General features: G+C 45.7%; 52 protein-coding genes, 1 pseudogene and 1 riboswitch. Of the genes and pseudogenes, 29 read left to right on the top strand and 24 right to left on the bottom strand.

Annotated features, from left to right (window positions below):
- Positions 1-150 precede the first annotated feature (150 nt).
- On the top strand, positions 151-1374 hold the full coding sequence (gene gltS, locus L1D44_RS17115; RefSeq protein ID WP_239892538.1) for a sodium/glutamate symporter: 1224 nt from the start codon (positions 151-153) through the stop codon (positions 1372-1374).
- A gap of 520 nt (positions 1375-1894) precedes the next feature.
- Here the strand turns inward: gltS and L1D44_RS17110 are convergent.
- The 3 genes from L1D44_RS17110 to gntH form a co-directional block, all read right to left on the bottom strand.
- Positions 1895-2806 (bottom strand): DMT family transporter, encoded by a 912-nt coding sequence (locus L1D44_RS17110; protein ID WP_239892537.1) that lies wholly within the window; start codon positions 2804-2806, stop codon positions 1895-1897.
- Positions 2807-3341: 535 nt separating this feature from the next.
- Positions 3342-3914 carry a hypothetical protein gene (locus L1D44_RS17105; protein ID WP_239892536.1) on the bottom strand — a complete coding sequence of 191 codons (573 nt, stop codon included), beginning with the start codon at positions 3912-3914 and terminating at the stop codon, positions 3342-3344.
- A 76-nt stretch (positions 3915-3990) separates the two neighbouring features.
- A complete protein-coding gene (gene gntH, locus L1D44_RS17100) occupies positions 3991-5598 on the bottom strand; it encodes a guanitoxin biosynthesis MBL fold metallo-hydrolase GntH (protein ID WP_239892535.1) in 1608 nt (535 codons plus the stop codon).
- Positions 5599-5813: 215 nt separating this feature from the next.
- Here gntH and L1D44_RS17095 point away from each other — a divergent pair, with 215 nt between their 5' ends.
- Positions 5814-6662, top strand: a complete 849-nt coding sequence (locus tag L1D44_RS17095; RefSeq protein WP_239892534.1) for a LysR family transcriptional regulator — start codon at positions 5814-5816, stop codon at positions 6660-6662.
- Between the two features lie 29 nt (positions 6663-6691).
- Here L1D44_RS17095 and L1D44_RS17090 read toward each other — a convergent pair whose 3' ends face one another.
- Positions 6692-7057: a DoxX family protein gene (locus L1D44_RS17090; RefSeq protein WP_239892533.1), complete on the bottom strand. Its 366-nt coding sequence runs from the start codon at positions 7055-7057 to the stop codon at positions 6692-6694.
- A 186-nt stretch (positions 7058-7243) separates the two neighbouring features.
- Between L1D44_RS17090 and L1D44_RS17085 the strand changes: the two genes are divergently transcribed.
- The gene (locus tag L1D44_RS17085) at positions 7244-8161 is read left to right on the top strand and encodes a LysR family transcriptional regulator (RefSeq protein ID WP_239892532.1); all 918 of its coding nucleotides are present in this window, start codon (positions 7244-7246) and stop codon (positions 8159-8161) included.
- 113 nt (positions 8162-8274) lie between these two features.
- On the opposite strand, the gene L1D44_RS17080 is transcribed toward L1D44_RS17085, so the two are convergent.
- From L1D44_RS17080 to L1D44_RS17060, 5 genes are all read right to left on the bottom strand, one after another.
- The gene (locus L1D44_RS17080; RefSeq protein ID WP_239892531.1) at positions 8275-10461 is read right to left on the bottom strand and encodes an OsmC domain/YcaO domain-containing protein; all 2187 of its coding nucleotides are present in this window, start codon (positions 10459-10461) and stop codon (positions 8275-8277) included.
- A gap of 248 nt (positions 10462-10709) precedes the next feature.
- Positions 10710-10940 carry a hypothetical protein gene (locus L1D44_RS17075; protein WP_239892530.1) on the bottom strand — a complete coding sequence of 77 codons (231 nt, stop codon included), beginning with the start codon at positions 10938-10940 and terminating at the stop codon, positions 10710-10712.
- A 755-nt stretch (positions 10941-11695) separates the two neighbouring features.
- A complete protein-coding gene (locus L1D44_RS17070) occupies positions 11696-13267 on the bottom strand; it encodes an FGGY-family carbohydrate kinase (protein WP_239892541.1) in 1572 nt (523 codons plus the stop codon).
- Positions 13267-14907 (bottom strand): glycerol-3-phosphate dehydrogenase/oxidase, encoded by a 1641-nt coding sequence (locus tag L1D44_RS17065; RefSeq protein WP_239892529.1) that lies wholly within the window; start codon positions 14905-14907, stop codon positions 13267-13269. Before L1D44_RS17065 ends, L1D44_RS17070 begins: the two co-directional genes overlap by 1 nt.
- Positions 14904-16547 (bottom strand): FAD-binding oxidoreductase, encoded by a 1644-nt coding sequence (locus L1D44_RS17060; RefSeq protein WP_239892528.1) that lies wholly within the window; start codon positions 16545-16547, stop codon positions 14904-14906. The genes L1D44_RS17065 and L1D44_RS17060 overlap by 4 nt, the downstream gene beginning before the upstream one ends.
- 40 nt (positions 16548-16587) lie before the next feature.
- Between L1D44_RS17060 and L1D44_RS17055 the strand changes: the two genes are divergently transcribed.
- Positions 16588-17751 carry an AraC family transcriptional regulator gene (locus tag L1D44_RS17055; RefSeq protein WP_239892527.1) on the top strand — a complete coding sequence of 388 codons (1164 nt, stop codon included), beginning with the start codon at positions 16588-16590 and terminating at the stop codon, positions 17749-17751.
- A 99-nt stretch (positions 17752-17850) separates the two neighbouring features.
- Here the strand turns inward: L1D44_RS17055 and L1D44_RS17050 are convergent, their stop codons facing one another.
- Positions 17851-19038: an ankyrin repeat domain-containing protein gene (locus tag L1D44_RS17050; protein ID WP_239892526.1), complete on the bottom strand. Its 1188-nt coding sequence runs from the start codon at positions 19036-19038 to the stop codon at positions 17851-17853.
- A gap of 478 nt (positions 19039-19516) precedes the next feature.
- On the opposite strand from L1D44_RS17050, the gene L1D44_RS17045 reads away from it, so the two are divergent.
- Positions 19517-20134 carry a CatB-related O-acetyltransferase gene (locus L1D44_RS17045; RefSeq protein ID WP_239892525.1) on the top strand — a complete coding sequence of 206 codons (618 nt, stop codon included), beginning with the start codon at positions 19517-19519 and terminating at the stop codon, positions 20132-20134.
- Positions 20135-20556: 422 nt separating this feature from the next.
- Complete coding sequence (locus tag L1D44_RS17040) at positions 20557-21168, top strand: LysE family translocator (RefSeq protein ID WP_239892540.1); 612 nt, start codon at positions 20557-20559, stop codon at positions 21166-21168.
- Between the two features lie 145 nt (positions 21169-21313).
- Here the strand turns inward: L1D44_RS17040 and L1D44_RS17035 are convergent, their stop codons facing one another.
- From L1D44_RS17035 to L1D44_RS17025, 3 genes are all read right to left on the bottom strand, one after another.
- Positions 21314-21715, bottom strand: a complete 402-nt coding sequence (locus L1D44_RS17035; RefSeq protein WP_239892524.1) for a ribosome recycling factor family protein — start codon at positions 21713-21715, stop codon at positions 21314-21316.
- Between the two features lie 171 nt (positions 21716-21886).
- Positions 21887-23470 (bottom strand): Na+/H+ antiporter NhaC family protein, encoded by a 1584-nt coding sequence (locus tag L1D44_RS17030; RefSeq protein ID WP_239892523.1) that lies wholly within the window; start codon positions 23468-23470, stop codon positions 21887-21889.
- Between the two features lie 82 nt (positions 23471-23552).
- A riboswitch (Lysine riboswitch) is annotated at positions 23553-23726 on the bottom strand.
- Between the two features lie 323 nt (positions 23727-24049).
- The gene (locus tag L1D44_RS17025) at positions 24050-26029 is read right to left on the bottom strand and encodes a hypothetical protein (RefSeq protein WP_239892522.1); all 1980 of its coding nucleotides are present in this window, start codon (positions 26027-26029) and stop codon (positions 24050-24052) included.
- A 774-nt stretch (positions 26030-26803) separates the two neighbouring features.
- Here L1D44_RS17025 and L1D44_RS17020 point away from each other — a divergent pair.
- The 4 genes from L1D44_RS17020 to L1D44_RS17005 all read left to right on the top strand — a co-directional run bounded on the left by L1D44_RS17020 (position 26804) and on the right by L1D44_RS17005 (position 30062).
- Positions 26804-26992 carry a hypothetical protein gene (locus tag L1D44_RS17020; protein WP_202722592.1) on the top strand — a complete coding sequence of 63 codons (189 nt, stop codon included), beginning with the start codon at positions 26804-26806 and terminating at the stop codon, positions 26990-26992.
- 245 nt (positions 26993-27237) lie between these two features.
- Positions 27238-28611: a serine hydrolase gene (locus L1D44_RS17015; protein ID WP_239892521.1), complete on the top strand. Its 1374-nt coding sequence runs from the start codon at positions 27238-27240 to the stop codon at positions 28609-28611.
- A 638-nt stretch (positions 28612-29249) separates the two neighbouring features.
- A complete protein-coding gene (locus L1D44_RS17010; RefSeq protein ID WP_220769791.1) occupies positions 29250-29462 on the top strand; it encodes a cold-shock protein in 213 nt (70 codons plus the stop codon).
- 390 nt (positions 29463-29852) lie between these two features.
- Positions 29853-30062, top strand: coding sequence for a hypothetical protein (locus L1D44_RS17005; protein WP_239892520.1), 210 nt, complete (start codon positions 29853-29855; stop codon positions 30060-30062).
- Positions 30063-30252: 190 nt separating this feature from the next.
- Here the strand turns inward: L1D44_RS17005 and L1D44_RS17000 are convergent, their stop codons facing one another.
- The 4 genes from L1D44_RS17000 to L1D44_RS16985 all read right to left on the bottom strand — a co-directional run bounded on the left by L1D44_RS17000 (position 30253) and on the right by L1D44_RS16985 (position 34625).
- Positions 30253-31338: a DUF3083 family protein gene (locus L1D44_RS17000; protein ID WP_239892519.1), complete on the bottom strand. Its 1086-nt coding sequence runs from the start codon at positions 31336-31338 to the stop codon at positions 30253-30255.
- Positions 31339-31700: 362 nt separating this feature from the next.
- Positions 31701-32828 (bottom strand): GGDEF domain-containing protein, encoded by a 1128-nt coding sequence (locus L1D44_RS16995; protein WP_345773640.1) that lies wholly within the window; start codon positions 32826-32828, stop codon positions 31701-31703.
- 441 nt (positions 32829-33269) lie between these two features.
- Positions 33270-34190 carry a glucosaminidase domain-containing protein gene (locus L1D44_RS16990; RefSeq protein WP_239892517.1) on the bottom strand — a complete coding sequence of 307 codons (921 nt, stop codon included), beginning with the start codon at positions 34188-34190 and terminating at the stop codon, positions 33270-33272.
- Positions 34191-34376: 186 nt separating this feature from the next.
- Positions 34377-34625: a DUF3297 family protein gene (locus L1D44_RS16985; protein ID WP_220769786.1), complete on the bottom strand. Its 249-nt coding sequence runs from the start codon at positions 34623-34625 to the stop codon at positions 34377-34379.
- 384 nt (positions 34626-35009) lie between these two features.
- Between L1D44_RS16985 and L1D44_RS16980 the strand changes: the two genes are divergently transcribed.
- Together L1D44_RS16980 and L1D44_RS16975 are read left to right on the top strand one after the other, a co-directional pair.
- Positions 35010-35447 (top strand): Hsp20/alpha crystallin family protein, encoded by a 438-nt coding sequence (locus L1D44_RS16980; protein ID WP_239892516.1) that lies wholly within the window; start codon positions 35010-35012, stop codon positions 35445-35447.
- Between the two features lie 98 nt (positions 35448-35545).
- A complete protein-coding gene (locus tag L1D44_RS16975) occupies positions 35546-36010 on the top strand; it encodes a c-type cytochrome (RefSeq protein WP_239892515.1) in 465 nt (154 codons plus the stop codon).
- Between the two features lie 182 nt (positions 36011-36192).
- Here the strand turns inward: L1D44_RS16975 and L1D44_RS16970 are convergent, their stop codons facing one another.
- Complete coding sequence (locus tag L1D44_RS16970; protein WP_239892514.1) at positions 36193-36336, bottom strand: hypothetical protein; 144 nt, start codon at positions 36334-36336, stop codon at positions 36193-36195.
- A 260-nt stretch (positions 36337-36596) separates the two neighbouring features.
- Positions 36597-37703: a M20/M25/M40 family metallo-hydrolase gene (locus L1D44_RS16965; protein ID WP_239892513.1), complete on the bottom strand. Its 1107-nt coding sequence runs from the start codon at positions 37701-37703 to the stop codon at positions 36597-36599.
- Positions 37704-37930: 227 nt separating this feature from the next.
- Here L1D44_RS16965 and L1D44_RS16960 point away from each other — a divergent pair, with 227 nt between their 5' ends.
- Together L1D44_RS16960 and L1D44_RS16955 are read left to right on the top strand one after the other, a co-directional pair.
- Complete coding sequence (locus L1D44_RS16960) at positions 37931-38365, top strand: cytidine/deoxycytidylate deaminase family protein (protein ID WP_239892512.1); 435 nt, start codon at positions 37931-37933, stop codon at positions 38363-38365.
- A gap of 172 nt (positions 38366-38537) precedes the next feature.
- Positions 38538-39104: a DUF1629 domain-containing protein gene (locus tag L1D44_RS16955; protein WP_239892511.1), complete on the top strand. Its 567-nt coding sequence runs from the start codon at positions 38538-38540 to the stop codon at positions 39102-39104.
- Positions 39105-39173: 69 nt separating this feature from the next.
- On the opposite strand, the gene L1D44_RS16950 is transcribed toward L1D44_RS16955, so the two are convergent.
- Positions 39174-39608, bottom strand: coding sequence for a hypothetical protein (locus L1D44_RS16950; protein WP_239892510.1), 435 nt, complete (start codon positions 39606-39608; stop codon positions 39174-39176).
- Between the two features lie 282 nt (positions 39609-39890).
- Entirely contained in the window at positions 39891-41129 is a 1239-nt protein-coding gene (locus L1D44_RS16945) for a DUF1963 domain-containing protein (protein WP_239892509.1), read from the bottom strand.
- A gap of 1165 nt (positions 41130-42294) precedes the next feature.
- Here L1D44_RS16945 and L1D44_RS16940 point away from each other — a divergent pair.
- Genes L1D44_RS16940 through L1D44_RS16895 form a run of 10 tightly spaced genes read left to right on the top strand, consistent with a single transcriptional unit; the run spans position 42295 to position 50362 of the window.
- On the top strand, positions 42295-42726 hold the full coding sequence (locus tag L1D44_RS16940) for a hypothetical protein (RefSeq protein ID WP_239892508.1): 432 nt from the start codon (positions 42295-42297) through the stop codon (positions 42724-42726).
- A gap of 26 nt (positions 42727-42752) precedes the next feature.
- Entirely contained in the window at positions 42753-43346 is a 594-nt protein-coding gene (locus L1D44_RS16935) for a Na+/H+ antiporter subunit E (RefSeq protein ID WP_239892507.1), read from the top strand.
- Positions 43346-43642 carry a monovalent cation/H+ antiporter complex subunit F gene (locus L1D44_RS16930; RefSeq protein WP_220769806.1) on the top strand — a complete coding sequence of 99 codons (297 nt, stop codon included), beginning with the start codon at positions 43346-43348 and terminating at the stop codon, positions 43640-43642. The genes L1D44_RS16935 and L1D44_RS16930 overlap by 1 nt, the downstream gene beginning before the upstream one ends.
- Positions 43639-43980, top strand: a complete 342-nt coding sequence (mnhG, locus tag L1D44_RS16925) for a monovalent cation/H(+) antiporter subunit G (RefSeq protein ID WP_239892506.1) — start codon at positions 43639-43641, stop codon at positions 43978-43980. Before L1D44_RS16930 ends, mnhG begins: the two co-directional genes overlap by 4 nt.
- A 32-nt stretch (positions 43981-44012) precedes the next feature.
- Complete coding sequence (locus L1D44_RS16920; protein ID WP_345773641.1) at positions 44013-44972, top strand: Na(+)/H(+) antiporter subunit B; 960 nt, start codon at positions 44013-44015, stop codon at positions 44970-44972.
- Positions 44972-45340: a cation:proton antiporter subunit C gene (locus L1D44_RS16915; protein ID WP_012278426.1), complete on the top strand. Its 369-nt coding sequence runs from the start codon at positions 44972-44974 to the stop codon at positions 45338-45340. The genes L1D44_RS16920 and L1D44_RS16915 overlap by 1 nt, the downstream gene beginning before the upstream one ends.
- Positions 45334-46812: a monovalent cation/H+ antiporter subunit D family protein gene (locus L1D44_RS16910; protein ID WP_239892505.1), complete on the top strand. Its 1479-nt coding sequence runs from the start codon at positions 45334-45336 to the stop codon at positions 46810-46812. Before L1D44_RS16915 ends, L1D44_RS16910 begins: the two co-directional genes overlap by 7 nt.
- Entirely contained in the window at positions 46809-48299 is a 1491-nt protein-coding gene (locus L1D44_RS16905; RefSeq protein ID WP_239892504.1) for a monovalent cation/H+ antiporter subunit D family protein, read from the top strand. The genes L1D44_RS16910 and L1D44_RS16905 overlap by 4 nt, the downstream gene beginning before the upstream one ends.
- Positions 48289-48675, top strand: a complete 387-nt coding sequence (locus tag L1D44_RS16900; RefSeq protein WP_239892503.1) for a hypothetical protein — start codon at positions 48289-48291, stop codon at positions 48673-48675. Before L1D44_RS16905 ends, L1D44_RS16900 begins: the two co-directional genes overlap by 11 nt.
- On the top strand, positions 48662-50362 hold the full coding sequence (locus L1D44_RS16895; protein ID WP_239892502.1) for a Na(+)/H(+) antiporter subunit D: 1701 nt from the start codon (positions 48662-48664) through the stop codon (positions 50360-50362). The genes L1D44_RS16900 and L1D44_RS16895 overlap by 14 nt, the downstream gene beginning before the upstream one ends.
- Positions 50363-50441: 79 nt before the next feature.
- On the opposite strand, the gene L1D44_RS16890 is transcribed toward L1D44_RS16895, so the two are convergent.
- Positions 50442-51242 carry a hypothetical protein gene (locus tag L1D44_RS16890; protein WP_239892501.1) on the bottom strand — a complete coding sequence of 267 codons (801 nt, stop codon included), beginning with the start codon at positions 51240-51242 and terminating at the stop codon, positions 50442-50444.
- 395 nt (positions 51243-51637) lie between these two features.
- On the opposite strand from L1D44_RS16890, the gene L1D44_RS16885 reads away from it, so the two are divergent.
- Both L1D44_RS16885 and L1D44_RS16880 read left to right on the top strand, forming a co-directional pair.
- A complete protein-coding gene (locus L1D44_RS16885) occupies positions 51638-52165 on the top strand; it encodes a hypothetical protein (protein ID WP_239892500.1) in 528 nt (175 codons plus the stop codon).
- A 214-nt stretch (positions 52166-52379) separates the two neighbouring features.
- On the top strand, positions 52380-52697 hold the full coding sequence (locus L1D44_RS16880; protein WP_239892499.1) for a hypothetical protein: 318 nt from the start codon (positions 52380-52382) through the stop codon (positions 52695-52697).
- A 64-nt stretch (positions 52698-52761) separates the two neighbouring features.
- Here L1D44_RS16880 and L1D44_RS16875 read toward each other — a convergent pair whose 3' ends face one another.
- Together L1D44_RS16875 and L1D44_RS16870 are read right to left on the bottom strand one after the other, a co-directional pair.
- Positions 52762-54132: an endonuclease/exonuclease/phosphatase family protein gene (locus L1D44_RS16875; RefSeq protein ID WP_239892498.1), complete on the bottom strand. Its 1371-nt coding sequence runs from the start codon at positions 54130-54132 to the stop codon at positions 52762-52764.
- Positions 54133-54477: 345 nt separating this feature from the next.
- A complete protein-coding gene (locus L1D44_RS16870; protein WP_239892497.1) occupies positions 54478-54966 on the bottom strand; it encodes a hypothetical protein in 489 nt (162 codons plus the stop codon).
- A gap of 302 nt (positions 54967-55268) precedes the next feature.
- Here L1D44_RS16870 and L1D44_RS16865 point away from each other — a divergent pair, with 302 nt between their 5' ends.
- The 3 genes and pseudogenes from L1D44_RS16865 to L1D44_RS16855 form a co-directional block, all read left to right on the top strand.
- Entirely contained in the window at positions 55269-55520 is a 252-nt protein-coding gene (locus L1D44_RS16865) for a hypothetical protein (RefSeq protein WP_239892496.1), read from the top strand.
- A 170-nt stretch (positions 55521-55690) separates the two neighbouring features.
- Positions 55691-56107 (top strand): transposase, encoded by a 417-nt coding sequence (locus L1D44_RS16860; protein WP_239892495.1) that lies wholly within the window; start codon positions 55691-55693, stop codon positions 56105-56107.
- A gap of 301 nt (positions 56108-56408) precedes the next feature.
- Positions 56409-56818, top strand: a pseudogene (locus L1D44_RS16855) (transposase); the annotation flags it as partial.

The raw sequence follows: 56818 nt of genomic DNA, 5'->3' as shown, positions 1-56818 counted from the left end.
CTTTCAAAGATATCCCATAGATAAATAAGTGTGGCAGTATATGCCGCCGACAAAGGCGTAATAGAATCAAAAATAGCTCAATAAAAATAAAAGCTTAGTAACAAATTGATAGTTAAAAAGTAACGCTTTACTCTATTTTGTAGGAGTCATATGAATACAGTCTTTACAATTGGCGAACTAGAGTCATTTCTAGTCGCGATTCTAGTGCTATTTATTGGCCACACGGTCAATCGTTATATTCCAATCTTAAAGAAATATAATATCCCCGAACCCATCGTTGGCGGCTTAATCATTGCCGCAATAATTACAGTTCTGCACTTTAACAATATTACGGTGGCATTTAGCCTATCGATGCAAAGCACCTTAATGTTGATGTTCTTCAGCACCGTAGGTTTAGCGGCGAACTACAAACTTTTACTCAAGGGTGGCAGTAAGGTATTTCTATTCCTAGGTGTAGCCTCACTGTTCATCGTGATCCAAAACATCGTCGGTGTTGGCCTAGCTAATGTATTAGGTCTTGAGTCCTTTATGGGCTTGATTGCGGGCTCGATTACCCTGTCTGGTGGACATGGTACAGGTGCTGCTTGGGCCGATACCTTCCAAAGTGAGTATGGTATCAACACTCTAGAGTTTGCCATGGCAGCAGCAACATTTGGCTTGGTGATGGGTGGCATTATCGGCGGCCCTGTAGCGCAGCGCCTCATCAGTAAGAATAATCTAGTATCGTCATACGGAATTGGCGGCAACCACCATAAAGACCATCCAGATCTAGTGACCTATGATCAGCTTGAAGAAGACAGAGTGACAGCCAAAAGCGTTCTAGAAGTGCTGTTTATCATGCTGCTGTGTGTGGCAGGTGCGAAATGGACTAGTGCATTCATTGAGGCTATTGGTGCAAGCTGGCTGAAAATGCCTGAGTTTGTCTATGCACTATTTATTGGTGTGATCATCACTAACCTTACCGAGATTTCTGGTCGCTATAAGGTCAACAGTGAGTGTGTCGATGTGCTCGGTTCTGTGTCCTTAGCGCTATTCCTCTCTATGGCCTTGATGAACCTAAAGCTGTGGGAGATTTTTGACCTAGCGATACCACTACTGATCATCTTAGTGGTACAGACTGCGGTACTGGCGTTATTTGCCTACTTCGTGACGTTTAAAATGATGGGCAGCAACTATGATGCCGCCGTAATGGCTGGCGGTCACTGTGGTTTTGGTCTAGGTGCAACGCCAACAGCCGTGATGAACATGGGCGCGCTAGTATCGAGAACCGGTCCATCACCACAAGCCTTCATGGTCGTGCCAATTGTTGGCGCCTTCTTCGTGGACATCGTCAATGCGCTGATCCTAAAAGGTTTCATGGTTTTTGTTGGCTAGCTTAGAATCCAACATTCATTAGCCCAATAAAAAGCCAGCGATTAGCTGGCTTTTTAGTCTTTGCTTTATTAAAGAAGATCCTAGGCTCTAGGGCGCTTCGTTTTTAAACAAGGTTCTAGGTCCTAGGGCGCTTCGCTTCGAGGGCGGGCTTCGCCCTGCTAGGAAGAGCAAAAGCATGACGGACTAAAGCCCGACCTACTACAAACAGCACTAAACCTGCTTTTCTTATCTCAGCTTTCATCGTCTTTGCTTTATAAGAAAGGTCCTAGTCTCTAGGGCGCTTCGCTTCGAGGACGGGCTCCGCCCTGCTAGGAAATGCAACAGCGTGACGGGCTAAAACCCGACCTACAACAAACAGCACTAAACCTGCTTTTCTTATCCTAGCTTTAATCCTCTTAGCTTTAACCGTCTTTGCTTGTACCGTCTTAGCCTTTCCTAAAACCTAGCACCTAGGACCTTTCTTTGCTTTCCCCATCTTTTCCGTAAGCGCAGCGTTCTGTGAGTGACGCAGTCACGTTCCCTAGGCCGCAGGCCGTTCGGCTGTTACCGTCTTTGCTTGTACCATTTTAGCTTGCTCCGCCTTCGCAAAGCGTCGCGACAATTTGATATATAGAAACAGCGACAAGAAGATCACTCCACCGCCTATCAATTTTTGCGGCTCAAGCGTCTCTCCCAGCATAGTAATGCTCAATAGCAGCGTCCAAACGGGCTCTAAGATCATCAACAGCGCCGCCGTTTCCATGCTCACCTTGTACTGCCCCATAGTCTGCAATAAATAACGCACGGAGGTAGCGATTAAGGTCGAAATCGCAAACCAGATAATCAGATTACTGGAAAAGCCTATGCTATGGGGCTGGGTGTAAAGCGAGTACACCAAGCCGACTAAACCGACCACAAATAGCTGCAAGCAGATAGAAACCAGTGGTTTAAGGTTGCCACTGATTCGCTTGTTCATCACAAAGTGAACTGAGAGTAATGCCGCAGCCAGTAAGAACAGCGCCTGACTCGCCTCCATTCGCCAACCGTTAGTTAAGCTCAGTAACATCATGCCAGTAGTGCTCACGGGCAAGGCTATCCAAAAGGCGCGATTGGGTTTAACTTGAAACAGTAACCAGGCGGTCAGCGGAGCGATGATCATTGCCAGGCTCATGATAAATGCGCCCTCAGACAAGCTGTCACTGATCGCTACCGCATAGACCCAAACCTGCAGTGCTACACCTAAAAAGACCCCAACCCCACAGGCCGATAACACCTGTCTCATGCTGAGCTTCAGCAGACTCTTATAGCAAAAAGGCAGTAAAACTAGACTTGCTAATAGAAAGCGCGAGCCAATAAATAGCTCCCCAGGCATAGACTGCACCACAATTTTTGAGGCAACCCAGCCCACCGCAGCCAACAGGGTGGCGATAAAAAGATATATAACACCGCGCATTACTTGCACTCTTAAAAAGGGGCTAATAGCCAATTGAAATGGGATCTCTGCACGCAGCACTGTTTAATAAAATACGCTGCGTAAAAAACAAAATAGCAATCCCGTATCAATGGGATTGCTATTCATAATCTAACAGCCAATTTTAATGTAAATAAGCACTCTAAAGCTACAGGCAATACTAACTCGAATCGTAAAACCTCACTCCTCGCCGCTCATACGCTGCCAGTGGGCAGCCATACTTAATGCTGTTAGGCAAATCAAAATTGGCCACTAATGCCGAGCAAACCAATCTACTCTATGAAGCTAAGTGTAAAGTTTTGCTCCGCTTATCGGTATGAATTGAGTACACCTTTAAAAAAGCTGCACGAACAGCGTATTTTATTGCTCTAGTCGTTTGTGGCGCATCCTTACAATTCACATCGGTAATATGCAGCGACAACGTTGAGGTTTCCCACTAAAGCTTAATAGTGATAATAAAAGCTACATTATAAAAACAGTGGGGGCCGAAGCCCCCGCCATTTTTAGGTGGAAACGTTTACTGAATACTCAATAACCGACCCTGCTCAATGTCCTGCTGTAGCAACTCAGGCGATACCGTATGATCAGTTTCATACATTGAGCCAATCTGTTCATTCCGTTTTGCCTCGAGTTGCTGCTTATCAAGATAACTTGTTATCAGCTCACCACAATATTGCTTATCCCATAGGCTGCGAGCCTCATCATTACTCATTATAATTTCTGCTTCAGCGCCTAAACTGTCCATGTAATACATCCCTAGCTCTTCCCCCGTCACACCGACAAGTTCAATCAAATTACTAAAGACAACCTCTTGTTCATTATCAGCTAAATAACCATTTTTATAACATACGGTTAAGCCAATAATCTCGTCGCCGCGCTGCTCTAGCGCTGGGTTAAAATGATTGTGAGAATGGTTGTGACTGTTATGAGAGTGACCATTGCCGTTATGTGAGTGGCCGTTAACTGAGTGGCTGTCATGCGAATGGTCGTGTCCATGAAGCTCAGCTGCAGAGTGTTGATGTTCAGCATAAGCGCTAGTGATAGAACATAGCATGCATGTAGTTAACATTAACCTAACTAGCTTTTTCATCGTTTGCTCCTGTTTTAAATGGTGGTATGGCTGAGTTAATGCCAGCCATACCGCTTGATGTTGCTAACTCAGTGCGTTACTTATCTGTCGGTGTTGCTTCTGTTGGTCGAGTGACCGACTCTCTTTCTAAACCGTGGTATTCGCGCATTCTATCCATATATTCCTGTTTGGTGTTCATGCCTTTCTTCATAGCTTCAGGCACATCTTCAGCTGGGATAACAATATCTCGCTCAACTGGCCACTCCTGCATCAACTCAGGGTGATAGCCTTCTGGGTAGTAAAGTTTCGGGTCAATTTCGAGGTCACGGATCTCCTGCTGCTGAATATCCTTACGCTGTTTTTTCGGCATCGGCACTCTAAACTCTGAACCGTCTGCCATATCGAACTGCGGTGCTCGTGCGTTAGGGAAGTCGGGCAAAATCCCCTCTCGTACCCATGCATTATCTTTCGTCATGTTCACGACAATGCCATCTGGTGCGCCAAAGTGGTACGGTCCTTTCCAGTGTTCGCGCACTTCTGCCACCGTCTCTTCATTGAGGTAAGGGTCAAAAGTCATGTGCGTGGTCATAAACAGCCGCGGCTGCACCTCATTTGCCACATAACCCGCCGCATAAGCTGGCGTGTGATGAGTATCGACGGTATAGCGGGCTAAGAATGGCGGTACACCTTGAATAATGGATGAAATGCCAAAGGTTTCGGTTTGCAATTCGGTGATAAATAGATCGGCACCTTTAGCATACTTAAGGTCAAGCTCAGTGGGTCGACCATCTCCCGTCCAAACCATAGATAACACCCGACCATCTTTTTGGGTCCAGTTTAGGCGGTAACCCGATGCGCCATCTTTAGCGTGGCTGCGACGCCAGTGTATGACTTCAACACCGTCTTTTTCATAAATCACTCCACCATCATCACGAAAATCAAACTCATGCACCACGATATCATTTCCAGCGGGGAAGACATCGAATGCATCGGTATGCCAATTTAGCATCTGCTTCATCCCTTCAACCATATGGCGCGTCCCATACTCTGGCGTCGCTCCACTAGGCCCATAGATATTCAACGGCTTTTCCCAGCGACCATTCCAACCACCAAACTGGTATAAGTAAGGCAGTGAACCAAAGTGATCTACATGTAGGTGGGTGATAAAGATCTGGTCTAGCTCGTTAAGTGCCACACCAGCTGCCACATAATTAGCGATAGAAGCTTCGCCTAAGTCAAAAACAAAGTTCTGACCATTCCCTAACTCCACATAAATCGACGTATTGGCTTGGCCTGGGCGGATCATCGGCGAAGTCCCCATAAAGGTCACTCGCATCTCATTGGGTTGTACCTCTTCTGTGCGAGGATACCAGTTAGCTCCTGACACCATATGGTCACCGTAAGGAGCGATGCCTTCAAACATCAGGCCTTCTTTCCAGCCTTTATCGCCGTGAGCCGGATGGTTGTTAACCCCACCAGCCAGTACCGCTAGAACTTCTTCCTCACTAGAGTAGAGCTTGCCCTCTGGTTGCTGTTTTCTATATTCCTCTAGCGATTGCGAATCTTTAAATTCATAAGTTTGAGAGTGTGCTAACTGACTCTCCTTTTGCTGCAATTGATATTGCTGCATAGGTTCTGTTGCAATAGCTGAAGAGGCAAAAACCAGTGCGCTTGATAGCACTGATAACTTGGCAAATATTCTCATAAGTTCCACCTTTTTGAGTCGTAAGAGTTAAGTTTGAAATCTAGCGAGAGTGGCTCCCACCTCTCGATGGAACAAATATTAACCAGCAGCTATATTTTGATATATAGTGCTAAATTAGCTTAAAACATAAATTTGATTTATGAATCGCTCATGACTTAGTGAAAGAAAGTTGCCCTTACCGCTAAGTGCATATTTACGTGCCATGGAGAATAGTGATGGATCTCAATCTACTCACAACTTTTTTGTCAGTGTATAAACATAGCTCGATTACGGTTGCAGCAGAGGAGCTTGGCCTTACTCAGCCAGCCGTCAGTGCCGCCTTAAAACGATTAGAGAAAGTCGTAGCCAGACAATTATTTGTAAGAGAAGGCAGAGGAATTGCAGCAACAGGAGCGGCAGTAGCCTTAGCAAATAAAATTGAAGCGCCGCTACATATACTGGATAGCGTCGAACACCAGCAACAGCAGTTACACCTGTATTGCAGTGAATCTGTAATTCATTATGTCAACCACATTGAACAGATTCAGTTTAGTGAAACTCCTTTAGACGAAAGCACCATTTTTGACGATCTTGTTAGCCAAAAAGTCGATCTCGTGATTGATGTCATGTCGAGCAAACAAGCCTCACTCATTGTCGAAACCTTTCATCACGAACAAGCTGTGTGTTTAACTCGTCGTGATCACCCGAGGATACGATCACAACTCACACTCGCGCAGTACTTTGCCGAGCAACATATCGCACTTAAGGTTCGTCGCAATAACTTAAATACCATAGAAAATCTATCAGAAACGCCAATTGCACAGCGTAAGGTCATCATCGAAACAGGTTCATTAGCCAGTATGTTGTCGTTATGTGCTGAGAGTGACTATATTGCGGCATCAACACGTTCAATTGCTGAAAAGCTTGCCGATAAGCTGTCACTGCAAATCCATGAGTTTCCTTTTGCCATCAAGCCAGTGCCATTATCAATGATTTACCACAGACGTTATGCTCAGGACCCCTTTCACAAAGTAAAGCGTGACCAACTTCGCCAAGCCATTACCCAAGATAACAACAAGGCATAATAGGCCTAACATGAGCGAGGGTGATAAAACTAGTAACTTAATGCTAATAACCATAGCGATAACAATAAGGTCACTGCAGCTGGAATGGCATCAGTCCATTTATCAAATTTAAAATGAAATCCAAGCGCCCCCACCGAGGTAACTGCAATCAAACTTGCCCCCAATACTTGCCACTTGGGTTGTGATGACACCATTGATATTAGCAACAACAAGGCTGCGGAAAACTCAACTAAACCAACGGTAAACATCGCCGCTCTATTGAGGCCATATTTTTTAAAGAAACTTAATTGAGTTTCAAAGATAAACTTCTGCCAACCTAGTAATTTAATTGAGCCTGCAAACATAAAAAATACCATCAGTAACAGGCTTATCACTGCAGATATGGTTAAGGTCATTATCTTGCTCTCCACTTTAAGTAAGAGCATTATTTAACCATTCCGGTTAATACCAATAAATACTATATTTAGACTTAAATACATTCCTATTTGGAATGAGTGTAAATAACCGAGTAAGCTAATAGTCAGTAGCTAGATTTAAGAAACTAGATTTTAGCCAAAATAGGTAAACAGCTAGGTAACAACATGGATAAATACGATTGTCAGCGCCTGTTCATTCGCGTCGCTCAGCTTGGCAGTTTCACTGCCGCAGCAGAGAACTTAAACCTGACCCAAAGCGCCGTCAGCAAAAAAATCGCCTGGCTTGAACACAATATCGGTTTTACCCTATTCCACCGCAATAGTCGGCAGATAAACCTCACCAGCCAAGGCCGTGAATACCTAAGCTACTGCGATAGACTCATTGATGAAATGAGTTACACCGAGTCACGCTTAAAAGAAGAGTTGAATCAGGTCAGCGGCGAATTAACCCTGTCGCTACCAAGCACCATGGCGACCATCATGCTAGCCAAGCCGATAAGCCAATTTATGCAGCAGCATCCAAAGCTTAAGATCAATGTGTCTGTCAGTGACCGTTTAGTGGATTTAATCGAAAGTAATATTGATATAGCAATGCGGGTGAGTCACCTTGCAGACTCAAACTATAAAGCGCGCTTTTTATTTAATAACCGGGCGATATTAGTCGCGTCTCCAGAGTATTTAACCCACCAAACAAAGTTAACTATACCGAGCGATTTAGCCCAGCATCGATGCTTGAGTTACTCCTTAAGCGCCCTGTCTAACACTTGGCAATTAACCGATAACGAACAGCAAGTCACCAAAGTGAATGTTAGCAGCGCCTTCTGCAGTGATAGCGCCGAAATGCTATTAACCATGGCCATAATGGGTCAAGGCATTACCGCATTACCAAGCTGGATGGTAGAGCAAGCACTCAAACACCAACAACTGCAACATGTTTTACCCGCTTACAGTGCGGCAAATTTGCCTATGTACGCCGTCTATAAAGCTAGCGACTACCAACCGCAGCGAGTACGTGCGTTTATTGATTATTTAGTGGCTTATTTTACAGATGAGTTTGTTGATGATGTTGGTAGTCATCTTTAGCAGAGTCATAAATGACGCCAACAAAAAAGCGAACCGTTTGTGATTAACAAAGGTTCGCTATTTATGACTAAATTACGCAGCTAACTTAAAGGCTAGTAACTAAATGCAAATGCTTAGTTAGCAGCCACTTTCGCTCGGGCGCTGTGCAGCTTCTTGTAGCTTTCAATCAAGCGTAAGTGTGGTTCGATGCCCTCAAGCGCCATGCTGGTCTTGGTTAGGCCGTAGAAACGCACTTCACCACTGACAGAGCCGACGACGTTTTGCATGACTTCTTCACCAAACATGCGATTGAAGTTATGGATGAAATGTTCAAGCTCCAGCTCGTCGTCCATTTCCACTTCGAGTACCGCACTGACTGCTTGATAGAACAGGCCGCGCTCAACGGTATTATCGTTAAACTGTAGGAAGTCGCCTACGAGCTCCATCGCCTCTTCCGCCGCACCAAGTGCTAGATAGATTAAGATCTTAAGCTCAATAATGGTTAGCTGACCCCAAACGGTATTTTCATCGAAGACGATACCGATCATGGTGCGAATGTCAGTGTAGTTATCTAATTGGCTCTCTTCTAAGCGGTTGACTAAGTCCACCAGCTCATCATCTGACAGTGAATGCAGGTTTAAGATATCCTCACGGTAATCTAGCGCCTTGTTGGTGTTATCCCAAATCAGGTCATCCACTAGGTAAACTTCAGAGAAGCCCGGAACCAGCATACGACAAGCCGATGCGCCAAGCTGATCAAATTCAGCTGTGTACACCTCTTTGCCTAAAGTTTCTAAGATCCCGAACAGGCCATCGGCTTCCTCTTGGTTAGTGCCAGAGAAATCCCACTCACAGAACTCATAGTCATGCTTGCTGCTAAAGAAGCGCCATGAGATCACCCCCGTTGAGTCAATAAAGTGCTCGACGAAGTTTTCTGGCTCGGTCACCGCCATGCTGTTAAAGGTTGGCTTAGGCACATCGTTTAAGCCTTCGAAGCTGCGACCCTGTAGTAGCTCAGTTAAGCTACGCTCCAGTGCCACCTCAAAGCTTGGGTGCGCGCCAAATGAAGCAAATACACCACCGGTTTTCGGGTTCATCAAGGTCACGCACATCACTGGGAACTGACCACCGAGTGAAGCGTCTTTCACCACGACAGGGAAGCCCTGCTCTTCTAGACCGTTAATACCCGCAAGAATGCTTGGGTACTTTTCTAGCACTTGCATCGGCACATCTGGCAATACGATTTCTTGCTCGATGATTTGACGCTTAACCGCGCGCTCAAAGATTTCAGACAGACACTGAACCTGTGCTTCTTGCAGGTTGTTACCCGCACTCATGCCGTTACTTAGGAATAAGTTTTCGATTAAGTTCGATGGAAAATACACGGTTTCACCATCAGAGTGGCGCGTGTAAGGAATGGTACAAATACCGCGGTCGATATTGCCCGAGTTGGTATCGATCAAGTTCGAACCAGCAAGCTCACCATCAGGATTGTAGATAGCTAGACAGTAATCATCCAGCATACCCGCAGGCAGTGAGTCATCGTCTGTAAGCTCGAACCATTTCTCGTTCGGGTAATGCACGAACTCGCTGTTAGCAATCTCTTCACCGAAGAACTGATCGTTGTAGAAGAAGTTGCAGTTTAGACGCTCGATAAACTCGCCTAATGCCGAACAAAGTGCGCTCTCTTTAGTTGCGCCTTTACCATTGGTAAAGCACATAGGTGATGCGGCATCACGAATATGCAGCGACCACACGTTTGGCACGATATTACGCCAAGATGAAATCTCTATCTTCATCCCAAGGTCGGCCAAAATACCGGTCATATTGGCAATCGTTTGTTCAAGCGGTAAGTCTTTACCCAAGATGTAAGTGCTCGCATCGCTGTCACCTTGATTCATCAACATGGCGTTAGCGTCAGCATCTAAGTTTTCAACGGTCTCAATCTTAAACTCAGGGCCTGTCTGTACCACTTTCTTCACAGTACAGCGCTCAATCGAGCGCAAGATGCCTTGACGATCTTTATCAGAGATATCCTCTGGTAGCTCAACCTGAATCTGGAAAATCTGGTTATAGCGATCTTCAGGATCGACAATGTTGTTCTGCGACAGTCTGATGTTTTCAGTTGGAATATCGCGCGCCTTACAGTACACCTTGATAAAATAAGCCGCACACAGCGCTGACGATGCTAAGAAGTAATCGAAAGGACTTGGCGCAGAGCCATCGCCTTTATAGCGAATAGGCTGGTCGGCCGTCACGGTGAAGTCGTCAAACTTGGCTTCGAGTCTCAAGTTGTCGAGAAAGTTAACTTTGATTTCCATTGAATATGATTTCCACTTAATAGCGAGCGTCGCCCTTGGTTCAAGTATGAGTCATGCGCTCAAATATGAACTGCGGCTCAAAACGAGCCCTGAGGCCAGGTGAACTTATTGGGGGAATTATCGGTGTTTTTGGCGCATTAGTCTTGGGTTAATTACAGAAAAGCTCAGATTAGCGACAATGAAGCGTAATCACTGCCAGCCTAAATAAGACCAAAACAGGGGAGATACAAGGTAAAAACAGGGCTAGCTTATTGATTCTTATCGGCTTCACGCTTGACTAAGATAAAGGTCAGGTACATTTTCGTCGGCAGTGACAACACCATGCCGAAAGCCACACAGACAGCACTGATGATAATCCCCTGCACGCCCATGGCTTCTACGGTTTCATTAAAATTGTGCAGATATATCCCCAAAAGGATCAGGCAAATTCCAATGCTGATACAGATCTTTAGGATCAAAATAAGCTTCTGATCTGTCATTCTCCCTCCATTAGTTCTAAGGCTTAAGGTTATAGGGCTTAAGGTTCTAGGTTCTAGGTTCTAGGGCGCTGTGCTATACAAAGAAGGGGCTAGCTCCTAGGACGCTTCGCTGCGAGGACGGGCTTCGCCCAGCTAGGCAGAGCAAAAGCTAACAAGCAGAACAGCTCTCTCCTCTGCTTTCCGCCTTAACTTTACCCATCTTGTTTCTTCCTAGTACCTAGTTTCTAAAACCTTCTTTTCCAGCTTTCATCGTCTTAGCTTTTACCGGCTTTTAACCTGCTTTTCCCGTCTCAGTTTTTCCTAGTACCTTCTTTTCCTGCTTTCCCGCCTTAGCTTTACCCATCTTGGTTCTTACTAGTACCTAGTTTCTAAAACTTTCTTTTCCAGCTTTCATCGTCTTAGCTTTTACCGGCTTTTAACCTGCTTTTCCCGTCTCAGTTTTTCCTAGTACCTTCTTTTCCTGCTTTCCCGCCTTAGCTTTACCCATCTTGTTTCTTCCGAGTACCTAGTTTCTAAAACCTTCTTTTCCAGCTTTTATCGTCTTAGCTTTTACCGGCTTTTAACCTGCTTTTCCCATCTTTTTTCTTCCTAGCACCTTTCTTGGTTTTCCTAGCACCTCGAACCTTCTTTTCCTGCTTTTCCTGCTTTTCCGTAAGCGCAGCGTTCCGTCAGTGACACAGTCACGTTCGTAAGGCCGCAGGCCGTTCGGCAGTTACCTTCTTAGCTCCCCCGCTTTCCCTAGAACCTAGGACCTTCTATTCCGGATAACCAGTAATATCGCGGATCTTGCCATATAGTGGCTGCAACTTCTTATAGATATCAAGATAGATCTCGTTATAGAGTCGCTGATACATAAGATGATGCTGGTTATCGGGCTCGAAGCGCTCACCATCATGTACCATGGCCTTAATCGCACTGTCAAAATCATCATGCAGCCCTAAGCCCACAGACGCCGCTATCGCCGCGCCCAGCCCTGATGTCTCAACCGTGTGCGCCCTTACCGCAGGCAATCCAAACACATCGGCTGCAATCTGCATCGCGGCATCACTCTTCGCGCCACCACCAGAAACCCGTAGCTCCTTGACTTTACAGCCACCCTTTTTCTCAATCGCTTCCAGCCCCTCTTTCAGGCCAAAGGCTAACCCTTCTAGAATGGCACGATATAGGTGGGCGCGAGTATGCACATCACCAAAGCCGATCACCGCCCCTTTAGCTTCGGGTTGCTTCACGCCCGGCCCCCAATAGGGTTGCAACATCAGTCCCATGGAGCCCGGTGGCACACTACTCACCAGCTCATCAAACAGGGCTTCGGCTTCGATCCCGGCCTGCAGTGCTTTTTCCTGCTCGATATGAGCAAATTGTTCTTTAAACCAACTCACCATCCAAAAGCCACGGTAGAGCATCACCTCACTGCAAAATGCCCCAGCGATGGCTGAGGGATAAGCGGGCAAAAACCTTACGGCTTCAGTATAGCGCGGCATGGTCACATTGATGGTGGCCGTGGTACCGAAGCTTAAACAACCCACATCGGCGTTTTCACCACCTGAGCCGAGCACCTCACAGGCTTTATCAGCTGCGGCGGCAATCACAGGTAAGCCTTGGGGCAGTCCGGTTTGTTCACTGGCCTTTTCGGTTATTTCGCCCACCTTTTCGCCTGGCTTTAACAGCGTCAGCAACTGCTCGGGTTTCACATGCAGTGCTCGCCACTTCCAATCCCACCTAGGTGCCCATCTATGCTTCTTGTAATCGAAGGGCAGATAGCCGACCTGAGAGCCCACAGAATCAGCCCATTCCCCCGTTAACCTGTGGTGAAAAAAGCCCGACAGAAAGGCAAATTTATGGGTCTTGTGCCAAAGTTCAGGCTTGGCCTTATAGAGCCAATTGGGTTGAGCGCGACTGCGAAAATTAGCGATGGTTTCGCTCAGTCCCAGCAGCTTAAACAGTGGGTCCCACAGGCCTCCCAAACTAGATTCACTCTCGGCTCTGCGCTGATCGAGCCAGAGGATCGCCGGATATAAGGGTTCGCCCTCACGGTCTAACGGTAACATGGTGCCCCGCTGAGTGGTCACAGACATACCTTTGATACGCGTCTTATCAACGCCTTGTTGCCAAAGTGCCTGACAGGCCGCACAAACATTTTGCCAATAATAGTCACCGCTTTGTTCGCACCAACCCGACTGTGGCGATTCATAAGGCGTCAGTTTGATCTGCGACTTAGCAACAAGCTTACCTTTTGCATCAAATACTAAGGCACGTACGCTCTGAGTACCGTTGTCGATAGTTAAGATCCAGTCTGCTTGTGTCTGGCTCTGCTGTTTTTTGTCTATCACAGACACTCCCTGTTCACTTGTTGGCTCGGTAAGCGATAACTGGTATTCATTATCTGCTCGAATCGCTGCCACTCTTGCTCCGCCTTAGTCTTTGACCAAGCTAGATGCTGGCAGCATAGCGACAGTATCGCCTCTCGGTAACGGCTAACCTCTGTGCCCAATAGCAATGCTAATCGGGTTCGGCGTAGCAAGAGATCGTCAAGATGCACCACACTCTCATTAGCCAGCGACCACTCTAGCTCACGCCACTGGCAGCGGCTGAATCCTATCATTTGTGGATTCTCCATCGCCGCGATATGCGGTGCAAAATACCCGAAGCACCCGGTTAAATGCTCATCGGCATAACCTTGTGTCGCCTGACTAAAAGGCGCCCTTTTCAGCTCATCGGTAAACAGGTTTGGGAGCTGCTGGCGAACTCGCTCTATGGTATCTTTAGCCATCAGGTGATAGCTGGTTAGCTTGCCGCCCGTGACCGAGACAAGCCCCGGCTTAGACCAGATAATATGCTCACGAGACTCTTTCGATGGCGCTTTAGATAGCTCTTTGTCTTTGCCCTTCTTATCGGGCTGGCTAGCGCTATAAATGGGTCGTATCCCGCTCCAGCAGCTAACCACATCACGCTCTTCGAGTTGCTGCTTAGGGAAATAATGCCTTGCTAATCCCAACAGATAGTCGACCTCTTGTTGCGCAATCCCCGGTTCACTCTCTAGCTCACCATCATGATCAAGATCTGTGGTGCCTATCACACTGCAGCCTTGCCACGGATAGATATACACTGGGCGTCCATCTTGAGGATGATAGAAGGTCAAACAGGCGGAGACAGGTAAACGCTCAAATGGCAGCACCAGATGGCTGCCCCGCAATGGCCTCAAGCCCCCGCCTTGCAGCTCATGGAGCTTGCCAGCCCAACTGCCTGTGGCATTGATGACACACTTGGCTTTAACGCTGTACTCAGTGTTATCTGACGTTTGGCTACCCAAGGTATTGGTTAAGGCTAGCCTTACACCGCTAACTCGCTCGTTATTATCTTGGTTTTCCTCTCGCTCAATGAAGCCCGTCACTTTGGCATAATTCAGCGCCTGCCCGCCCGCGAGCACGCCATCTTGCAGTGCACGCAATACTAGACGCGCATCGTCGGTGACCCCATCGGCAAACAGGCTGACTCCGGTGATCCCATCGAAAGATAACTCCGATAGCCAAGTACGCGCTTTTTCCATACTCAAAGGGCGGTGGTGCTTACTGCCAGCAAGCCTGTCATAAATAGCCAATACCCGCTGAAAAAGCGCCGCCGAGGGGAAATCCCCCCGTTTATGCAACATCATATAGGGCATCAAGTCCACCAAGCCCGGTAGCTGCGCCAACATCACTTCTCGCTCTCGGGCGGCATCTCGGGTCATACGCCACTGACCCGTTGCCAGATAACGCAGCCCCCCATGAACCATTTTGGAGGAGCGGCTCGAGGTGCCCCAGGCGAAATCATTTTGCTCCACCAGCAATACCTTCGCCCCTTGGTCAGCGGCAAGATGGAAAATACCCGCCCCCGTGATCCCACCACCTATGATGATAAGGTCATACTCAGTCTCTGCCTGAGTAATGGCGTCAGTCGCCGCTTTCGCCGCCTGACTCAGGGTGTTCATGGCTGCGCCTCATCTGGGGTATTGATAGCCTTAAACAGCTTGCCGGGATTTAACTGCCCCTTAGGATCGAAGCCGTTAAAATAATCCTGCAGTGAGTCAACCACACGATCGCCTTTCTCTGTGGCTAGATAGGCGGCATGATCGCCCCCCACACCGTGTTGATGACTGATGGTGCCGTGACTCTCTACTATCAGCTTAGAGGTGGTCGATTTGAGTTTCTGCCATTGCCGATAGGTCTGCTCATAGGTTTTCGCCACCGGAAACAGGTAAGTGGTGTAGATGCTGGCGCCGTCGCTATAGAGATGCGATAGATGAGAAAATACATGCACCTGACTGCCAAACTCTGCAAGCCCGCCTTTAAGGCTCTGCTCTATCTTCTCGGTTAACGGCTCTATGTTGGACCAATTAGTTGCCGTCTCTAAGGTGTCGATGGCATAGCCCATCTGCCACAACGTTTCTCTTAAATAGGGGAAGGCGAAACGCTTATGCGCCCACTTCTTACCGAGACTCTGGCCTGTGTTCACCCCTTTAAACTGGCTGATAATTCCCTTTAAGCGCTTATAGCGCTGGCGGTTATCGCGCTTGTCGCCAGTAATGCCATACACCAACATGCATCTGTCATCACCCACACCTTTTAGTGACAACAACTTGCCCAGCCAGTGTCGCTGAGTCTGACTAGCCGACAGAAAAAGCTGAGTCTTAGTCTCTATGCTATTGCTCAATCTAAGCATTGAAAGCGGTAGCCCTTGCTGGATCACCTCACGGGCACAGGCGATCCCTTGCTGCCAATTCGGCATAAAGGCCACCCCAAAGAATTCCTGCTCAGGTACGCGGCTCACCCGCACCTTGGCCTCGGTTAAAATACCTAAGTGCCCCTCGGACCCCAACACCAGGTGACGCCAATCCGGCCCCGCCGATGACGCTGGCAAGGTAGGAATATCGACCTTGCCCTCGAGCGTCTCAATTTCGCCTCCCGCAAACAGATTTTCGATACGGCCATAATGTAGTGATTGCTGACCACTGGAACGGGTCACCACCCAACCGCCTAATGTCGATAGCTCGAAAGACTGCGGGAAGTGGCCTAAGGTGTAACCGTGAGCCTGCAGTTGAGACTCCAAAAATGGCCCCTTGACCCCTGCGCCAAAGGTGGCGAGTTGCGAGACTCTATCGAGCGCGAGTAATCGGTTCATCTTGCTCATGGAGATAGTCACGACAGGCTTGTCTGACTCGCAAGGGGTAATATGCCCCACCACTGAAGTCCCGCCGCCATAGGGGATAAGCTGCCACTCCTGTTGCTTCGCCGCATCTATCAAGGCACGGATCTCTTCACTGCTACGGGGAAAGGCGACGCCATCGGGAAACAGATTAAACTCGCCGCTCTTCATCGCCAGCCAATCCGGTAGGCTTTGACCACGGGCATGGCGCAACCGCACTTCTGGGTCGGTGGTATACAGCTCACTTTCCTCTAAGCGCGAGGCGGGCACCTTAGCCAATACCTCCTCGAGTGTCGCGATGGGCAAAGGCTGCGACTCACCCAGGAGCTCGGTGATAAAGGCTGCACCATCGGCCGATAGCGCCAAGCTCCTGTCTTTGTCGCCCCACCCATTCCATTGTCGATTATCCCGCGCCGCTCTATCCATCTTTATTGACCAATTTGCATACAGATAGATTTATCTTACAATGTTGCAACATATTGTCAGTGACAAATATGGACAACCATTGCCGGCAATGAATAGTGGTAACCAATACGAGCTAACAGCACAGGAGTTAAATGTGATGGCAAGAAAGGCAGAGCGGGTGCTCTCTCTAGGCACCACCTCCCTGCCGCCTGTACAGCAATTCCTGCAGGCTGCACGACATTGTAAAGTTGAGGTGGCAAAGGGGCTACAGCAGGCCAATATCGAGCCAGCTTGTCTGCAATGCCAAGATACCCGCCTCAGTGGCGAGCAGTTTCAGCAGCTACTGCATTACCTTATTGAGCAGGCAAACCATCCGCTATTTGGTCTCTATAGTGCCCGTTTTATTCAGCCAGATCGCTTCTACCTGCTGGGACAGATAGGCCTAAATTCTGATAATTTCTCCCAAGCGATTAGACAAGCCATGCCCCTAGAAAAGCTGGTTGGCGACATGGGGATCACCGAATTAAGGGAGCATCCCCAAGGACTAAAGATGATATGGCACTGCCAATACAGTAACCCACAAGTCATTCCTCACCTTATTGATAACGTGCTGGCGTCCTGGGTCAACTTTGCCCGCTTTCTTATGCAAGACAGCAAGGCCTCGCCCATTGAAGTCAAACTTTCGCGGCCACAACCTGCCACCAAAGAGCTAAAACAGTATCAAGCACTGTTTAACTGTCCTGTCCGCTTTGAGCAGAGTGAAAATGCCATCCTCATCGATAAAGCCTTGCTACTTCGGCCGCTGCCAAGCGGTGATAATCAACAATTAAAACAGCTGATGAACAGTGCAAAAGCGCAACTGAAAGACATTGGAGATATCGACCAACTTAAGCTTGCCGCAGCGCGGATTATTCGCCAACAACTGGCCATAAGCAAAATTAACCGAGAGCAGATCGCCAGCCAACTGCACCTTAGTGGCAGAAGCTTGCAACGACAACTGCTCAAGCAGGGCACTAGCTATCAAGGCTTAGTGGATAGTGTGCGCCACGATATGGCCGATTACTGGCTTAGCTGCAGTGAACTGTCTTTAAGCGAAATCGCGCTAGAGTTGGGCTTTAGTGATGTGCGGGTATTTTTCCGCGCCTACAAAAACTGGAGCGGTCACACACCCCGAACAAAAACTTATCGTGAACCTGCAAGGGAAAAGAGAGCAACTGAAGGATGAGCAAAGAGATGAGAGTAAACCGACTCACGCCATCTAAGACTGAACCTTAACGCCGCGCTTAGGAGCTGCGTTAAGGCTCATATCGAACAGCGAACAGTTTTACATCGCTTGTTTCAGCAGTTCGATAACCTCTTTATGTTCACGGTCCAAAGCCAGCCCCATGGCAGTTGAATCATGAATATTCACTTGATGAATCGTCTCTGCCGCACCATTAGCAAGCAGTAATTCAACAATGGCAGTGCGTTCATTATAGTTACCAATAACCGCATGGATCAGTGCGGTGTTACCATCATCAGTAATCGCATTAACGTTTGCGCCAGCTTGTAGCAGAAGCGCAACCACATCCTTAGTGCTATTGCCTGCAGCCATTGTCAATGCAGTCTCGCCTTCATCGCCTTGGTGGTTTACCTCTGCGCCTTTAGCTAACAGCTGCTCCAATATCGGCAATAAGCCATTGAAGCTGGCAATCATTAACGGCCTTGTACCATAGCTGCCAGTTTGGTTAGGGTTCGCCCCCGCCTCGAGTAGCAAGGTCACAACCTCTTCGGTACTACTCTTCACAGCATGATTAAGTGGTGTATTCTTGTACCAATCGCCCTGATTCACATCGGCACCATTAGCAATCATCTTGGCAACTAATGCGGCATCTTTATCTAAAATAGCCTGAATAAGCGCGGTAAAACCACTGGCGTCTAGACCATCTTTATCGAAGCCATCTTCATCAAAACGATCATCGTTTTCATCGTCATCGTCATCGTCATCGTCTTCATCATAGTCATTCTCGTCATAGTCGTAGCCGAAATCAGCGCCATTGCCTTGCTCACGCCCTTCAATATAGGCGCTCAGCCCTGGCCAATTGCCGCGTTCACGAAAGTCGTTGAACTCAACGATAGAGTCATTTGGTGACTTCTCAATTAAGGTTTCTAACAGCTGGGTCGACCACTTGAAGGTTTCGATTGGCGTACCTAAACAGTTGTGATGGAAGATGGCGATCTGCGCAGTAATGCCACTCCCCTCAAAGGCGGCCAATAACATCTGTGATAGCGACTTGATCTCATCGACTTCACACTCAAGACTTAGCAGCAACAGTTGAGGTGCAAGCTTAAAGGCAAAGATATCCTGCTCAATATGATCAAGCTCAGGGATCAACACTTTTATCGCCTTGTCTGCCGTTGTGCTTAGCTTCATGCAGATAAAATAGGGCTCATCATAGCTATCTAGCTCATCAAGATGCTGCCGTAAAACATCGTCTAACTCTAATCCATCGAAAATATGACCGCTAAGCATGTAAACCTCATTGTTAGTTCATTTTAGGCGCGGGATAACGAAAGCCGGAAAGTGAAACTAGCACTGCACGCCCCATAATGCGCAGTAGACTATGCCTTAGCAGATACAAGTACAAGTCGTTATTTTTAAACTGCTTTAGAGATCAATTTATACAGGGTAAATAACAATCATCGGCTTGAGTTAAACTGCAGGCCAAACTGAAAATCTACTTAGGTGGAAGTAAGCCGATTCGCTTTTTGTTCGCAAAGCTCATACTATAGTGGCCAATTAACCTAGGCCGAATTAACAAGGCCGCCGTTATATAGCCCCAAAGTTCAGTGGTTCTCCACTAGCAGATGTAAACACCCAAGAGCCTGTTATGCCCATTGTTAAACGACTCATACAACCAGAAATCTACTGACGAACTTGCAATCAAGTTTCACCGTCACCCATTTGTATTTTCTGGCTAATTCAAGCCGTTTTAAGATAGGTATGCCCAATGAAACATTGGACTAAAACAGAGAAGTTACATCAAACTGTCACCAACCCTAATATCCATATTAAGGGAACTCATTCATATTACAGTGATTACTGGGATCAAGGCTTTGAACTGAGCGTTGTTCGCTACTTACATGGCGATGAACAAACCCGTGATGCCCTACCACCATGGCCAATAGACCAGCTCTATATCGGTAACTACGTCTGCATTGGCGCAGAGGCCGTTATATTGATGGGAGGCAACCATACCCATAGAGCAGACTGGTTTTGCCTATATCCCTTCATGGAAACCATCGTCGATGCTTACCAAAGCAAAGGAGACACCCATTTAGAGGATAACTGCTGGATAGGTATGCGGGCGATGCTGATGCCCGGCGTGCGTATTGGCGAAGGCGCTATCGTGGCGGCAAATGCCATTGTGACTAAAGATGTTCCCCCATACGCCGTTGTCGCTGGAAGCCCTGCCAAGATCATAAAGTATCGCTTTGACGCAGCAACGATTGAGGCCCTGCTAGCGCTTAAGATTTATGAGCGTAGTGAAGCGGAGATAAACACCATCCTTCCTGCATTATGTAATAATGATTTAGCGCAACTAACCCAAGTGATATCGGCTTTATAACCGCTATGATGAGCAATGAATAGATTGTCACTTTTCATTGCTCATCGCACTTATCCATAAAAGTTGCTTATCAATGTTGCTAATAAAAGCGTATCGATAAATTGAATAAGCAAAAGCTGTAAAATTATGACCGCAGGTTTCATGGTGACAATTTCATTAAGTATCTGTTCCGCCTAGCGCGAGTCTTGCGCTAAAGGCTAAAGTGATAAACCACAGCAGCAACTTGAGCCATTAAGACTGAAATAGATAAGCAAGAGTGTTACAATGCCTGCGCAATATACGGCAAGCATACTCATCCCGATTAAATGACAAGACTTAAAGCCTTTGCGGCTCACAATAATTTATTGAATGTACCTTGGTAACAACACCTATCAAAGACCCAGTTGTATCCAAAATTTATCATTCAATAAATGTGAGGCTTTATATCTATATCCATTTTTATGGCCCTTTTTATGGTGTCATTACTCGGTGCTATGTCACCTGGCCAATCTGTTATCATGGTTGCAAGAAATACACTTGCTGGCGGAAGAGCGCAAGGTATCGTTACAGCCTGTGCTCACTCTATCGGAGTCGGTATCTACGCAGGACTGTCTCTGGCAGGACTCGCCCTAGTATTAAAAAACTCCCCCTTGTTCTACAACACCATCACCTATCTGGGCGCAGCATATCTGGCTTGGTTAGGTATTTGTTCGATTCGTTCAAAAGGTGGAATAACCGATAAACTCAGCAGCGGCAAACCAATGAGCCTTTATCAGGCTGCAAGAAGTGGCTTTGTTATCTCTATACTTAACCCGAAAATCATCATTTTCTATCTAGCCCTGTTTAGTCAATTCGTAGAAAGTGCAGACAATATGGTTAACCGAATCATTATCGTCGCGACACCGACAATTCTCGATGCCGCCTGGTACACATTTATCGCTTGTATCTTGTCTAAGCCAGCAACCTTAATAAGGCTAAGGCAGCATGCTCAGACAATAGATAAAGTGTCAGGTGTGGTATTGCTGCTTTTAGCTGGGCGTATACTAGTTAGCTAATCAGCAAGATGGCTCCCCCATATAAGGGTCACTCAGCGAAGTCGATAGCCCATCGACTTCGCTATCCTGTCGAAACCTGACGCGCTAACAATTTGAAAAAGAAAACCTCCCCTAATTAGCAGCTCTAGGGGTGATTGCCGCGAGGCTACCAAGTCTCCGCCTCGAAACGCGCGGTTCTCGCTTCTGCCTGAGTACAGTCAGTAAGGTGAATCAGTTCAGCGAGGGTAATATTCGGATCTTGCTCAATTAAACGAGCCAATTTGGCCGCTAACGGCTCTAACTTATCAGCATGGCTAAGCAACGCGGTATCGACTTTACGAATAAGGTAAACAAACTCTGTGGTACCCGCACTTAATTGCAGCGTTTTTAAATGCTGGCTAAGAGCTTGGATCTGCACAGCTTCACCCGTTAAGCCCCAGTTTCTCGAACGGCGCACACGCTTAAGCTCACAATTATATTGCTTAGCAAAAAGTTGCGCTTGCTTAACCACTTCACGGCCGATTCGGTGAATGAGTGAAGGAAGCGAGATGGTGATCTCTTGGTTCATAGAGGTGCTTAGGGATCTTAGCCTTTATTCAATCGGTCTATTTTTTCAGCCTAGGTCGAAAAACTCAAGCCATGCAAGTGGAGCAACGGCAGAAAACAACAAAGGCCCATCAAGGCCTTTGTTATGGGCTAACTTATCGCGTTATCCCCTCGGTAACTAGCTAGGCGACCACTATGCGGTAGCCAATTGAGTTTGCTGCCTTTTATGACGGCGAAGATGGAATGCACAATTGGCAAAGAACCAAATAGCAGTCACCGCAATACCTGCAAGGGTTGAGCCCGTAATCCCCATCGCGAGATAACCTAGGAAGGCACCAAAGGCGACAGTAACGGCATAGGGCAGCTGAGTCATAACATGGTCCATATGGTGACAGCTCGCGCCCGTCGCCGATAGGATACTGGTGCTCGAGATAGGTGAGCTATGGTCGCCAAATACAGAGCCTGCCAATACCGCTGCAAGCATAGGTAATAGTAGACTTGCATCACTGGCCATGGCGATATCACCAGCGAGTGGCAACATAATGCCGAACGTGCCCCAGCTAGTACCGGTAGCAAATGACATTCCGCATGCTAAAACAAACACTAAAGCAGGTAAAAGCTGAACCGGAATGCTGCTTTTAGTCAGCGCGGCAAGGTATTGGCCAGTTTGCATATCGCTCACTACAGTACCAATCGTCCAAGCAAACAGCAGGATAATAATCGCTGGCATCATCGCCTGAACACCTTGTGGCGCGGTGGCTAACCATACTTTTGCAGGTAACTTTAATCGCAGTGCTAGCACGATAGAAACCGCAAGACTACATAGCGCAGCATACACCAAAGACGACCCCACATCGGTATGCTCAAGAGAAGCAATCAAGCTAAACGCTTGGCCTTTTGCCGATAGAGCCTCAGCACCACTCCACACCATGAAAAAGATACTCGATAGCGTTAAGGTCGCGATAGGCAACACCATGTCGATCATACCGCCTTTGCCTTGTCCCTCTGTGGTGATCTCTAGACCTTGAGGACGCCCCTTAGACTCATCCCATAGCTTGCCCTCTTGCGCCCAGCGCTCATGTTGACGCATAGGACCAATATCGAGCTGAAAGGCGATAACCACAAGCACCATTAACAGGGTAAACACCGCATAAAGGTTCATCGGGATCATCTGTACAAACATGGCTATTGGGCTGATATCGGTAATGCCATTGGTCACCAAAATACCGCCGAGGATTGCTATGATAAATGCCCCCCAAGAGGAGATTGGCATAATAACGCACACAGGCGCGGCGGTAGAGTCCAGCAGATAAGCCAGCTTTGCCCGTGAGATCTGGAATCTATCCGTCACAGGACGGCAGATAGGGCCAACAGATAAACTGTGGAAAAAGTCATCGATAAAGAAGGCAAAGACCATTAATCCCGTTAACATGTTGGCACTGCGGCGGTCTTTACAACGACGCACTCCCCACTCGGCAAACGCTCGGGTCGCCCCCGTAGCCGTCATCAGGCTGATCAAGCCACCGAGCAGCAACATAAACAGCAACATATTGACGTTACCGCTATTGATTGCGCCATCGCTCCAAAAGATGCCAGAGACAATATTGAACAGGTACTGCAATGCAGTCAGCGGATTGTAGTTATTTAACAGTACGGCGCCGGCAAGAATACCTATCCCGAGGGATAACAGTACACGACGAGTCGTAATGGCGAGGATAACGGCTAACAGTGGCGGTACCACTGACAGCAGGGAATCGGAATATTGAACTAAATTCATGATCTCGTAACACCTATTATTTAGGTGGAGATCTACCAAAAGGATAGAGAAACTGATTTCGGGAGAAATAATACTTCTTACCCCTTTAGGTAGCGCTCCATAGACAACATAACTATGGCAGTCCTGCATCTGTTAAATGCAGACCCAGCGATTGTTGATGACGCAACAATAACTTCGGCGCTGACTCCTTTCCCCAGATGTCTTAGGTGTCACCCTCTATCTGGATACTTTTAGGCAGCGCGCCTCTACTCAAAGGTTTGAGGCTTGATAATACTCATCCATTCGCGAGTTGCAAGAATATTCTTATCGTACTTATTAAATTCGTATAGCCATGTGCTGAATTTACATATCACAAACGAGAGCAGTCTTCAGGAATTCAAAATAATAAAAAGCCACCGACTGAAGTGGGTGGCTTAGCTCTGAGAGTGAAAAGGCCCCGAAGGGCCTTGGATTGAGTGTCAAATTTACGTATCCGTGGTGGCTGTTAAGTTCAAACTATCCACCTTTAGGCAATCTGCAGGGAGGCCATGTTAAAGGTGAGGATCATCTGATTCCAGCCAATACGAATCAATCTAACGCTCAAAACACATGGTACTTCTCGATGCCAAATGTCTTACCAGTGTCGTGACAAGTTGCACAAGACTCTGATGTTGGGTGGGTGTACCATTCGCCATCATCACCAGCACCTTTTTCTGCACTTAGCTCACCGCCATTTTGCTCCATATGGTTTAGAGCTTGGTCACTGTTATGACAGGCATAACAGTTAGCCAATACCGGGCTAGACATCTTAGTGGTATCGCCAGCGTGATAAGCTTGAGAGCGAATATACTGGTTTGGTACGGCATAAAGGTCGATGCCATCAGCGTGACATGCTACGCAGTTTTCAGCATTGAGCTTAGCTGCTGAGTTTGCCATGCCTTCTGCATCATTTACCGTATTGCCTACGCCCCAATGCATGCTGTGAACCATAGGGCCAAAGCCTGGCGCTGACATTTTAGACTTGCGGTCTTGGCCATTGTTATGACAAGCAACACAATCTATACCGCCATTTTGATAGCTACCATTCTTATGGTAGTTACTCTCGCTGTTATGGCAGCTCGTACAGCTATCATTAGTAACAGCTAGGCGACGCTCATATTTACCTTCAAGTGTAAATGTTGGAGGCGTTGCTTGCGGATCGGCAACCTCATAGTAGTTTGTTGAAACGACATCTGAGTATGCTGTTAATGTCACGCCAGTGTAACCGGCATTGTCAACATCCCCCAAGGCAAAGGTCAATCGAGAGCTTGCTGCCAGATCTGAGTTTGCAAACCCCGCAACAAGATCGGGGTAACAGATTGACCGCGTACCATCTTCACGCTCAACATATTGCTGAGCACCATAGGCATTGGCTCTACCCACGATGGTGTCTTTCGTGCTGTCATAACCATGAATATAGGCGCCAGCATAACTTAAGGTATCGTCGCCATATAAATTGGCAATATTAAGCTGAGTCTGAGTTTCACCTTCGATTTTAAATAGCTTCAGATCGGTACACACAGCGCCGTTAGGTTTTTCTGGCCATGTTACGTCCTTGTCCCAGTATGGGGCAGATAGCGTAGTAGTATGTGAAGCTCGAGTCTCTTGACGCTCTACAAGCCCCGACTTAGTCGCGTGGATCGCGCGTACATCAACATCATCGGCAAAGGCTGCGACTTTCTCTATTGCTGCAGTTCCTGGTGCGTGACAGTCGACACAACCATTACCAGTAATGCTGGTGTTCATTACAGGCTCTGCGTGACAGGTATAACAGTTTGTCTCTTGGAAATCTCGCTCGAACACCTGATGGTTAATGTGACCAATTTTTTGTAGGGTATTGGTCGCATAGCCACCATTTTCTTCCGCACGCGAGATATTGCCATGACAGATCATACAACCTGCAATGAAATCGATCTCTCCCTCTAAATCAATAGCGGTATAACTGGGGTGTGGGAAGTCTGATGTGGCGTAGTCCACATGGCAAGAGTAACAAGTCTCGGTAGTTGTAGTGTGCATAACCTCTGGTTTATCGACGATTAACGGCATACTGCGTGCGATATTGCTATCGGCTGCGCCACCGATACGCAACCACACAATGCCGACATCACCAGCTTTCACATGCTCCATCGGCATCACAAAGCGATAGTTACCCGCTTCATTAATGGCCAGTGAGGCGCCTTCTGGATTGCTATCTTTTGTCGCATCAAAAGTGCCATATCCGCCAAGAGTGCCTTCTCCAGAACGACTTAAGCCAATACCTTTTTCAGTTTGTATGGCAAACTTAGCTTCAGCCTTTTGCAAGCCGTCAATTAATACGCCGCCTTCGTTAATGGCCTGAAACTCGAAGCTAATCTGCCCATCTTCAATAGTATGGCTTATTAACTCTATTTTTGTTTCTACAGATTCGCTAACAGTAGGCGGAATATACTCACCATCGTTACCATCGCTACCATCTTTACCATCTTTACCATCATTACATGCACTTAAGCTCATTGCTGCAGCAACAGCAAACACTAAATAACGTTTATTAAAGCTCATCATAGTCACCCTAATTATATTATTGTTATTGCGTCTTAACAGTATTTATTAATTAAAGTGAAAGTTGTGAACCGGATAACGTTAATTAAATATCCAGCTAACAATATATACGAATTGTGGATTTAGATAATTTTAAAATTTCTAGAAAATACCGATAATATAAAGACCACATATGCACTTTTTAAATGAAAGAATTTGAGTATTCTTATAATAACAATGCATTCCAGTATTTTGATATCACTTACTAAAAGTTGCCTTATCTATCTTTTTATTACCTGATTGCCAATTCAACAGCGAATTACGATGATTAGTACATCCCCCGCCTCAGCTTTGATGAGTGCCTATCCTATGTAAAGATCCACCTTCTGAAGAAGCTGGCTTTGCTATCGTGCTTTAGCAAAAAGCGGGAAATATATCCCTTGTTCACAGCAAGTGCTAAATGAGCTTATAGGCCGTGTATCCAAGGACTGCGATAAGCGAACCTCCATGGATACTTCCCCTCCAAACAAAAGTAACTTTCACCATAGCAATAGTCACCCGAATTTTCCGCTGCTAACGTGCTGAATTAAACCGAAATTAAGTGATTTATATCGCCTTGTACAAAAAGGAAAAACAGCTAATCCTCTCATGCTTGATTTAGATCAATGAGCTCCTACGCCTTTTCAGGTCATATAAGGGTGAGCTGGATCACAAATAGCATTCTGAACCACACAAACCAGCTCACATATTTACTAATTTACGCTTTTAATACTGAAACCAAAAAAATAGAGGTACCCTATGGAGCTACTACCGAATTGTTATACCGATCTATGCGTCAATGGGAAATGGTTTCACTATGATCATGGAGCCAGCTCGGTGTTTATGCTAAACGGCAGCAAACCACTCACCTTTGAACTAGATTCATTGCCCAAAACCGAAGATGAACTCGAGCTTCATCTGACTGCAATTTCAAACGAGCTTATCTAATCGCATTCAAAGCAAGCCTTCGTTATAGCCGCTTGCGAGTTCATCTAAAAATAGGCCACCCTTGGCCTATTTTTGATTATCTAATAGGTAAGGCTAACCTCCTTAACTGAACCCTTTCATCAGCCTCATTCCATCACGACTTTAATCAGTTTGTTAAATCACTGCTTATCACTACGCCTCTTATAAATGCTTAGTAAAGTTCGAAGCTATACATTGTAACCATCCAAATAGAGGAGTGAATTTTTATGAAAAAGTCTGTCGTTGGAATGATTACAATTGCTATGTTTGCTTCATTAACAGCTTCTGCTTCGGTTGAATACAAGCAACCTGATGCGCGATTCGATCAAAACTTAGCAAAATACGGCACTTCTGTACGAGCATGGGAAGAAGCAAAAAATATGCGTTTCACCATGGCAGATGCGCACCTAAATCACTACCACGCTTTAGTTCACCCAAGCGCGAACAAAATGCCTATAAAGGTTGTGGGTGGCTTAAATGTCTCTGAAATGATGGTTGATGATATCCGCCCAGACAAAAAGATCAGCATGTATAACGTGATGCGTGACAGAGCCTCTATTCAAAGCTATGTCATTATGAACAAAAAGGGAGAAGTCATCGCTGAAGACTACTGGTCAAATACCGAGCCGACGACTATGCACCATGTAATGAGTGCACATAAATCATTTACTTCGATGCTAGCAGCTGCGGTTGCCGATGCAGGTTATTTCAGTTTTGACGACCCTATCGCCAAATACGTGCCAGAAATGCGTCAAACTCCTTACGCAAATATCAGCATTCAACACTTTGCAGATATGACCGCTGGAATATGGGAGCTTCCAAAGTCACGTGAGAACTACCACAACTGGGGAATGGATGGTTTAACAACAGGCTCTTGGGACTCACATATGGCCGTAGCTGTCGGCTACAATGGTTTGGTTGATGACGGTTCAGGTAATCTGGTGCCGCCTAAAGACTCTTATGGCCAATTAAACAACTTCTCAGAATGGCTAAAGATGTTCGTTACTGAAGTGAAACCAGAAGCTGTCGGAGAGTTTTACGCCTACAGAGACATCAACACAGAGATGCTTGGTAGAGTGGTCGTCAATGTAACAGGCATGCCTTATGCCGAAGCGTTTGATAAGTTCATCTGGTCTAAAGGTGGCTTTAGCAACCAAGTATCATTTTTTGTAAACCAAGAAAAAGAGTCGGCGAGTGCAGGCTCAATGAATATCTCAGCACGAGACTTCGCCATAGGGGCTTACCTTATGGTTAACGGTGGTAAAAACTTCAAAGGTGAGCGGGTCATTCCTCAGTCTTACATTGATGAGGTGATGCAGGGCGATGAGCGAGTTAAAAATGCTTGGGGTAAACGTGAATATGAAGCACTGATCATGAAAGATGCTTTCTACAAAAACCAATGGCGCACTTTTAATGCTGATGGACGAACGATCTCAACCATGATTGGCGTTAACGGTAACTTCTCTGCTTTTGATCACGAGACAGGAAACATTATCGCGACTCAAGGAGCATATAGAGAGCCGACAGGGTTTGCTTTTGTGCAAGTCTACGTCAATGACGTGATTGTCCCCATCTTTAACGAGTTGGCGAAAAGCAAATAATCTCGTCCTCAAGATGTGCGTTTAACCACTAAAAAGCCAGCGGCTATATCCTGTTGGCTTTTTATATCAAACATTTGAATAACTTAGCTATCCAATTTAGTTTTAAAAAACTGTTCGAACAAAGGCATCCCTTCGCTTTTAATATTGTGACATAAAGTCACTTGTGTGCTCTGGCAAAATAGTCTACTTATGATCCACCTCATACCCGCTTGAAAGTTCATTTGTGTCCAACAAGTGCATTGTTCGCGTGTTTCCCACCTGACGGCTAGCTAGCTTTCCTGCCCTTAACTAGGTGATGAGCGGCTAGAGGAAATGGCTTCATAAAGCATCATCAATTTAAGAGCTTAATGACGCTAAACCCTGTAAGCGACAATAAAAACACAGCTCACATCTGCCCTTAGCCGAAAAATTAATTAAAAATAGATCTGGACAATATGTAATTATCGCGTACTATTTGTCTCGCTCTGCTATTTAGAGTTATTAATGAAACATAAGTTAAAAAGTAAAATCTCAGTATTCCTTCGTTATTGTTGTTATCCTCAGTTTGCCCTTATCTTCATCGTCACATTAAATAATTCAATTTTCAGTGCATCGCATAATGCGACAATTTTTATGAATTTAAATATAAGGGACACATCATGTCTAATACATCAACTGGTCTAGTAAAATGGTTTAACGAAGAGAAAGGTTTTGGTTTCATTACTCAAGACAATGGCGGCGCCGACGTGTTCGTTCACTTCCGTGCAATCACTTCAGACGGTTTCAAGACTTTGGCTGAAGGCCAGAAAGTATCTTTCGAAGTAGAGCAAGGTCAAAAGGGCCTTCAAGCAGCAAACGTAGTCGCGCTGTAACTTCGTAAGTTGATGTGAATGGTTTAATCGCCATTCACATCATTTAAAATAAAGTTTTCAACCAACTTGCTTGAGCTAAGTCTGCTTTAAACTAATTTAATTTAGTAAAGTCAGATTGAATAATAATTTATACTGTATCTAGAAAAAGATTAACACTTCAAACATCTGCTTTCGTATCTAACAATACGCTTCTGATCTACTTCGTTATATTCTTATCAATACAAATTAAACATTAACAACTTAAGAAAAGATTAGAGTCGGTATTATTATACCGTCAAAATGTCTTAACACCGGAGATAACCATGTCCCGTTCATCAGGTCCAAAAAGATTTTGGTTTCATCAATCAAAAAAGAAATCAACACTAGCGAAAACAACTAAAAAAGGTTTAAATGAGAGTAAATTTTAATATTTTTAAAGATAATATTTCTTGGGATGCACTCATCCACCAGCTAAATAGCGATGTACTATTACGTCATGTTTTGGTGATGGGTAATGTTGTAGATAGAAACATCGACTTTAGCTATTGTGATGAGACCCGCCAAGGCAAAATCATCGATAGTGACAATCAGCTTATCGGTAACTTTTCGACCTCTTTCTAATAGGTTCTGCAACGACAGCTAATCATCAAGCCAAGCGGCCTGTCGTAACCTCAATGCCCCTAAGATCAAAGCAGCAAAAACGATAAAGCAGGATGAAGGCAATTTCATCTAAGGTGTAGCCTGTCACATCAATAACTGATGATGTAGCGACACCCGAACCTCAGCCTCACCCCACTTACCGTTAGACCAATTAGCTAAGCAGTTGTTGCGGCGCTTGGTAGCTAATATGTTGGTGGAAGCGCACAATCAAATCGTCCCGAGACTTGTCTATCGGTAGCTCGGCGGCAAAGCTCTTAAGCGCCTCCTCCACTCGATTCAAGTAGCGACCATAGCCACCATCTTTAATGTCCTTGGTGCCTGCAGCAATAGTAAAGCTCACCATCTCCACTAACTTGTCACCATCCCAGTGGCGGATAAACTGCTGTTCCTCAATATTAGGGTCGAAGCCAAGCATCTGCACCTCATCGGTACCATCGACTTGATCGAATTTACTGTTACGCACAAGCGGCGTTAAGCCGTTAGCAACCATAGCAATTCGATTTAATTTTTTAGCGGAAGCCGCTTGAAGGAAAGCATCTTCCAGCTTTTGATACAGTGGCGTAAAGTCGCTAGTGTGTTCAGGTAATATCGCCTGCTTTAACTTGCGACTTAGGGGTAACTTCACCGTGACGTAGCAAAGCGAACCGTGCTCCTCAGGGATTGGACACTCTCTTGCTTTATACCTGTGGCTAATCGAACGTAGCTTATAACCATAGGTCTCTTTATTGCCTTTCGACTTGGCGAACAGGTCGTAAGAGATATGCTGATGGTCACGAACCTTAATGGTGAGATCTTTCTCTGGCAGTTGTGGCATGAGCTTGGCGAGGAAAGACTGCACCTTGATATGGAAACTGGCCGAATGACTGCGGATCTCGTCACCAGTCGCTAAGAACACAATCCTGATCTTACGGGCGCGATAATCATCCTTTGTGTGTAGCGTTTGCGATTCATGATAGACAGGGTTATAGAAGAAGATGAGCTGTTCGGCAGTTGGGAAGCAATAGGCTTCAGAATGAAAACGCACAACGGGTAACTTATCGTTAGTGATCACATGAAGGTTATATAACTCTTCCTGATCTCCAAGGCTGAAAATTGCGCGACTAAGAGTCTGATAACACGTCTTGTAATCGGGATAATGAGCCAGTAATGCATCGGTTACTTTAATTTCTGCGGTGATATATTGATTCGCCCGAACGTCCTTGGGAATGTACACTTTTTGCTGATGGCTAAGGGACATAAATACTCCTTGAGATAAGTTAACCATGTGTAGCGCTGTAGCAATGGTAACGATAAATGTTGACAAAAATGCTGCGATTGGCCACATTTTTTACCTACTAACAACATGGTACGCCTCGAATATGATTTATTTATTAAATCGACAGCTAAAAATACCCACTAAGTCAAAATAATCGCAGTCATACTATCTCAAGAAACACGTCTCTAATTTAGCCCCACTATCTATCGAATATTTATTGCAAAGGGTCTATCAGAACCGATGCGTCAGTTTGGGGAGCTTTCAAAAGCGAGTGGCTGAAGCTCCATGAGTATTCATATCTATAACGCCGACTCGCTCTTTTATCTAGCTCCCCATAAACCGCGCTAAGCACAGACTTGGTTACGACCCTTTTTCTTAGCTTTATACAAGGCTTGATCGGAGCGCTTCATTGTTTGCTCAAAGGTTTCACCACTTTGATGTTCGGCAACGCCTATGGAGATGGTGACACTCACCGTTCGCTGTTGGTTGCTCGTTTTAGCCTTACCACGTTTAGCCTTGGATTGACTCTTACGCTGCTCATTTCGAAGCACAATATCGTACTCCTCAATCGTCTGGCGCACCTCTTCGAGATAACTCAGGGTCGATTGGGCATCCTTACGGGGAAAGATAATGGTGAACTCTTCACCACCATAACGAAAAGCTCTACCGCCACCGCGCACACCAGCAATTTTGCTGGCGACTAACTTCAATACCTGATCACCGACATCGTGACCATAGGTATCGTTGAACTTCTTAAAGTGGTCGATATCCAGCATAGCCACACTGTATTTACGCCCCAAAGCAAGCACTAAGTTAAACAGGGCTCGGCGAGAGGCAAGTCCGGTCAGTTCATCGCGATAAGCCAAAAAGTAGGAGTCGGTCAGCACAGTCAAAATATAGATAATGGCTAATACAGTCATCGAAGTTGCAAGGGAAACTAAGCCCGTAAACTCAAACTGAACAGCCCAAAGCGCGAGGGTGATAAAGATAGCGCTATTAACCAGATTCGCCTGCCAGAGTCCACGGATAAACACCAATAAACCACACAGGTACAAGGGGGCTATGACTCTAACCTCCATGTCTATTAGACTAGGTAGTAGCTCATCGAGTTGTACTTTAAACAGGCGGTTAGCCCACAGCCAACCAAAACCGGCCGCAAAGCAAAGCCCGCAACCAACCACTCTTACCAAGCTGTGGGGAGATAACAGCCCCCTATCTTTAATAAAGGCAAATCCGCTAATGGTGAACGCTCCGCCGAGTAAGATCTGCTGTGAATATAGCTCCAGCAGCGCAGGCTCTAACAAAGAGTGGGTCACACACAGATAGTAAGTCAGCATGATCGCTGCCAAATAAGCTAAGCGACTCCGGTTAAACTGCAGCGCGATAATGATTGCAGCGGGCAGTAACCAATAGGGAAGCTGCTCTATCACCCCCTGCCAAGCCTGCAAGTCTGATTGATAGATCTCGGTCAAAGCTAGGCCAAAAGCCGTGAAGACAAGAGGAAGGAAAAAGTAACGACAACGATGGTAAAAAGCAGACAAAACAAACCTCAATAATAATCGAATTAAACCCGTAGCTCTATATCGGCCTACTTAAGCAACCAGCCCCACAACTCATACTTAATCTCTTATAAGCCACTAAATAGGCCATTACTCAGGTTAAATGCGAGTGAGTGATTCAGTCATCAAATGGGTTAAGGGTGATGAGTTCGAAACAGCAATACATCCCCTAGTAAGTCGACACTATTTTCATAAGATAAAGCCAACAGGGTGTATTATCATAGCAACTGCAAAATAACGCCTTTGTGGTCAATATCATAGATATAAAATCAACATAAAAAAAAGCCGCTATCGCGGCCTTTCTATTATCATTTCAGCCCCTAATAAAAAGCTGAGCCGATAAGTTAATAGCCATTAGCCATCATCACTAAAACGATAACGAACACTATCACTCGTGTTCAGCCTAGTCTGGTCGAAGTCATCTAAATGGTGGCGTTTGATCAACGCTCGTAAGTTGTCCACATAGGCCTGACCGCGGCTAGAGTAATGCAGCAGAGATTGCACCAACTCATAGCCTGTTAACTTTTTTTGTGTCCGCAGCTGCTGCCGCAAAAGCCTAAGCTCCTTGTAAGCTCTTGTCGTATTGAGATTATGCATATAGCTTGCAGTGCTCTGATACAGATCATTAAATGCAGCCACCTTCACTTGACCGCCCGGCGTCGTTAAAAACTTACCGCCATCGTGGGGCAGGTGCTCGCCATAGAGATTATTGCCCGCGATGGCAAAATGGCTTGTGCCCCAACCACTCTCATCGATGCCTTGGGCGAGTACCATGCCCGCTGGAATAATATCGATATGCAAGAGTAGCTCGGCAATCTCACCTGACTGAATCGCGTAAGAGTCTGACAACGTCTGCACCCAGCGCTTCTCGGCCTCAGACCACTGGGATTTAGGCTTAGCCGATAGCCTGTTTAGCTCATCTCTTACCAACAAAATACGCTCGTTCACCACCTTGATAGTTGGCAAGAGTAACCGAATAAAGCCAGTTGTTTTTTGCGATACCGGCAAGGCATTTAAATCGCTAGGCAGATTCTCAACAAAATAACTAGGCAATGTCTTGCTCTGCTCGACGGTCGTGAGCTGATAGTCGTTACCATCAAAGGCTGCGATAAGCTCCTTAGCAGAGTGCAGCATGCTAACGCTTACCTCTGGATATGGCTGCATAACTTGTTCGGGAGGCAGCGGCAGGCTCTGACTTAGCTGCAAGCTAGGACCAGCCAAGACGAAAGGAGAAACCAGTAAAAGTAAACTAGCAAGGATTCTTGAACAGGGCATTCGAGTGTTCTCAATTGAAAAGGAAAAGCCAGGCGAGTTTCTCAATATATCTCAGCCAAACCGTAAAAACTAGTTTGTATCAGGCTGCTAAGTCCACTGCAGTAGCCCTGATTAACAAAATAAAAAAGGCCGCTATTGCGACCTTTTTATTTACAAAGAACTCAGTAACTGTGTCACTGATGACTATTACTTGTAGAAAGCTTCAACCTGACCTTTAACAGTCATCATTAGCGGTTGACCACGACGGTCTAGTGCTTTGTGTGAAGGTACTTTTACCCAGCCTTCACTGATGCAATACTCTTCAACATCAAAACGCTCTTTGCCGTTAACTTTGATACCGATATCAAACTCGAAAATAGCTTCCACGTGGTGTGGGCTACGTGGGTTAACAGAAAGGCGATCTGGTAAAGCTGGTTGTGAACTCGTGTCAGTCATAATCGTGGCCTGTAATAAAAGTGGCAGTTATAGAAACTGCAGTAAACAAAAAGTGCGCTATTGTAGGCAATACAGGCCTAACGCTCAATAGTGACCGTAATAAATGTTAGTGGATTCTCGCGAGTATTCAAGATGAACTATCGCTTCACCCCCCCCCCCAGATAAAAGCAATGACCGCAAGAGTAAATGAAGGACTATCCCCCTCTAGTCACTGCAATCCTCCCCCTCTAGAAGCAACACTCATAATGAGTGTTAACAGGCTACTGCTGCGTGGCTTATCGCCCCTTGTTTTAGGTAACAAATCAGCTCGAAAAACAAGCAAAAACGACTATAGTTTACTTACACCCCAAACCGCCTAACTTCTCCTAGATGAGGATATTAGTGATGAAACCTGCCAAGCACTCCAGAGCTTTCCCATCAGTTTTTGATGACAACATGTTCCAAGGCTTTTTCAGCCCAGTATTACGCTCTGATTTTTTCAATAAAGCCAGCAAGATGCCTGCTGTAGATATAGAAGAAACGGAAGGTGAATATACCTTACTGGCCGAGCTACCCGGCTTTAGTAAAGATGACATTCATGTGTCATTAGATGATGGCCAACTGGTTATAAAAGCTGAACATGATGAGCAATTCGAGAAAAAACAAAGTAGCGGCAATATGCTGAAAGAAAGGCATTACGGCAGCTATTATCGCAGTTTTAATTTCGGCAAAAATATTAAAGAACAAGACATTAAAGCTAAATATGAAGATGGTGTATTGGAGTTAGTATTACCTAAGTCAACTAACAATAAGCAAGAGGTAAAAAAAATTAGCATTGAGTAGTCCCTCCCGCCATTAACCTAAATTATTGGCAAGTAACACCGTGATAATTGCTCGCAGCAGATAACAACAAGAGATTAATCAGGATGGAGTGACTGAATATGAAATTATTACATCTATGCATGCTCGCCCTAATTGCTGCAGCAATATCGGGGTGTGACAAGTCGGTGGATTCCCCTCAGGGTTTTAACCTCCCTGATGGCAATGTGGCCAAGGGAAAACAAGCCTTCTTGAAGTATCAATGTCTCTCATGCCATCAGTTAGAGGGTATAGAGCAACCACAAGCTATCGAACACTCTATATTATCAATCCCTCTAGGTGGTGAATCGAACAAGGTTAAAACCTACGCTGCTCTGGTCACAGGTATTATCAATCCATCGCACAGCTTCATAGAGGGGTACCCCAAGTCTGCGGTTCAAATCGATGGCAAATCTAAAATGGTGAGCTTTAATAGCGTGATGACTGTCGAGGAACTGGTTAACCTAGTCGTATTTTTACAGCCCTATTACAAACTGGCGCCCTCTCCCCGAACGGAATATTCCCCCTATCGATACGATAGGCCTTAACTAATAACTGGAGTCATTGAGTTATCGGGTAGTTGCTAACTGAGTAGTTGCTAACTGAGTAGTGAGGAGTTGAATAATTGGGAGTTAAGCGATGAATCCTTACTAACCAATAGCGAGTAATCACTACATCAAAACTACCAGATAAAAAAAGGCCTGCTATGCAGGCTTTTCATTGATGAACGCTATTGCTGCCTAAAGAGACCTTGCAGCTTATTGAACATGAGCCCAACAGCGACAACCAAAAACTGGACAAGGGCGATACTCCCCACCAATAAGAAAAGGGTTGGCACATCATCTAAAAACTCCATCGAAAACCTCTCGTTCAATTAGATCCCCATAGATAAATCGGGATGAATATTGCACAAAGGTTTGCGGTAGAATTTGATTTTACTCACAAAATAGTTTGCTTGAAAAAATGTTAATCTTAACTACAACGAAAATTAATCTTAACCAACAAAGATGGCAAAAATAGTAAAGCCTGATGAAACTCCATAAAATAAAAAGCCGCTCCCAATTAAGAGAACGGCTCAGCCCCAGAGGCTATTCATTCAACTATCGCTAAATATTAGTGCTGATAGGCTGAAAATTAACGGGTTAGATAACAGCGAACAAAGTTGGTGATTGCCACTAAATCGGCTACCGCAATAAACTCATCCGTGGTGTGCACCTTAGACATACCCGTCGACAAGTTAACCGTCTTCAAACCTTGTTCATTAAAGATGTTGGCATCTGATCCGCCGCCTGTTGGCTTAGTGACGGCTTCAATTCCTATGGCTTCAAAGGCAGCCTTTATCGCCACCACATGGGCATCGTCATCCGAGATATGGTAGGCGTTATAAGAACGGCTTGAGTCAATCTCTATACTCGCGCCATGCTTTTGCGCCGCCGCTTCAAAAGTCGACACCATATGCGCTACCTGCTTTGCCAGCTTGTCATCATTCAATGAGCGAGCCTCAGCCTCAATGTGCAGCTCTGGCATCACGATATTGGTCGCCTGACCACCTCGCACCACACCGATATTGGCGGTGGTTTCATCATCGATGCGACTCAGTTGCATCTTGCTTATCGCATCGGCAGCGACCGTCAGCGCATTGATCCCCGCTTCAGGCTCGAGTCCCGCGTGGGCAGGCTTACCCTTGATGGTCACTTTTAGGCTTTGCTGACCTGGAGCGGTCGTGATAATGGTGCCAATAGGGCCTCCCGAGTCGAGTACAATCGCTTGCTTAGATTCAATCTTGCTGATATCGAAGTTTTTAGAGCCGTGCATGCCGCGCTCTTCATAAACGGTAAACGCCACTTCGATCGTCTTATGGGCTTCGCCGCTCTCTTGAATGCTACGAACGGCCTCCATCACAGCGGCGATCCCCGATTTATCATCTCCGCCTAAAATGGTGTCGCCTTGAGAACGAATGATGCCGTCTTCGATGATAGGTTCAATACCATTACCGGGTGTCACAGTATCCATATGGCTGCTGAAAACTATGCTTCCATCAAGCTCTCCTTGCAGCTTTGCGTAGATATTAAAGCCGTTCGTAATAGTGCCAGGCACAGCAAGCTGAACCACCTCAAAGCCCTGTTGGCCAAGCTGCTCAACTAAGGTTTCAGCAACCGCTTTTTCATTGCCTGATTCACTGTCGATTTTCACCAGCGAGATAAAGTGTTCAACGAGTCTTTCTTGATTGATATTTGTCATCTGTGCGACTTCTGTTTGCGAAACGAACAAGAATCATAAACCCAACTGACACGCGAGATAGCAGGGTTACATCAAAAAAAGGCGAGAAAGAGTCAGTTGATTCAGACTCTGAGCTAACTTAATTCCTTATTGATTGACTATATGTTGATTTATCATTGTTCTCCATAGAGAATAACGCCAAGTGTAAGCGGTTTATTCAATAGTATCGATTTAGGAGTTTCAGTTAGATGATGACAAAGTGGGCGACACGTTTCTTACAGATGGCCGAGCTCGTTGGATCTTGGAGTAAAGATCCCTCCACACAAGTGGGTGCGGTGATCACCGAAGATAACCGGATTGTCTCATTAGGTTTCAATGGCTACCCCCATGGGATCTCAGATAGTGCCGAAACCGACAACCGAGAGATGAAACTGCTAAAGACCCTCCACGCCGAAGAGAACGCCATTCTCTATGCCAAGCGCGATCTCAGCGGCTGCGAGATCTGGGTAACTCACTTTCCTTGCCCTAACTGTGCCGCCAAAATCATCCAAACAGGTTTAAGCACAGTCCATAGCCCACAACCAAGCGAAGACTTTTTATCACGCTGGGCTGATAAGATTAAGATTAGCCAAGATATGTTTGACCAAGCGGGTGTCAAAGTCGATTGGATGCAGGTCGACTAAGACACATGAGCTAACAATCAATAAAAGGGCGCTAATTAGCGCCCTTTTGCTTTCTCCCCTGCTGAACAACTGACGCTAAATTGAGTTAGCTTTCACTTTTCAATATGCGATGTTGTTACAACATGATGTTATTGCTAGCATTTACCCAAGCATGTCTTCAGGAAATAAAATAATGAGTGAATACTTTTTCGCATCCGAGAATATGAATATCCCTTTTTACGACTTTCCCGATGAATATGCAGATGCGGTGCCTTCTAATCTGTTCACCCATCCCCTAGAGCCGGTGCCACTAGTAGTAAGGTTTGCCGCTGAAGAAAACTATCCTCTGGCAGATATATTCCTAGTGCCTTCTTTGTGCATCAAAGACGGCTTATTACAGCAATTAAATATCAGCAACACCTATGGTACCAATTGGGTCAAAATCAAATTAATCGATCAAGGTGAGCACCTTTACCACATGATTCAAATCGGCAACGAAATTAAAGCTATTGACCGCCAGCACAGCGAGTTCGACTACTATGATGAGTTTAATGGCGGTGAGTTTATCTCAGGAATGAAGAAACTCGTTTTAGACGAGAGTCGGCTAGCCAAAATCGCATTAGAGGAAAGGTTAATATTTCGAGACAGCGGCTGGAAGGATAAGGTGTTTTTTCATAAGAGCATAGTCAATAAAATCCTAGAGCATAAGCTGCAAGGCATCAGCTTCTATTCAGTTGATGGCTATAACGAATTTGGCTAGCTAGGCTATAGCTCCCCTAATCATCTATAAATCATGAAAAGAGAAGCACCAGTCTTAGGACAACAAGGCTTAGCTTTTGCTTTCATCCTTAACTTCAACTTCATAAGCAAAGCCGTGGCTGCCATCATAATAAAACTGATCAGCCTTTTTTAATTCAACATTCAATCCTTCACTACGGGCGTACTCATAGGCCGCTTCAATAATTCCCATATGGTTAGCTGTAGTATAGTGGTTAGGTACAATAGACCAGTCCTTATCCATAATGAGTATTCTGTTATCATCAGAGCTACGTGGCATATGAATGGCAATCTCAACACCATTCGATGCCTTAAAGGATGCTTTAGGTGCAGTATGGAACTGCATTGAAGTGTTGATTGATTTAAAGGTTGCAACCACAACGGGTAAGGGCGCCGCTTGCGCAGGCATAGAGACCGACACAGAAGCCATTAAAATAGCGATGGCAGACAGCAGTGTTTTAGTAAAAGATGCTTGAGTTAAGTTCATAGTATTCCCCAGTAAATTTAATGGTTCTTGATAACTAAATTGATGGGATACATATTAACGAGCAAAGTATTGCTAAGCTTTTATAAGAGTTTTAGTGAAGCCCTGAAATGGAATCCCCCGTATCGATATTCAATGCAATAACCTTGCCCAGCATTAAAAATACCAATAACCCGCGAGTGACTTTCAGTAAGTGGCTAGCTCAACCCTGGTGTGATCCGCAGTGATGCAAATACACACCAGATCACACTAAAGCTATGTACCTGTGTTGCTTTTGGTCCAGTGTTAATCGTTGCAAAAGGTGTGGGTTAACTGGCGCCAATCAGTCTCATCCCCTCTTAGCGCATCGACTGGAATACTATAGAGACTGCTTCCAAAGTCTGTATATAAATAGCTTAAGATAGCGATATGATTTTCAGGCAGGTACGGCTCTTCAGTGAACGCTCCCTCTTCAGTAAAGACTTCCCGTGTGCGCGCTTCAACCCGAGGCATTAAGCCATAGTCATAGTACAAATCGGTATAAAGTTCAGGATCGATTTCTAAGCTATTTTTGTCGATAACCGCAGTAATATCAGCTTCACAAGCTGGCAGTTGAGTATATGGTTTCCAACTAAGAGGGTATTGGCCGTTCCTGCGATGGTTAACGTCGAAACCCGAGGGCGCTAGATAGTCCCCTGTTATCGATCTGTCTCGGTATTCTACCCAATTGAGGCTCTCCATATCGGCCTGCGTCCAGAATATCGCTTCGCAGCGACCCGTTGGCTCTTCTCCCTCATCTGGCTCTTGAATATAAACCTGCAGTAAGCCTTTACTTGGAAGGGCGGGATTACGCCCTTGTAACTCTTCAAAGTTAATCTGCAAGGCAAGCCTTAGGCTCTCATCATTGGCGATAAGCTCCAAATTAGCGCGAGCACTAGCGGAGTCAGGACTGGGCAGCCAAGGGGCGCCAGCGATGCGACTCTGGAATTCATTACTATACTCTGCTGCAAGCATATGAAATCCAACGCAGAGGTCATCGAACAGCGCTTCTAGCTCATGCAGCTGCTTTAAGCTTTCTCGCTTATTTGCAAACGCTTGCATATAAAACTCACTACCGGATTGAAATTGATTGGTTAAGCCTGCCTGTTCAAACTTAGCTAACAAGCGTAAATAGGGCTCAGCTAAACGGGCTTTCTCAGTAATATCTTCAAGACCGCAACGCGCCGATGGCATTAACTCATCTAATTTATCCATCATGTTATTGGCTTTAGTGAGCTGGAAATGGCCCTTAGGTAAATCAACACTGTATGGATAGAGACTTGCTTCTTTGGCCGGATCAAAACTTGATTGGTTAAGCAGCCAAGATACCAGCTCAACACATGGGAAGGGTTTCGCAAAAATATATTCTAAGGCGCTACGCCCTTTACCATCACGCTCATGAATGTCTTGCCCTGCAGCGAGCATATTTTGTAATGCTGGCTGATATTCGCCAAACTGCTCATTCGACTTTATCTTTTTAAAAAGCCAAAACCACTCTTTCAACATAACTGCCCTTAAGATGACAAAGGTTAAACATAAGAAAGCCAGCCATTATCCATCATGGGTGAGATAAGAGTGGCTTTAGCAAAAGCATTAATTTTTAGCAATGAGTTACTGCAATGGGTTTTCACCACTAGAACCCTGAAAAATAGAATCGACCCGCTTGCTCCAAGATGATGTAACGGTTGCCTTGCTCGGAGCGATAGTTATAACAAGTATTAATCGAGTCCGCGATAGAACAGTCATTGATCGACAAGCTAAATTGAAAAAGTGAGAGTTAAGAGTGCATCCATGAGGTAGCAGGTAAAGAAAGCGTAAAAACACCTCATAGGATGACTATCTATTTGAATAAAACAGTGGGCGCAGTATGTGTGCGTGAATATCCTTGATTATAATTTGAAGCTTATAACTACATTTATCATCTGCTCACTCTATAAAATCTTTCCCGTTAACTTACCTGCTTTTAGGCTTACACCTAACAATCTTCATCTTCAGAATTAATCAAGTCCCGAGTATTAACTCCAATATATGCCATTCACTGATGCTATTCGCTATGGCGTCATATTTATTATGCTAAATTCGCAATAAAACAATTATCAAACCTAAAATATTCAAATTAAAACTCGCCATATAGGTATGCAACGCCTTAAGCAAAAATGCCATTCGATTGACAAATTACCTCACCAGCAAGCTTAAAATAATCTTAAAAATAGCTTCAAACAAGCTTAACTTAACATAAATTGAAACTTAATTATTACGCCACCCACATAAAACAAGCACTTACAACAAACTGTTGACACTGAAAAAACAATCACTTATAACAATAGATCGTTATTCCCGAACAATATGGCAACAATATTCGAGTTTACACTGACCAGCCATTTACTCTTAACTGTAAAGGTCAGTGAGTGACTATAGCTAACAATAAAAATATGAGTTCTCAGTAGGGATGAATAATAAATCTAATAGTAAACCTCTCTATAGGCTGGCGATCACAAGCGATATAGCTAGGTTAAAGGCGGATAGAGTAAAGACGTTAATATACTAAAGCAGGTCACTGGCGATTACGACATTCGACTTGTCAATAATATAACAATTTCTGCTTACGATTTATTTATGACTCTCGAGCTAGTTGTACTCGAATAAGTCACATATAAATGAGGAACTAAAAATGAAGAGCAGTCAGTTATTAATATTACTAACATTAACGCTATCTTTTTCATTACTTGCAGGCTCTACTGAACCGACAGATGAGGAACGAGCAGTACTCGAGTCTTGTATGTCACTTAAGAATGCGCCTGAAGCACTCCCAGCAAACGCCTGTGTTTACTATATTCAGGGATTTCTGGCCGGCTCCTTAACCGCTAAACCCAATTATGTCTTGCATGAAACATCGGGCGCATTTTTAGATAGAGCCTACCGAACCAGAGTCGGAAAAGTGACTTCGGAGGAGAAGCCAGTCCAATTATGTCTACCTAAAGATGTAAGTACTGAGCAGTTAGCAGAACGCCTTGTTGGACATTTGTCGTATCCAATAGACTCAATGCAGTTGTTACACTCACAAATATTCAATGCTCTCGCAATGGAATCTTCATGTTCATAAACCACTGAAAGCCATAGATAGCAGTAATGGCACTACATGTGCTGCCTAGCCAACCCAATAAACCTATTGGTAAAGGTGAGAAAAAAATGAGCATCAATGAAGACAAAATATTAGATAAATTAACCCCCGACAAGAAACCCAAGTTATTGCCGAGCCATACACTTGGCCTCTGCTTAATCCTGTCTCTCTTTTGGTGGATTAACTCAAATTACAGCAATCCACTACTGCTATCACTGGGGGGCGGCTCTATCCTGCTAGTCCTCTATATTGCACACAGGATGGATGTGGTCGACCAGGAGTCTCTGCCCATTCACCTTTCAGCTAAAATGCCCGGCTACATGTTATGGCTAGCAAAAGAGATCGTCATCGCCAATATCTCTGTGGTTAAACAGATTTGGCTTGGCAATAGCAGTATCTCGCCGACTCTTGCCACCATAGACGCCACTCAGAGTACAGATCTCACCAAGGTTATCTACGCCAACTCCATTACCTTAACGCCGGGTACTGTCGCGGTGGGCTTAGTCGATGATCAAGTCATCATCCACGCCTTGAGCAAGGAAAATATCGATACCTTAAAAGCCGGCAAAATGGATCGCCGGGTCACTGAATTGGAAAAATGATGTTAACTGCAGCCACTATCGCAATTCTCGTTGTCATGCTCCTCGCTATCATTCGCTGCATAGCGGGGCCCACACTATATGACCGGATCTTAGCGTTCAATATGTTTGGCACCAAAACGGTGCTACTGATCTCTGTACTGGGCTTTCTAATGGGACGGCCCGAATTTTTGGATATCGCCCTCGTATACGCCCTAATCAACTTTATCAGTGTTATCGGCGTACTGCGCTTTTCTGACTCTGCTGAATTTAATCACCAGCGTCCAGAGGCAGCATCAATCAAGAAGGACAAACGATGAATCTCTTACTCGAGATCGCTAGTGGCTTTTGTTTGCTGCTCGGTAGTTTTCTATGTCTATCCGGCGGTATTGGCATCTTGCGCTTCCCAGATTTTTATACTCGCATGCACGCAGTAGGCGTCACCGACACCTTAGGGGCTGGAATGATCCTCATCGGCCTAATGCTACAACCCCCTCATGGGGTGGTACTACTTAAGTTGATGATGATCTTACTGTTCACACTATTGATTAACCCCGCAGCAAGTCATGCTCTGGCCAAAGCCGCCCTGCGTAACAACTTGGATCCAGTGCTCTACGAGCCAACCAACAAGGGAGGGAACAAGCCATCGAAACCTTAGTTGATGTCGTGCTATTAAGCTTTCTCGTCGTGATTGCTATCGCCATTGTTCGAACAAAAGATCTGTTGGCCGTGGTGATGTTAACGGGGATCTATGGCTTACTATCCGCAAGCTTCTTTGTTGTATTAGATGCTGTGGATGTGGCCTTTACCGAAGCCTCTGTGGGCGCGGGGATATCCGGTTTACTGATGCTGGCAGCCATCACAATGACAGGCCGAGCCGAGGCGCCTAAGCGCCATAAACCTTTACTGGCTTTACTTGTGGTACTTATCACAGGTGGAATGCTAATTTACGGCACCTTAGATATGCCCTACTTTGGCAGTTTCGATGCCCCTGTTCATCAACATGTCGCACCTCGCTACATCAATGATTCGATGCAGGAGGTCGGTGTCCCTAATATTGTCACCTCGGTACTGGCGAGCTATCGAGCATTTGACACCTTAGGCGAGGTAGCCGTTATCTTTACCGCTGGCATTGGGGTGTTGTCACTGTTGACCTTACCGCAACGTCGTAAACCTTACCTCGTAGAAGAGTCCGGCAAAGAGCAGATGTATAAGCAACATATCGTGCTGCGCGTGATTAGCAAAGCATTGATCCCTATCATCCTATTGTTTGCACTCTATGTGCAGTTCCATGGCGATTTTGGCCCTGGCGGTGGGTTCCAAGCAGGGGTGATTTTTGCCGCAGCAATCATCCTCTATGCCATGTTATTCGGCTTAGATAATGCCAAGCGGATCTTTAGCCTATCCCTGTTCCAACTGCTCGCAGCTATCGGACTGCTGCTATACGCCAGCGTTGGTGTAGTCTCGCTATTTAATGGCGGTAACTTCTTAGATTATAACGTATTAGCCGAAGATCCGATTGCAGGCCAGCACTTAGGTATTCTGCTGATCGAACTCGGAGTGGGCTGCACCGTCGCCTCGGTGATGATCATTATCTTTTTCAACTTTGCAGGCCGCAGAGAAGCACAACAGAACGGTGAGGAGAGATAATGGTACTCGGACTCTATAACTACTGGATCGTGGTGTTGCTGATGATGATCGGTTTTTATATCGTTATCGCCCATGGCAACCTGATCAAAAAGCTGGTTGGCTTAACGATTTTTCAGACCTCGGTCTTCATCTTTTATATCAGTATGGGCAATGTCGATAGCGGTAGTGCGCCGATCTTGGCCGAAGGAGTAAGCCGTTACTCTAACCCTCTCCCCCATGTGCTTATTCTCACCGCGATTGTGGTCGGTATTGCAACCACTGCGCTAGGACTCGCATTGGCCGTAAGGATAAAAGAGGCTTATGGCTCTATAGAAGAAGATGAGATTCAAATCCAAGATCAGCTTACCGAGGATAATTCAAAGTGTTAGCCCATCTGCCTATTTTACAAGTCGTTGTGCCACTGATGGCAGCGCCGCTATGCTGGTTCCTTGACCGCTCCAGACTGGTGTGGCTGTTTGCCCTCTTAGTGAGCGGCTTTTCTTGCCTAACCAGTATAGCCCTACTGCAACAGGTGATGAGCTCTGGCACCATTATCTATCAACTCGGCGGCTGGGATGCGCCTTGGGGGATCGAATATCGCATCGATGAGCTCAATGCCCTTTTACTGCTGATCATCTCTACTATTAGTACAATCGTCCTGTTTGCAGCACAAACCAGTCTTCAAAAAGAGCTGCCTAAAGATCGTCACACCCTGTTTTATAGCCTTTACCTACTGTCATTGACGGGCATGTTCGGCATCGTTGCCACAGGCGATCTGTTTAATGTATTCGTATTTTTAGAGATCTCCTCGCTATCGGGCTACGCGCTGATTGCTTTGGGCAAGGATAGACGCGCTCTTTGGGCCGCTTATCAATATCTGATCATGGGGACTATCGGTGCGACCTTTATCCTAATCGGCGTCGGCCTGCTCTATCAAATGACGGGCACGCTAAATATGGATGATCTCGCCAATCGACTACCCGAGGTTGAGCAAACACGCACCCTATTTGCCGCATTTGCCTTCTTGATCGTCGGGGTCTGTTTAAAGTTGGCACTGTTCCCACTGCATCTGTGGTTACCTAATGCCTACGCCTATGCCCCTTCAATCGTGACTGCTTTTCTCGCTGCCACGGCGACTAAAGTGGCAGTTTATCTACTGATCCGCATCACCTATACGATATTTGGTATCGAGCTGTCCTTCTCCATCCTCCCTCTGCAGAACTTATTTATGGTTCTCGGGCTGGTTGGCATATTCGCCGCTTCCACGGCGGCGATATATAAGACCAATGTAAAACATATCTTTGCCTATTCGAGCATCGCTCAGGTTGGCTATATGATCATTGGTTATGCCATCGACACCAGCACAGGGCTTATGGCGACCCTGTTGCACCTGTTTAATCACGCCTTAATGAAGAGCGCGCTGTTTTTGGCGTTAGGCGCGGTGATGTACCGCATCGGCAGCGTACAACTTAGCCAATTCCAAGGGCTAGGACGCCAGATGCCGCTCACCATGGCAGCCATAGTGGTAGGCGGATTAAGTTTGATTGGCGTGCCGCTGACTGTCGGGTTTATCAGCAAGTGGTATCTACTCCTTGCTGCGATTGAAGTGGGTATGTGGCCAGTGGCAGTGTTAGTACTGCTGGGATCACTGCTGGCAGTCGTTTATATATGGCGAATCGTTGAAACAGCCTACTTCAAGCCGCCGTTGCCGGGTCGTGAACCAGTCAAGGAAGCCCCTTGGACCTTCCTCGCGCCAATTTGGGCACTGGTACTGGCCAACATCTATTTTGGCATCGATACCCGCCTTAGTGTGCAGGTGGCACAGGCGGCCTCTCAAAGTTTGTTTGGAATTAACCCATGAATCTATCTTTGGAGCTGTTGCTGCAGCTAACCATTATCTTGCCTCTGGTCGCGACACTGGCGATCTGGGCAACGGGAAAGCACCCCAATCTCCGTGAGGCTGTAACGATAAGCATCAGCCTTGTGGTCCTTTTCTGTGTGATAAACCTATATCAAGGGCTTAGTGCCGGCGCATCTATCGAGGTGTTTTGGTGGGATCTGATGCCAGGTTTGGCTATGAGTTTTGTTGTCGAGCCCTTAGGGATGCTGTTCGCCTTAATTGCTAGCTTCCTCTGGCTCATTACCACCCTTTATGCCATAGGGTATATGCGTGGCCACGGCGAGGAGAATCAAACTCGCTTTTACCTCTGCTTCGCGCTAGCCATAAGTGCTGTTATGGGGCTGGCATTTTCGGCCAACCTATTCACACTCTTTATCTTCTACGAAGTGTTGACCCTGTCCACCTATCCTTTAGTGACCCACGCAGGCACTGAAAAGGCCAAGCAAGGTGGACGAGTCTACTTAGGCATTTTAATCGGCACCTCCATCGCCTTCTTCCTGCTGGCGATTGTCTTGACCTGGTTTGTATCAGGCACCTTGGACTTTAAACCTGGCGGCGTATTTCACACCGATGTGGATACCAGTTTGCTGGGCGCCATACTGGTACTGTTTGTGTTTGGTATTGGTAAAGCCGCAATCATGCCGTTCCATCGCTGGCTACCCGCCGCTATGGTGGCGCCAACACCGGTGAGCGCCCTGCTACATGCTGTAGCTGTGGTCAAGGCTGGGGTATTCACCGTCTTAAAAGTTTGTGTGTTTATCTTTGGTATCGAGCTACTGCCAACGCTGCCAACGACCGAGTTTCTACTCTATTTAGCGGCGGCATCGGTATTGCTGGCCTCCATCGTGGCGATGCGCCAAGACAACCTAAAGGCGCGACTCGCCTACTCGACGGTGAGTCAGCTGGGTTACATCACCATAGGCGCACTGCTGGCCACCTCATCTGGGGTGATCGGAAGCTCGATGCACATTGCCACCCACGCCTTTGGCAAAATCACCCTGTTCTTTTGTGCCGGCGCCATTCTGGTGGCAAGCCATAAATCCAAAGTGAGTGAGATGCGCGGCCTAGGCTTTGCTATGCCTGTCACCATGGCGGCCTTTTTTATTGCTAGCCTGAGTATCATCGGTGTCCCACCCGCTGGTGGCACATGGAGCAAGTGGTACCTGTTGATGGGCACGATGGAAACCGAGCATTGGGTCATTATGATGGTACTAATGGTCAGCTCACTGCTCAATATCGCCTATCTGCTGCCTATTCCATACCATGCCTTTTTCTCTGGCAAAGATCAGCCTGTGGCAAAAGCTGGGATCAAGGAGGCACCGCTGGTGTCATTAATCGCGATCACCATCACCACCTTAGGTTGCCTTATTTTATTCCTCTATCCACAACCCCTCTATGAGTTGGCAAAAACCATCTTAACGGTACCGGGAGTCAGCCATGGACACTAACCAGAAACAGAACAAGCAGTATCTCTTTGATAACCCAAAAAACATCAACCGTATTTTGTATCTTCTGTATACCTGTTGCACGCTGCTTGTGGTGCTTGATTTTGTCATTCATCGCCATGTGTACCACAGCTGGGAGAACCTGCCGCTGTTCTACCCCATCTATGGCTTTGTCGGCTGTGTCATCTTGGTACTTGTAGCACGCTGGATGCGAACCTTTCTGATGCGCTCGGAAGACTATTATGACGATCCCAATGACAGTCTTAGTGACAATAATAGTGAAGGCAATTTAGAAAAAACCACTGATGAAAACACCCACACGGGTGCAAGCAATCAGACTAAAAATAAAAAAGTAGGTGATCACCATGTGGATGCTTGAGTTACCGCCCTTTACCCTGTTCTTTATCGGCGGGCTTATTGCTGCAATGACCCGCGGCAAACTGCGCGGCGCGATAATGGTGGCCATTCCCTTCGTTAGCGCATTACACCTGTGGACAGTGCCCGAAGGCATTCACCTGCAGCTGGCGTTTTTAGATTATGAGTTGGTGCCCTACCGCGCAGACAAACTCAGCCTGATGTTCGGCTATGTATTCCATATCGCCGCGTTCATCTCCATCATCTACTCGCTTCACGTTAAAGATACCGTGCAACAGGTCGCCACCATGTTCTATGCGGGTAGTGCGCTAGGCGCGGTATTTGCGGGCGATCTGCTGACGCTATTTGTGTTCTGGGAGCTACTGGCCTTTACCTCGGTATTTCTGATCTGGGCGCGCAGAACCTCCCGCGCCTATCATGCGGGTATGCGCTACCTGATCATTCAAGTGCTGTCTGGCGTGATTTTGCTGGTAGGCGCGCTATTTTACGCCGCCGAAACGGGCTCACTGGCCTTTAGCTACATAGGCCTAGAAGGGATCGCAGGCTGGCTGATATTTATCGCCTTTGGTATTAAATGTGCCTTTCCTTTTGCCCATAACTGGCTCACCGATGCCTACCCAGAAGCCACACCAACCGGAACGGTTATCCTCAGTGCATTTACCACTAAAGTGGCCGTTTATGCACTGGCTCGCGCCTACCCCGGCACCGAGCTGCTGATCTACATTGGCGCAGCCATGACCTGCTTCCCGATCTTCTTTGCGGTGATTGAAAATGATCTACGCCGAGTACTGGCCTATAGCCTGATTAACCAGGTCGGCTTTATGGTAGTCGGCATCGGCATTGGCACCGCACTGGCAATCAACGGCGCGGTTTCCCATGCCTTTAACGATGTGATCTTTAAAGGCCTGCTGTTTATGAGCATGGGCGCAGTGCTACATATGACAGGCCGAATCAACGGCTCAGATCTCGGCGGCCTGTATAAAACCATGCCCAAGACCACGATTCTGTGTATCGTTGGCGCCGCATCTATCTCGGCCTTCCCACTGTTTAGCGGCTTCGTTAGTAAGTCTATGGTGATGTCTGCCGCCCTTGAAACCGGACACGACTGGGTTTGGTTGATGCTGCTGTTCGCCTCTGCAGGTGTGTTCCACCATGCCGGGATCAAGATCCCCTACTTTGCCTTCTTCGCCCACGACTCGGGGCTGCGTGCCAGCGATCCGCCTAGCAATATGTTGTTCGCCATGTTTATCGCTGCCAGTCTGTGTATAGCCATCGGCATCTACCCTGCGGCGCTATACTCGCTGCTGCCATATGACACGGGTTACAACCCTTATGATGCAACCCACGTATTGGCACAGACTCAGTTGCTGTTCTTCTCTGCCTTAGCCTTTGTTTGGTTAAACCTCAGAGGCATGTATCCGCCAGAGCTACGCTCGACCAACTTAGATGTAGATTGGATCTACAGGCGCGCCATTCCCTCAGTGCTACACAAGTTGTTCGCAGTAATATGGAAGCTTGATAGGGCGCTACGCCAAGCGATACGAGGCAAACTAAGCCAATACCAGTCCATTATTGCCAACAAGCATAAGGGCTTAGGAGGCTTACTATCGGGCTCTTACCCATCGGGCAACATGGTACTTTGGGTCGCCGTGATCTTGGCCTCATACCTGTTTATCGGTTTTCTTGGCTAGGGAAGGTTGAGAGCTGAATTAGATGTTAACCGTGGTCGAATTAGTGCTATCAACTAATTCGACCACCTAACCTTAACCCCTACTGCGCGATACTTAACGCATCAAAAGGCTGTCCTGGAGGGTTACTATAGATAGTACGTAATACCCTCTGTGCATTTTGATTAAATGCACCGCCATTACCAAAGCCATCGAAGTGGTTGTTCATGCCAAGAGCATGGCCTAGCTCATGAAGGGTAACTTCGTTATCAGCAACGGTTGTACAGCTTGGATCTGGGGTCGGGCTTCCGCTATCGATATTGATCCAGGTAAATGTATTGCCTATAGGCTGAATGATACCGTAATCAAGTCCAACACTATGGTTGACAATGTTAGTCGTCATAGGCCCTACAGATACGGTGCCTGAACCGCAATTACCTGCAGTGGTACCTTGGCTCCAAATAAAGCCCCAGTCCGTAGGGACACTTGAGTAATCAATGTTATTCGTGTCGCTGATATCCAGCTTAATCACGCCTTTTCTATCAAATAGCTGATAGCCAACTAAACTTTCCGCTTTATTCATTGCGTAAGTAAAACGGGGGTCTTCAGCGTTGAGGAAATAAACAGGGATAAGCCCCCCCTCAGGCCAACGTGTCAAACTTGGGCTTTCTGCAGGCGCTGTACCATCCTCAAAACAATACACGCTATTACAAGTAGCCCATGTCAGATCTATCAGCCCCCAAGCGCCATAAATATTTTGAGTACATAAGCCACCTTCGGCCAAGTTAGTGCACTTTACCGTTTCAGCAATGATTGAGTCTGACACATGATTGTCACTACTATCACTGCCACCACAACCAACGAGTACGACTGTACCTAACATAAAAGGGAGTAAAGACTTCATCAATTCACAATTCCAAAGTTTAGCCAAAAAATACATAGAACTTTTCCCACTAAAACAACAAAGAAGGCATAAGCGATTAAATTAATAGGGAAAATCACGCGGATTATATGTTGAACATGACTGACAGAGGCAAGCTAAATCGCAAAATTTGCTAATCCGTTATACTTCTATCACATATGGATACAGAAATGAGTGGTGCGCTGCTACTTTTAACAAGGGAGGCTGACAGTCATGCCATTTTTGATGTACGCCTATGACTGGTTAATGAAAGTGCCAAGTTTGAAGGAAAGTCTTGTAATAACAATGACCAAGGGTTTAAATTCTGCAACTCAAGCTTAGAAGAGACTTCTCGCTTGTTTACCATGATGCATATAAGAGCCCTGGATAAATCTACGATGCCAATTAAAGATGAATATTATGTTTTTTCAAATGACTACTCCAAAGTCAACTTTGTAGTCAATATGAACGACAGTCGCAGATTGGGGATCTTAAGAGACCAAGCGATATCAACAAACATACCCGCCAGTTTCGAATGTAAAAGTCTGAAAACCTTCAAACCCATAGAGGCAGCATTTGATATTTCAGCTGGCACTAAGCTGCTGTTTGATATGGACTACGCAAAGCCGTTAGTTGAACTAAGTTTATATAACAACTCGCTTGTTCCCGCTAAGATAGTTGATAAGGACTATCTGTACCTTCACTGCTACAACATCATTAATATTCTTGATGAGCAGATAGGTTTTGACTTCGATAAGCTCAGTGCCATTCCCTTAGAAAACAGACTTGTGTTTACCCCCTCATTTGAGTCAATCATCGTTTTTTTCCATAAGTCTGTTATCGATGCCATTGAATCGGTTAAGAACCCCTCATACGCGAAACCGGTCAAAGTGGCTGATTGGACAATGGAGTTGGAGATGTCATAAAGTTAAAGCCTGAAAGCGATAAGCCTCTAACAGACAACAGAAAGTTAAATGAAATCCGAGTAAGAACCTCAACTCAAAAGAAGTAAAAACAGAGCTAAAAACATAGGTGAAAAGATAGCTGAAAAGATAGCTCCGTAGTCAATCGTTAAGTTTCCGTACAGCATTCTGTTGCTATATTAATCATCAAGTTAGGATGATTAAGCAGAGGCGACAGATGAAGCAATTAACTAAAATGCTAGCAACAACTGTGAAAGCGGTAACCACTATCACTCTGAGCTTATTTATCTCAATGGGTAGCGTTCACGCCTCCTCAAATACGGCGGTAACCGCTAACTTGGTGAAATCGAAAACCGATGACAACTTGCTTATCTGCCAATACCAGACACTAGCAGCTAGCCATTTTCAGGTATTTGATACCGTTTTAGATAACGAAACAGCCTGCCCGACCAACATACAGGTCGCCCCTCAGCCTATGCTTACCAAGGCTGAAGAAGCCCAGCTCAAACAGATGCTTTCTCGCCAGAGTAACTAAAAGTGAAGCCTATCTAACTTAAAAAGCCCCGAATAATTCGGGGCTTTTTTGAGTTTAATTCAGATTAAAATTTAGCTTTAACCCAAACCATGCGGTGGTCAGAAGACACGTCTTTACCATTACCGTATTTACCGATACGTTTATCGTTAAATAACATACGCCCTTCTTGGTAGCTTGCCTGCCAGTATACACCTGAATCTACAATATTGAGCGACGCAGATGGGATGGCGTGGTCAGCATTAATACCGCCGTACGGGTTATGGAATTCAGCGGTAATGCGGTTAGGGTAAGGATGTTCAGAGCTTCGGTCTGCCGCGTACTCAGCTGCACCATAACTTGTAGGATATAGGTCGCCGTTAGTCACATTTTGGTTAACAACAGGATCAGCGTGTAGCTCAGCCATGACTTCAGTAAGGCCATCACCCGCACCTGGAGCTGCATCAAGGTTTTGGTCACCTACAATCACGAAGTGTGCGCCTTCTTTTAGTGCACCAGTATTACCGGCGTCATCGTAAAACGCTTGTGCGTTAGTGACATAGTTGTGCCAGAACTCAACTTCTGCAGCGTTTTGAAGTTTATTCTTACCCGTGTCAAATACTGGTGGAGTAGGATGAGACATTAGGATATGGATAGTCTCAGTACCGTCTTTAGTCGGTACTAAGATAGGCGCATCAACGTGGTTTTTAGATGACAGAGTCATCTGTTGCCACTCTTCATCTGTGTACCAGTTTTGACCATCTAATAATGGGTTTTCAGCGCCTTCAAGATCTTTCCACTTAAAGTTTTGGAAAGTACGCGTGTTCTTAGTATCGATTTCGAACTTAGACATCAGCGCGAAAGCGTATTTACCGTGGTATTCGCCATATCCCCATGAATCATTAGCGTAAGCTGGCGTGCCAATATCGGCTTCAGTCGCGACATAACCATCGTTATTCAAGTCGAAGCCACTAAGACGGCCTGTATTGGTAGCGTAGCTTTCGGCAAATGGATATTCAATCGGCTCTAGGTTAGCTTCACCACCTGCACCATCGATGCTTTGAGCAACTGACAGATAGTTAGTTTGGAAGCCTTTCAGAGCCGATAGGTCTTCGCCAGTACCATCGTTATTATATTCACCCATCATTAGCACATCAGGGCGGTTCTTCTGAATAATGGCAGCAACGTTACGGATTTGGATAACTTTTGCCGCTGTAACTTGCTCTGCAGGCTCCATCGCATCGCGATCTTCCAGATAAGCTGCTACCAACGTGTTTTGCTCAGCAGGAGCGATCGCCATTTCTGCGACTAAGTCTGCGAATGTATTGCGATCAAAAGAGAGATTATAAGTCGCAATTTTGACTTCAGTATGATCAACATACTTTACGTCATCATCATTACAACCCGATAGTAGTGCAACGCCTACAGCTAAAGCTGCGGCAGTTTTTAGTAGTTTCATATAGTGACCCATCTTTAATTTATTATATTGGCTCAATTAATTTGAGCTCCCGATGGAGTCTATACAGGTGTATAGAAAAAGATAGAAGAGTCCTATCTTTTTGTGACTTAGACCATTAGCTTGCCAAGATAAACAGCACGGAGTTAACAAACTGTCATGATTAAACAGCTGCATAATTAAATTGGGCTGTACCTAGGTAGCCTTAGTGCATGCTTCTGTTGCTGAGTTGCTGAGTTGCTGAAAACAATTAAGCGCCCATCGCGCAATACAAGACTGGAAAACCTCTTACTCTGCAAACCACGCGGCCAAGTAAGAGGTTAATATCTGAATTGATAAGTAAGGGCTTTACAGCCCCCTATACGCGACCTGCGCACCATCTTGAGAGATAATTTCATCCCCTTGGATCACCAGTCCAAAGCCATGCTCTTCATCCCAAGCACATTCAAAGAGCATCCCTACTGCGTTTTTGTCTGGGTGATGCAACACAAATGCGGAAAGTTGCATTAACTTAAAGATATCCCCTGCTCGCATATCGGCTTCATTCACCTCGCCGACACAGGTTTCGTAAGATTCTGAATCTTCGTCAAACACATCTAGAAATTCAGAATCTTCAAGCAGCTCTTGGTAGTTTTCATTCACATAATCGCAGACTAGCGCATAAATGCGTTTTTCATTATCGATAAACCATTGCTGCATATTATCAGCAATAGCCAGGTCTTCTCGGGTGAGAAATTCAACACTGCCGTAGCCTTGAAAATCATGCCAAGCATTCAGCCCAGCCGTACCTTCATGAAACTCTTCACCTTCTTTCCAAGTAATATTGATTGTTTTCATAATTGACTCGCAAAAGTGAGGATTATATTTGAAGTGATTTCACATTAATGTGCAGTCAAAGCGCAGAAAAGCATTTTTGTTATAGAAAACAAAGCAAAAGAAAAGGATTCTATGATTGATTTTTCTCCCCCCAATTGTTCAACCAAAATTGAATTTCTCTAATTCCTGTATTGCCGTAAACAAAAAATTTATCATTTTATCGTCAATAAGAAGCCTGCGCATAGGGCTCAACTGTGTTTCTTATTCTGCACTAGCTCTTTGAGCTTATAAGCACGATTTACCTATGGCCATTAAGACTAAATATGTTTTTCAAAAACTTACACTATACTTTTTCATCTCAAATATCGCCAATATTAGCCACAGTGCTAGGCTTGTTTGCACACCTAGAGATGCTCGATATTTCACAGGCCTATTTAGGTACAGTCACCTTGATTGCCATACATAGCTTGCTGACTAAACAACTCAAATTGCAACAGCGAACAACCAACAGCCAATGTCTCGGTTTTCAAGGAAACATCTCTACAGAGGGCAAATCTGATGTCATTACCGATTAGTGTTATTTTTAGCTTAGAGTGGCTTGCCGTTGTTATTTTTTATCTTGTTTTAATTTGGAGAATGAGTAAGTAAGTGAAAAGCAAAAATAAGGAATAAGTGGGGTCAGAGTAAACTAAAACTATTCATCTATACTCATTAACATAGTGAACATTGCAAAGGGAACTTGCACATGCCTAGAAAACCGAGAGCCAATCCGATAGGCATACCTCAACATATCATTCAACGCGGCAACAACCGCCAAGCCTGCTTTACTTCAGAACAAGACTTTATTGCCTATACCGGCTGGCTAAAGGACTACGCCAAGAAATTTCAGGTAGAAATTCATGCTTGGGTATTTATGACAAATCATGTCCACCTACTTTGCACACCACGAGAGACTAATGCTATTAGCCAAATGATGCAGTCCCTTGGGCGACAGTACGTAAGATACTTTAATTACACTTATAAACGCTCTGGAACACTATGGGAGGGGCGATATAAGTCTTGCTTAGTACAAGCTGAAGACTATCTACTGCAACTATATCGCTATATAGAGCTCAATCCAGTTAGAGCAAATATGGTCGATGAGCCTTGTAAATATCAATGATCTAGTTACCAAGTCAACGCCTTAGGCAAAGCTTCCGCACTATGTACGCCTCACCCAGCTTACCTTGCTATTCATCCTAACGATAAAACCCGACAAACATGTTATCGAGCCCTGTTTAAACATCACCTAGACACAAAAATGATTGAGGATATTCGACAAGCAACCCACAAAGGCATGGCAATCGGAAATGATAAATTTAAAGATGAAATTGAAAAACTAACAAACACAAACATGAGACCACAGAAAATGGGGCGGCCAACAAAGCCAACAGCATAAAGTTTACTCTGACCCCACTTATTCCGGCAACAACCGCCAAGCCTGCTTTACTTCAGAACAAGACTTTATTGCCTATACCGGCTGGCTAAAGGACTACGCCAAGAAGTTTCAGGTGGAAATTCATGCTTGGGTATTTATGACAAATCATGTCCACCTACTTTGCACACCACGAGAGACTAATGCTATTAGCCAAATGATGCAGTCCCTTGGACGACAGTACGTAAGATACTTTAATTACACTTATAAACGCTCTGGAACACTATGGGAGGGGCGATATAAGTCTTGCTTAGTACAAGCTGAAGACTATCTACTGCAACTATATCGCTATATAGAGCTCAATCCAGTTAGAGCAAATATGGTTGATGATCCTTGTAAATATCAATGGTCTAGTTACCAAGTCAACGCCTTAGGCAAAGCTTCCGCACTATGTACGCC

This window comes from Shewanella sp. Isolate13 (genome assembly GCF_022398325.1).
Classification (GTDB): Bacteria; Pseudomonadota; Gammaproteobacteria; order Enterobacterales; family Shewanellaceae; genus Shewanella.
The sequence above is the reverse complement of the archived record's forward strand: the minus strand, read 5'-3'. Positions and strand labels throughout refer to the sequence as shown.

Bases quoted from the DNA above. Each gene is read 5' to 3' on its own strand.
- gltS (WP_239892538.1), top strand. From the start codon at position 151: ATGAATACAGTCTTTACAATTGGCGAACTAGAGTCATTTCTAGTCGCG.
- L1D44_RS17110 (WP_239892537.1), bottom strand. From the start codon at position 2,806: ATGCGCGGTGTTATATATCTTTTTATCGCCACCCTGTTGGCTGCGGTG.
- L1D44_RS17105 (WP_239892536.1), bottom strand. From the start codon at position 3,914: ATGAAAAAGCTAGTTAGGTTAATGTTAACTACATGCATGCTATGTTCT.
- gntH (WP_239892535.1), bottom strand. From the start codon at position 5,598: ATGAGAATATTTGCCAAGTTATCAGTGCTATCAAGCGCACTGGTTTTT.
- L1D44_RS17095 (WP_239892534.1), top strand. From the start codon at position 5,814: ATGGATCTCAATCTACTCACAACTTTTTTGTCAGTGTATAAACATAGC.
- L1D44_RS17090 (WP_239892533.1), bottom strand. From the start codon at position 7,057: ATGACCTTAACCATATCTGCAGTGATAAGCCTGTTACTGATGGTATTT.
- L1D44_RS17085 (WP_239892532.1), top strand. From the start codon at position 7,244: ATGGATAAATACGATTGTCAGCGCCTGTTCATTCGCGTCGCTCAGCTT.
- L1D44_RS17080 (WP_239892531.1), bottom strand. From the start codon at position 10,461: ATGGAAATCAAAGTTAACTTTCTCGACAACTTGAGACTCGAAGCCAAG.
- L1D44_RS17075 (WP_239892530.1), bottom strand. From the start codon at position 10,940: ATGACAGATCAGAAGCTTATTTTGATCCTAAAGATCTGTATCAGCATT.
- L1D44_RS17065 (WP_239892529.1), bottom strand. From the start codon at position 14,907: ATGAACACCCTGAGTCAGGCGGCGAAAGCGGCGACTGACGCCATTACT.
- L1D44_RS17060 (WP_239892528.1), bottom strand. From the start codon at position 16,547: ATGGATAGAGCGGCGCGGGATAATCGACAATGGAATGGGTGGGGCGAC.
- L1D44_RS17055 (WP_239892527.1), top strand. From the start codon at position 16,588: ATGTTGCAACATATTGTCAGTGACAAATATGGACAACCATTGCCGGCA.
- L1D44_RS17050 (WP_239892526.1), bottom strand. From the start codon at position 19,038: ATGCTTAGCGGTCATATTTTCGATGGATTAGAGTTAGACGATGTTTTA.
- L1D44_RS17045 (WP_239892525.1), top strand. From the start codon at position 19,517: ATGAAACATTGGACTAAAACAGAGAAGTTACATCAAACTGTCACCAAC.
- L1D44_RS17035 (WP_239892524.1), bottom strand. From the start codon at position 21,715: ATGAACCAAGAGATCACCATCTCGCTTCCTTCACTCATTCACCGAATC.
- L1D44_RS17030 (WP_239892523.1), bottom strand. From the start codon at position 23,470: ATGAATTTAGTTCAATATTCCGATTCCCTGCTGTCAGTGGTACCGCCA.
- L1D44_RS17025 (WP_239892522.1), bottom strand. From the start codon at position 26,029: ATGATGAGCTTTAATAAACGTTATTTAGTGTTTGCTGTTGCTGCAGCA.
- L1D44_RS17020 (WP_202722592.1), top strand. From the start codon at position 26,804: ATGGAGCTACTACCGAATTGTTATACCGATCTATGCGTCAATGGGAAA.
- L1D44_RS17015 (WP_239892521.1), top strand. From the start codon at position 27,238: ATGAAAAAGTCTGTCGTTGGAATGATTACAATTGCTATGTTTGCTTCA.
- L1D44_RS17010 (WP_220769791.1), top strand. From the start codon at position 29,250: ATGTCTAATACATCAACTGGTCTAGTAAAATGGTTTAACGAAGAGAAA.
- L1D44_RS17005 (WP_239892520.1), top strand. From the start codon at position 29,853: ATGAGAGTAAATTTTAATATTTTTAAAGATAATATTTCTTGGGATGCA.
- L1D44_RS17000 (WP_239892519.1), bottom strand. From the start codon at position 31,338: ATGTCCCTTAGCCATCAGCAAAAAGTGTACATTCCCAAGGACGTTCGG.
- L1D44_RS16990 (WP_239892517.1), bottom strand. From the start codon at position 34,190: ATGCCCTGTTCAAGAATCCTTGCTAGTTTACTTTTACTGGTTTCTCCT.
- L1D44_RS16985 (WP_220769786.1), bottom strand. From the start codon at position 34,625: ATGACTGACACGAGTTCACAACCAGCTTTACCAGATCGCCTTTCTGTT.
- L1D44_RS16980 (WP_239892516.1), top strand. From the start codon at position 35,010: ATGAAACCTGCCAAGCACTCCAGAGCTTTCCCATCAGTTTTTGATGAC.
- L1D44_RS16975 (WP_239892515.1), top strand. From the start codon at position 35,546: ATGAAATTATTACATCTATGCATGCTCGCCCTAATTGCTGCAGCAATA.
- L1D44_RS16965 (WP_239892513.1), bottom strand. From the start codon at position 37,703: ATGACAAATATCAATCAAGAAAGACTCGTTGAACACTTTATCTCGCTG.
- L1D44_RS16960 (WP_239892512.1), top strand. From the start codon at position 37,931: ATGATGACAAAGTGGGCGACACGTTTCTTACAGATGGCCGAGCTCGTT.
- L1D44_RS16955 (WP_239892511.1), top strand. From the start codon at position 38,538: ATGAGTGAATACTTTTTCGCATCCGAGAATATGAATATCCCTTTTTAC.
- L1D44_RS16950 (WP_239892510.1), bottom strand. From the start codon at position 39,608: ATGAACTTAACTCAAGCATCTTTTACTAAAACACTGCTGTCTGCCATC.
- L1D44_RS16945 (WP_239892509.1), bottom strand. From the start codon at position 41,129: ATGTTGAAAGAGTGGTTTTGGCTTTTTAAAAAGATAAAGTCGAATGAG.
- L1D44_RS16940 (WP_239892508.1), top strand. From the start codon at position 42,295: ATGAAGAGCAGTCAGTTATTAATATTACTAACATTAACGCTATCTTTT.
- L1D44_RS16935 (WP_239892507.1), top strand. From the start codon at position 42,753: ATGGCACTACATGTGCTGCCTAGCCAACCCAATAAACCTATTGGTAAA.
- L1D44_RS16930 (WP_220769806.1), top strand. From the start codon at position 43,346: ATGTTAACTGCAGCCACTATCGCAATTCTCGTTGTCATGCTCCTCGCT.
- mnhG (WP_239892506.1), top strand. From the start codon at position 43,639: ATGAATCTCTTACTCGAGATCGCTAGTGGCTTTTGTTTGCTGCTCGGT.
- L1D44_RS16915 (WP_012278426.1), top strand. From the start codon at position 44,972: ATGGTACTCGGACTCTATAACTACTGGATCGTGGTGTTGCTGATGATG.
- L1D44_RS16905 (WP_239892504.1), top strand. From the start codon at position 46,809: ATGAATCTATCTTTGGAGCTGTTGCTGCAGCTAACCATTATCTTGCCT.
- L1D44_RS16900 (WP_239892503.1), top strand. From the start codon at position 48,289: ATGGACACTAACCAGAAACAGAACAAGCAGTATCTCTTTGATAACCCA.
- L1D44_RS16895 (WP_239892502.1), top strand. From the start codon at position 48,662: ATGTGGATGCTTGAGTTACCGCCCTTTACCCTGTTCTTTATCGGCGGG.
- L1D44_RS16890 (WP_239892501.1), bottom strand. From the start codon at position 51,242: ATGAAGTCTTTACTCCCTTTTATGTTAGGTACAGTCGTACTCGTTGGT.
- L1D44_RS16885 (WP_239892500.1), top strand. From the start codon at position 51,638: ATGCCAATTAAAGATGAATATTATGTTTTTTCAAATGACTACTCCAAA.
- L1D44_RS16880 (WP_239892499.1), top strand. From the start codon at position 52,380: ATGAAGCAATTAACTAAAATGCTAGCAACAACTGTGAAAGCGGTAACC.
- L1D44_RS16875 (WP_239892498.1), bottom strand. From the start codon at position 54,132: ATGAAACTACTAAAAACTGCCGCAGCTTTAGCTGTAGGCGTTGCACTA.
- L1D44_RS16870 (WP_239892497.1), bottom strand. From the start codon at position 54,966: ATGAAAACAATCAATATTACTTGGAAAGAAGGTGAAGAGTTTCATGAA.
- L1D44_RS16865 (WP_239892496.1), top strand. From the start codon at position 55,269: ATGTTTTTCAAAAACTTACACTATACTTTTTCATCTCAAATATCGCCA.
- L1D44_RS16860 (WP_239892495.1), top strand. From the start codon at position 55,691: ATGCCTAGAAAACCGAGAGCCAATCCGATAGGCATACCTCAACATATC.